Annotated in this window: 55 protein-coding genes, 3 tRNA genes, 2 other RNA genes and 1 riboswitch (2 of these 61 running past the window's edge); of the genes, 15 read left to right on the plus strand and 45 right to left on the minus strand. The window is 42.5% G+C overall.

Going from position 1 to position 57,671, the window contains the following annotated elements:
• The 3 genes from moaD to moaA all read right to left on the minus strand — a co-directional run.
• A protein-coding gene (gene moaD / locus AC3Z9T_RS06770; protein ID WP_490125444.1) for a molybdopterin synthase sulfur carrier subunit crosses the window boundary here: on the minus strand, nt 1–93 show its beginning. It extends 153 nt beyond the left edge of the window; only the first 93 of its 246 coding nucleotides appear in the window; its start codon is at nt 91–93; the stop codon falls past the left edge of the window.
• Entirely contained in the window at nt 90–569 is a 480-nt protein-coding gene (gene moaC / locus AC3Z9T_RS06775) for a cyclic pyranopterin monophosphate synthase MoaC (protein ID WP_490125445.1), read from the minus strand. The genes moaD and moaC overlap by 4 nt, the downstream gene beginning before the upstream one ends.
• Before the next feature lie 27 nt (nt 570–596).
• Complete coding sequence (gene moaA, locus AC3Z9T_RS06780) at nt 597–1,577, minus strand: GTP 3',8-cyclase MoaA (RefSeq protein ID WP_490125446.1); 981 nt, start codon at nt 1,575–1,577, stop codon at nt 597–599.
• Nucleotides 1,567–1,707: riboswitch (molybdenum cofactor riboswitch) on the minus strand. Its footprint overlaps the gene before it by 11 nt.
• A 611-nt stretch (nt 1,708–2,318) precedes the next feature.
• On the opposite strand from moaA, the gene yvcK reads away from it, so the two are divergent.
• Complete coding sequence (gene yvcK / locus AC3Z9T_RS06785) at nt 2,319–3,227, plus strand: uridine diphosphate-N-acetylglucosamine-binding protein YvcK (protein ID WP_490125447.1); 909 nt, start codon at nt 2,319–2,321, stop codon at nt 3,225–3,227.
• 65 nt (nt 3,228–3,292) lie between these two features.
• Here yvcK and uvrB read toward each other — a convergent pair whose 3' ends face one another.
• The 5 genes from uvrB to bioB all read right to left on the minus strand — a co-directional run bounded on the left by uvrB (nt 3,293) and on the right by bioB (nt 9,564).
• A complete protein-coding gene (uvrB, locus tag AC3Z9T_RS06790; RefSeq protein WP_490125448.1) occupies nt 3,293–5,311 on the minus strand; it encodes an excinuclease ABC subunit UvrB in 2,019 nt (672 codons plus the stop codon).
• A 637-nt stretch (nt 5,312–5,948) separates the two neighbouring features.
• Nucleotides 5,949–6,623 carry a dethiobiotin synthase gene (bioD, locus tag AC3Z9T_RS06795; protein ID WP_490125449.1) on the minus strand — a complete coding sequence of 225 codons (675 nt, stop codon included), beginning with the start codon at nt 6,621–6,623 and terminating at the stop codon, nt 5,949–5,951.
• Nucleotides 6,616–7,392, minus strand: coding sequence for a malonyl-ACP O-methyltransferase BioC (gene bioC / locus AC3Z9T_RS06800; RefSeq protein ID WP_490125450.1), 777 nt, complete (start codon nt 7,390–7,392; stop codon nt 6,616–6,618). The genes bioD and bioC overlap by 8 nt, the downstream gene beginning before the upstream one ends.
• On the minus strand, nt 7,373–8,527 hold the full coding sequence (gene bioF / locus AC3Z9T_RS06805) for an 8-amino-7-oxononanoate synthase (protein WP_490125451.1): 1,155 nt from the start codon (nt 8,525–8,527) through the stop codon (nt 7,373–7,375). The genes bioC and bioF overlap by 20 nt, the downstream gene beginning before the upstream one ends.
• Nucleotides 8,527–9,564 carry a biotin synthase BioB gene (gene bioB / locus AC3Z9T_RS06810; RefSeq protein ID WP_490125452.1) on the minus strand — a complete coding sequence of 346 codons (1,038 nt, stop codon included), beginning with the start codon at nt 9,562–9,564 and terminating at the stop codon, nt 8,527–8,529. The genes bioF and bioB overlap by 1 nt, the downstream gene beginning before the upstream one ends.
• 92 nt (nt 9,565–9,656) lie before the next feature.
• Between bioB and bioA the strand changes: the two genes are divergently transcribed.
• Nucleotides 9,657–10,928 carry an adenosylmethionine--8-amino-7-oxononanoate transaminase gene (gene bioA, locus AC3Z9T_RS06815; protein WP_490125453.1) on the plus strand — a complete coding sequence of 424 codons (1,272 nt, stop codon included), beginning with the start codon at nt 9,657–9,659 and terminating at the stop codon, nt 10,926–10,928.
• A gap of 38 nt (nt 10,929–10,966) precedes the next feature.
• Here bioA and pgl read toward each other — a convergent pair whose 3' ends face one another.
• A complete protein-coding gene (gene pgl, locus AC3Z9T_RS06820; protein ID WP_490125454.1) occupies nt 10,967–11,953 on the minus strand; it encodes a 6-phosphogluconolactonase in 987 nt (328 codons plus the stop codon).
• A 286-nt stretch (nt 11,954–12,239) separates the two neighbouring features.
• On the opposite strand from pgl, the gene AC3Z9T_RS06825 reads away from it, so the two are divergent.
• Nucleotides 12,240–13,058: a pyridoxal phosphatase gene (locus AC3Z9T_RS06825; RefSeq protein WP_490125455.1), complete on the plus strand. Its 819-nt coding sequence runs from the start codon at nt 12,240–12,242 to the stop codon at nt 13,056–13,058.
• Nucleotides 13,059–13,095: 37 nt separating this feature from the next.
• Here the strand turns inward: AC3Z9T_RS06825 and modC are convergent, their stop codons facing one another.
• The 4 genes from modC to AC3Z9T_RS06845 form a co-directional block, all read right to left on the minus strand.
• Nucleotides 13,096–14,169: a molybdenum ABC transporter ATP-binding protein ModC gene (gene modC / locus AC3Z9T_RS06830; protein ID WP_490125456.1), complete on the minus strand. Its 1,074-nt coding sequence runs from the start codon at nt 14,167–14,169 to the stop codon at nt 13,096–13,098.
• 1 nt (nt 14,170) lies between these two features.
• Nucleotides 14,171–14,860 (minus strand): molybdate ABC transporter permease subunit, encoded by a 690-nt coding sequence (gene modB, locus AC3Z9T_RS06835; protein ID WP_490125457.1) that lies wholly within the window; start codon nt 14,858–14,860, stop codon nt 14,171–14,173.
• Nucleotides 14,861–14,878: 18 nt separating this feature from the next.
• Complete coding sequence (gene modA, locus AC3Z9T_RS06840) at nt 14,879–15,649, minus strand: molybdate ABC transporter substrate-binding protein (RefSeq protein WP_490125458.1); 771 nt, start codon at nt 15,647–15,649, stop codon at nt 14,879–14,881.
• 220 nt (nt 15,650–15,869) lie between these two features.
• Nucleotides 15,870–16,022 (minus strand): AcrZ family multidrug efflux pump-associated protein, encoded by a 153-nt coding sequence (locus AC3Z9T_RS06845; protein WP_490125459.1) that lies wholly within the window; start codon nt 16,020–16,022, stop codon nt 15,870–15,872.
• A 185-nt stretch (nt 16,023–16,207) separates the two neighbouring features.
• Here AC3Z9T_RS06845 and modE point away from each other — a divergent pair, with 185 nt between their 5' ends.
• From modE to gpmA, 4 genes are all read left to right on the plus strand, one after another.
• Complete coding sequence (gene modE / locus AC3Z9T_RS06850) at nt 16,208–16,999, plus strand: molybdenum-dependent transcriptional regulator (RefSeq protein ID WP_490125460.1); 792 nt, start codon at nt 16,208–16,210, stop codon at nt 16,997–16,999.
• 143 nt (nt 17,000–17,142) lie between these two features.
• Nucleotides 17,143–18,615, plus strand: coding sequence for a molybdate ABC transporter ATP-binding protein ModF (gene modF, locus AC3Z9T_RS06855; RefSeq protein WP_490125461.1), 1,473 nt, complete (start codon nt 17,143–17,145; stop codon nt 18,613–18,615).
• Nucleotides 18,616–18,819: 204 nt separating this feature from the next.
• On the plus strand, nt 18,820–19,650 hold the full coding sequence (locus tag AC3Z9T_RS06860; protein WP_490125462.1) for a CPBP family intramembrane glutamic endopeptidase: 831 nt from the start codon (nt 18,820–18,822) through the stop codon (nt 19,648–19,650).
• A 192-nt stretch (nt 19,651–19,842) separates the two neighbouring features.
• Nucleotides 19,843–20,595, plus strand: coding sequence for a 2,3-diphosphoglycerate-dependent phosphoglycerate mutase (gpmA, locus tag AC3Z9T_RS06865; protein ID WP_272581356.1), 753 nt, complete (start codon nt 19,843–19,845; stop codon nt 20,593–20,595).
• Nucleotides 20,596–20,892: 297 nt separating this feature from the next.
• On the opposite strand, the gene AC3Z9T_RS06870 is transcribed toward gpmA, so the two are convergent.
• Nucleotides 20,893–21,579, minus strand: coding sequence for an outer membrane protein (locus AC3Z9T_RS06870; protein ID WP_490125463.1), 687 nt, complete (start codon nt 21,577–21,579; stop codon nt 20,893–20,895).
• Nucleotides 21,580–21,920: 341 nt separating this feature from the next.
• Here AC3Z9T_RS06870 and AC3Z9T_RS06875 point away from each other — a divergent pair, with 341 nt between their 5' ends.
• Entirely contained in the window at nt 21,921–22,676 is a 756-nt protein-coding gene (locus AC3Z9T_RS06875; RefSeq protein WP_490125464.1) for a hypothetical protein, read from the plus strand.
• A gap of 52 nt (nt 22,677–22,728) precedes the next feature.
• Here the strand turns inward: AC3Z9T_RS06875 and aroG are convergent, their stop codons facing one another.
• The 3 genes from aroG to nadA all read right to left on the minus strand — a co-directional run bounded on the left by aroG (nt 22,729) and on the right by nadA (nt 25,982).
• Nucleotides 22,729–23,784 (minus strand): 3-deoxy-7-phosphoheptulonate synthase AroG, encoded by a 1,056-nt coding sequence (aroG, locus tag AC3Z9T_RS06880; RefSeq protein ID WP_490125465.1) that lies wholly within the window; start codon nt 23,782–23,784, stop codon nt 22,729–22,731.
• 365 nt (nt 23,785–24,149) lie between these two features.
• Nucleotides 24,150–24,875 carry a nicotinamide riboside transporter PnuC gene (gene pnuC / locus AC3Z9T_RS06885; RefSeq protein ID WP_490125466.1) on the minus strand — a complete coding sequence of 242 codons (726 nt, stop codon included), beginning with the start codon at nt 24,873–24,875 and terminating at the stop codon, nt 24,150–24,152.
• Nucleotides 24,876–24,941: 66 nt separating this feature from the next.
• Nucleotides 24,942–25,982 (minus strand): quinolinate synthase NadA, encoded by a 1,041-nt coding sequence (gene nadA, locus AC3Z9T_RS06890; RefSeq protein WP_490125467.1) that lies wholly within the window; start codon nt 25,980–25,982, stop codon nt 24,942–24,944.
• A gap of 245 nt (nt 25,983–26,227) precedes the next feature.
• Between nadA and AC3Z9T_RS06895 the strand changes: the two genes are divergently transcribed.
• Nucleotides 26,228–27,100, plus strand: a complete 873-nt coding sequence (locus AC3Z9T_RS06895) for an aminoglycoside 6-adenylyltransferase (RefSeq protein ID WP_490125468.1) — start codon at nt 26,228–26,230, stop codon at nt 27,098–27,100.
• 91 nt (nt 27,101–27,191) lie between these two features.
• Here the strand turns inward: AC3Z9T_RS06895 and phoC are convergent, their stop codons facing one another.
• A complete protein-coding gene (gene phoC, locus AC3Z9T_RS06900; RefSeq protein WP_490125469.1) occupies nt 27,192–27,938 on the minus strand; it encodes an acid phosphatase PhoC in 747 nt (248 codons plus the stop codon).
• Nucleotides 27,939–28,275: 337 nt separating this feature from the next.
• Here phoC and AC3Z9T_RS06905 point away from each other — a divergent pair, with 337 nt between their 5' ends.
• Entirely contained in the window at nt 28,276–29,184 is a 909-nt protein-coding gene (locus tag AC3Z9T_RS06905; protein WP_490125470.1) for an F-box protein, read from the plus strand.
• A 100-nt stretch (nt 29,185–29,284) separates the two neighbouring features.
• Here the strand turns inward: AC3Z9T_RS06905 and AC3Z9T_RS06910 are convergent.
• The 24 genes from AC3Z9T_RS06910 to sdhC form a co-directional block, all read right to left on the minus strand.
• Nucleotides 29,285–29,411, minus strand: a non-coding RNA gene (locus AC3Z9T_RS06910) — RtT sRNA.
• Nucleotides 29,412–29,456: 45 nt separating this feature from the next.
• Nucleotides 29,457–29,584: non-coding RNA, RtT sRNA (locus tag AC3Z9T_RS06915), on the minus strand.
• Nucleotides 29,585–29,762: 178 nt separating this feature from the next.
• A tRNA-Lys gene (locus AC3Z9T_RS06920) sits at nt 29,763–29,838 on the minus strand.
• Between the two features lie 60 nt (nt 29,839–29,898).
• A tRNA-Lys gene (locus AC3Z9T_RS06925) sits at nt 29,899–29,974 on the minus strand.
• A 60-nt stretch (nt 29,975–30,034) separates the two neighbouring features.
• Nucleotides 30,035–30,110: transfer RNA gene (locus AC3Z9T_RS06930), tRNA-Lys, on the minus strand.
• Between the two features lie 154 nt (nt 30,111–30,264).
• Nucleotides 30,265–31,044 carry a cell division protein CpoB gene (cpoB, locus tag AC3Z9T_RS06935; RefSeq protein WP_490125471.1) on the minus strand — a complete coding sequence of 260 codons (780 nt, stop codon included), beginning with the start codon at nt 31,042–31,044 and terminating at the stop codon, nt 30,265–30,267.
• A 22-nt stretch (nt 31,045–31,066) separates the two neighbouring features.
• Nucleotides 31,067–31,564: a peptidoglycan-associated lipoprotein Pal gene (gene pal / locus AC3Z9T_RS06940; protein WP_490125472.1), complete on the minus strand. Its 498-nt coding sequence runs from the start codon at nt 31,562–31,564 to the stop codon at nt 31,067–31,069.
• A 42-nt stretch (nt 31,565–31,606) separates the two neighbouring features.
• Nucleotides 31,607–32,899 carry a Tol-Pal system beta propeller repeat protein TolB gene (gene tolB, locus AC3Z9T_RS06945; protein WP_490125473.1) on the minus strand — a complete coding sequence of 431 codons (1,293 nt, stop codon included), beginning with the start codon at nt 32,897–32,899 and terminating at the stop codon, nt 31,607–31,609.
• Nucleotides 32,900–33,038: 139 nt separating this feature from the next.
• On the minus strand, nt 33,039–34,181 hold the full coding sequence (tolA, locus tag AC3Z9T_RS06950; RefSeq protein ID WP_490125474.1) for a cell envelope integrity protein TolA: 1,143 nt from the start codon (nt 34,179–34,181) through the stop codon (nt 33,039–33,041).
• A gap of 37 nt (nt 34,182–34,218) precedes the next feature.
• Nucleotides 34,219–34,641 carry a colicin uptake protein TolR gene (tolR, locus tag AC3Z9T_RS06955; RefSeq protein ID WP_154624836.1) on the minus strand — a complete coding sequence of 141 codons (423 nt, stop codon included), beginning with the start codon at nt 34,639–34,641 and terminating at the stop codon, nt 34,219–34,221.
• A 17-nt stretch (nt 34,642–34,658) separates the two neighbouring features.
• Nucleotides 34,659–35,342, minus strand: coding sequence for a Tol-Pal system protein TolQ (gene tolQ / locus AC3Z9T_RS06960; protein WP_490125475.1), 684 nt, complete (start codon nt 35,340–35,342; stop codon nt 34,659–34,661).
• Nucleotides 35,339–35,734 (minus strand): tol-pal system-associated acyl-CoA thioesterase, encoded by a 396-nt coding sequence (ybgC, locus tag AC3Z9T_RS06965; protein WP_490125476.1) that lies wholly within the window; start codon nt 35,732–35,734, stop codon nt 35,339–35,341. The genes tolQ and ybgC overlap by 4 nt, the downstream gene beginning before the upstream one ends.
• Before the next feature lie 135 nt (nt 35,735–35,869).
• Entirely contained in the window at nt 35,870–36,157 is a 288-nt protein-coding gene (ybgE, locus tag AC3Z9T_RS06970; RefSeq protein WP_070925029.1) for a cyd operon protein YbgE, read from the minus strand.
• Between the two features lie 6 nt (nt 36,158–36,163).
• Nucleotides 36,164–36,277: a cytochrome bd-I oxidase subunit CydX gene (cydX, locus tag AC3Z9T_RS06975; RefSeq protein WP_008912071.1), complete on the minus strand. Its 114-nt coding sequence runs from the start codon at nt 36,275–36,277 to the stop codon at nt 36,164–36,166.
• Nucleotides 36,278–36,289: 12 nt separating this feature from the next.
• On the minus strand, nt 36,290–37,429 hold the full coding sequence (gene cydB / locus AC3Z9T_RS06980; protein ID WP_490125477.1) for a cytochrome d ubiquinol oxidase subunit II: 1,140 nt from the start codon (nt 37,427–37,429) through the stop codon (nt 36,290–36,292).
• 14 nt (nt 37,430–37,443) lie between these two features.
• Complete coding sequence (gene cydA / locus AC3Z9T_RS06985) at nt 37,444–39,012, minus strand: cytochrome ubiquinol oxidase subunit I (RefSeq protein ID WP_490125478.1); 1,569 nt, start codon at nt 39,010–39,012, stop codon at nt 37,444–37,446.
• An 851-nt stretch (nt 39,013–39,863) separates the two neighbouring features.
• Entirely contained in the window at nt 39,864–40,736 is an 873-nt protein-coding gene (gene sucD / locus AC3Z9T_RS06990; protein ID WP_490125479.1) for a succinate--CoA ligase subunit alpha, read from the minus strand.
• Complete coding sequence (gene sucC / locus AC3Z9T_RS06995; protein ID WP_490125480.1) at nt 40,736–41,902, minus strand: ADP-forming succinate--CoA ligase subunit beta; 1,167 nt, start codon at nt 41,900–41,902, stop codon at nt 40,736–40,738. Before sucC ends, sucD begins: the two co-directional genes overlap by 1 nt.
• 132 nt (nt 41,903–42,034) lie before the next feature.
• Nucleotides 42,035–43,252, minus strand: a complete 1,218-nt coding sequence (gene odhB, locus AC3Z9T_RS07000) for a 2-oxoglutarate dehydrogenase complex dihydrolipoyllysine-residue succinyltransferase (RefSeq protein ID WP_490125481.1) — start codon at nt 43,250–43,252, stop codon at nt 42,035–42,037.
• Nucleotides 43,253–43,266: 14 nt separating this feature from the next.
• Complete coding sequence (gene sucA / locus AC3Z9T_RS07005) at nt 43,267–46,074, minus strand: 2-oxoglutarate dehydrogenase E1 component (RefSeq protein WP_490125482.1); 2,808 nt, start codon at nt 46,072–46,074, stop codon at nt 43,267–43,269.
• Between the two features lie 307 nt (nt 46,075–46,381).
• Nucleotides 46,382–47,098: a succinate dehydrogenase iron-sulfur subunit gene (locus tag AC3Z9T_RS07010; protein WP_490125483.1), complete on the minus strand. Its 717-nt coding sequence runs from the start codon at nt 47,096–47,098 to the stop codon at nt 46,382–46,384.
• Nucleotides 47,099–47,133: 35 nt separating this feature from the next.
• Nucleotides 47,134–48,900, minus strand: a complete 1,767-nt coding sequence (gene sdhA, locus AC3Z9T_RS07015; RefSeq protein WP_490125484.1) for a succinate dehydrogenase flavoprotein subunit — start codon at nt 48,898–48,900, stop codon at nt 47,134–47,136.
• Complete coding sequence (gene sdhD, locus AC3Z9T_RS07020) at nt 48,901–49,245, minus strand: succinate dehydrogenase membrane anchor subunit (RefSeq protein ID WP_004917752.1); 345 nt, start codon at nt 49,243–49,245, stop codon at nt 48,901–48,903.
• Complete coding sequence (sdhC, locus tag AC3Z9T_RS07025) at nt 49,239–49,628, minus strand: succinate dehydrogenase cytochrome b556 subunit (RefSeq protein ID WP_140182901.1); 390 nt, start codon at nt 49,626–49,628, stop codon at nt 49,239–49,241. The genes sdhD and sdhC overlap by 7 nt, the downstream gene beginning before the upstream one ends.
• 614 nt (nt 49,629–50,242) lie before the next feature.
• Here sdhC and AC3Z9T_RS07030 point away from each other — a divergent pair.
• Nucleotides 50,243–51,529, plus strand: coding sequence for a citrate synthase (locus tag AC3Z9T_RS07030; protein ID WP_490125485.1), 1,287 nt, complete (start codon nt 50,243–50,245; stop codon nt 51,527–51,529).
• Nucleotides 51,530–51,601: 72 nt separating this feature from the next.
• On the opposite strand, the gene AC3Z9T_RS07035 is transcribed toward AC3Z9T_RS07030, so the two are convergent.
• Complete coding sequence (locus AC3Z9T_RS07035) at nt 51,602–52,372, minus strand: AraC family transcriptional regulator (protein WP_490125486.1); 771 nt, start codon at nt 52,370–52,372, stop codon at nt 51,602–51,604.
• A 102-nt stretch (nt 52,373–52,474) separates the two neighbouring features.
• Between AC3Z9T_RS07035 and AC3Z9T_RS07040 the strand changes: the two genes are divergently transcribed.
• Entirely contained in the window at nt 52,475–53,602 is a 1,128-nt protein-coding gene (locus AC3Z9T_RS07040) for a multidrug effflux MFS transporter (protein WP_490125487.1), read from the plus strand.
• A 224-nt stretch (nt 53,603–53,826) separates the two neighbouring features.
• On the opposite strand, the gene AC3Z9T_RS07045 is transcribed toward AC3Z9T_RS07040, so the two are convergent.
• Together AC3Z9T_RS07045 and AC3Z9T_RS07050 are read right to left on the minus strand one after the other, a co-directional pair.
• Nucleotides 53,827–54,570, minus strand: a complete 744-nt coding sequence (locus AC3Z9T_RS07045) for a type 2 GTP cyclohydrolase I (RefSeq protein WP_490125488.1) — start codon at nt 54,568–54,570, stop codon at nt 53,827–53,829.
• A 251-nt stretch (nt 54,571–54,821) separates the two neighbouring features.
• Nucleotides 54,822–55,028 (minus strand): YbfA family protein, encoded by a 207-nt coding sequence (locus AC3Z9T_RS07050; protein ID WP_490125489.1) that lies wholly within the window; start codon nt 55,026–55,028, stop codon nt 54,822–54,824.
• 414 nt (nt 55,029–55,442) lie between these two features.
• On the opposite strand from AC3Z9T_RS07050, the gene kdpF reads away from it, so the two are divergent.
• The 3 genes in view from kdpF to kdpB are tightly spaced (at most 13 nt apart) and all read left to right on the plus strand, a layout consistent with a single transcriptional unit that may run on beyond the window.
• A complete protein-coding gene (gene kdpF, locus AC3Z9T_RS07055) occupies nt 55,443–55,532 on the plus strand; it encodes a K(+)-transporting ATPase subunit F (protein WP_081335827.1) in 90 nt (29 codons plus the stop codon).
• A 1-nt stretch (nt 55,533) separates the two neighbouring features.
• Entirely contained in the window at nt 55,534–57,237 is a 1,704-nt protein-coding gene (gene kdpA, locus AC3Z9T_RS07060) for a potassium-transporting ATPase subunit KdpA (RefSeq protein WP_490125490.1), read from the plus strand.
• Nucleotides 57,238–57,250: 13 nt separating this feature from the next.
• Nucleotides 57,251–57,671, plus strand: the start of a protein-coding gene (gene kdpB / locus AC3Z9T_RS07065; protein ID WP_490125491.1) for a potassium-transporting ATPase subunit KdpB. The gene runs 1,637 nt beyond the window's last position; the window shows 421 of its 2,058 coding nt (coding positions 1–421); it begins with the start codon at nt 57,251–57,253; the stop codon falls past the right edge of the window.

Here is a 57,671-nt window from a genome sequence, read left to right on the forward strand (position 1 = left end):
TAAGCTTTCTACATTTGGGTAGTGTTCTGAGATATCTAAGCGATCAGTCCCTACCAATTCACGCACTTGTGCAAAAAATAGAACTGTGATCATGCATCCACCTTAAAATGACCTGATTTTCCACCCGTTTTTTCGAGTAAACGAATCGGCCCAATCACCATATCTTTTTGAACGGCTTTACACATATCATAAATAGTCAACGCCGCGACAGATGCGGCAGTCAAGGCTTCCATCTCCACACCCGTTTTGCCCGTTAAGCGGCAGCAGGATCCAATACGTACTTGGTTCTGTTCAGGTAACGCTTGTAAGGTCACTTCAACCTTTGTGAGCAGTAATGGATGGCACAGAGGGATCAGTTCCCATGTTTTTTTTGCTGCTTGGATCCCAGCAATACGGGCGGTAGCAAACACATCACCCTTATGATGGCTCCCTTCAATAATCATCGCTAAAGTTTCTTTGTTCATGGTGACAAAGGCTTCGGCTCTTGCCTCTCGGACAGTTTCCGCTTTCGCAGAAACATCAACCATATGCGCTTCACCCGACGCATTGATGTGAGTCAGCTGTGACATAGTTTCTCCTGAAAAATCAAAAATCAGTTAACCGCCAATAACGGATAAATTTGGGGTAATACCGCTGTCACCCATGTGCAGGAAGTGAGTTTCACGTTTAAATTTCAGCCCACTTTGAATACGCGCTTTGAGTGCTTCGTTTTGGTTATCATCACCCAGCAAATCACGTAACGGAATACCATTTTCACCAAATAAACATAAATGAAGGTTTCCAAGGGAAGAAACACGCAGGCGATTACAGCTTTGGCAAAAATCTTTCTCATAAGGCATGATCAAGCCAATTTCGCCTTGATAGTCAGGGTGACTAAACACTTGTGCAGGACCATCACTACGCGTGCGAGGAACACTGTACCAGCCTTCTTGAACAAGGCGATCACGAATGGTTTCACCCGATACATGGTAACGATTAAAGAGATCGCTCCCCTCCCCTGTTTCCATTAATTCGATAAAACGTAACTGAATCGGGCGATGCTTAATCCAATTTAAAAATGATTTAAGTGCAATATCGTTGACGTTTTTCATCAATACAGCATTGACTTTAATTTTCTCAAATCCTGCGTCAAAGGCAGCATCAATCCCTTTCATCACCTGATAGAACTTGTCTTGACCGGTTATTGCTGCAAACTGCCGAGGATCTAAGCTATCAACACTGACGTTAATCGCCCCCAGTCCAGCATCTTTCCATTGCTGCACATCACGCGCCATACGATAGCCATTAGTGGTAACTGCGATTTTATTAATGGATTGGTTTTCATTTATCGCAGCAATGATATCGGTAAAATCTTTGCGCATGGTGGGCTCGCCGCCGGTAATGCGGACTTTTTCCGTGCCTAATTCAGCAAAAGCACGGCTAACACGCTGAATTTCACTCAGCGATAAAAATTCGTGGCGACCACTTGGTTTATAGCCATTTGGAAGACAGTATGTGCAACGGAAGTTGCAAACATCTGTGATGGATAAACGGAGATAGTAAAACTTCCGAGCAAATTGATCGACAAGCTGCTGCATAATGACACCTTTCCAAATACGGGAGATGCAGACATTTCTATCTTACACCCTGGTGGCTCAAAGGCCACGGCCAAAGCATCATATTCGCGATAACGAACTTAGACACAAAGGCTAGGAGTTATGTTTATCACTAAGCCAACAAAGCTAGCATATTGATAGAAATTCAAAATTGCTCACTCTGTTCACTTAATTTATGTAGGGATTTTAGCGTAAAAGAAAGGAAAAAGCGAATTTGAATTTCGATATATAATATATTATACAACGACTTACCGTTAAGTTACCTCTTTGTTAATTCAGTATAAATTTAAAGTACTCAAGATCCTACATGTCTCATCTATATTCGCTTTGCGATGGATCATCAGATTGGAAAATAAGCTAACTAAACGTGACAAACAAAACAGTACGACTAATTAAGAACAATCTTATCGGGTATCCACATCAATTGTTGATCACCTTTAAATAGTCTAAAAAAGAAATGATAGATAATTGGTTTTATCTAAGTGGTAATTTCAACTTTTTGTCACTAATTTTGGCTATATGCCCTAAATAATTCTAGGTGCAGCTAGACGGCCAACAACCCTGCAACTTGAAGTATGACGAGTGTATGCGCTTAGTGAAGTATTTTATGATACATTAGCGCCGCTTTGTTATTAGAGTGATTAATAGCATTAGATTAGGTCTAGCAATGCAATAACACGGTATAATGCCGTGGTTTTGGAAAATAACGAATATAGGAACACTATGCCGAATAGTAGTTTGACGGATTTTAGGCATGTTGTCGCCCTTGGGGGCGGACATGGGCTTGGTCGTGTAATGTCTTCTCTCTCCTCTTTAGGTTCTCGATTAACCGGTATTGTAACCACGACTGATAATGGTGGTTCAACAGGCCGTATCCGTCGAGCTGAAGGGGGGATCGCATGGGGAGATATGCGTAACTGCTTGAATCAATTGATAACTGAACCGTCTATTGCGTCAGCGATGTTTGAGTACCGTTTCAGTGGCAATGGTGAACTTTCAGGACACAACTTAGGTAATCTAATGTTGAAATCATTAGATCACCTAAGTGTCCGCCCTCTTGAAGCAATTAATCTGATCCGCAATATGCTGAAAGTGGAAGCTAAACTGATCCCTATGTCAGAATCCCCTGTCGATTTGATGGCAATCGATGATATGGGCAATGAAGTTTATGGCGAAGTGAACGTCGATGCTTTAGTTGAATTACCCCAAGAACTACGCCTCTACCCTAGAGTCAAAGCTACCGCAGAAGCGATCGAGGCAATCCACCAATCTGATTTAATTTTAATTGGTCCTGGAAGCTTCTTTACCAGCCTTATGCCATTATTACTCCTTGATGACATCACTAATGCATTACGTGAATGCAAAGCGCCAATGATTTATATCGGTAATCTTGGAAAAGAACTTAGTACATCGGCCGCCAACCTAACCTTAAAAGAAAAATTGGCGATGATGGAACAGCATATTGGCTGCAAAAAAATTAATGCGGTCATTGTTGGTCCAAGAACCAATATTGAACCCATTCGCCATGAGCGCTTAATCACTCAATGCATACTCGAAGCTGACGATATTCCTTATCGCCACGATCGTAAGTTACTTTTGCAAGCTATCGAAGAAACCGTGCGCTTGTTTTAACTTATCGCTCAAAAGGCTAATGGCTGGAAGTGGCCCTATTAGCCTTCAATTGCCCAATATATTCGTCACGAATTTGCAATAAAACGTTCTCTTAGTTCCTGCAATTGATCCCTCACATTCGCTGCGGCCTCAAATTCCAAGTCTTGGGCGTGCTTATACATTTGCGCTTCAAGCTGAGAAATGCGTTGTTCCAACTCTTTAGTCGACAGCAACTGAATATCATCACGTTTATCTGTTTTTGCACTCTCTTTGCCACGACCTTTCGATTTACCGCCCACTTTATGGCCGATCTGCAAGATATCGCCAACCTTCTTATTCAAGCCTTGTGGAACAATGCCATGTTCTTCGTTAAAGGCCATCTGCTTGGCTCGGCGACGCTCTGTTTCTTTAATGGCTTTGTCCATAGAATTAGTGATTTTATCACCATACAAAATCGCTTTGCCATTTAAGTTACGCGCAGCACGACCAATTGTTTGGATAAGTGAACGTTCTGAACGCAAGAACCCCTCTTTATCGGCATCCAAAATGGCAACCAGAGAGACTTCTGGCATATCGAGGCCTTCTCTGAGTAGGTTGATCCCCACCAGCACATCAAATTCGCCTAAGCGCAAATCACGAATGATTTCGACACGTTCCACCGTATCAATATCTGAATGGAGGTAACGTACACGTTCACCATGCTCTTCGAGATATTCGGTTAAATCTTCCGCCATCCGTTTTGTCAGCGTTGTGACCAGCACTCGCTCATTTTTCTGAGCACGAATGCGGATCTCTGAGAGTAAATCATCAACTTGTGTCGTCACAGGGCGAACTTCAATGATAGGATCCAGCAACCCTGTAGGCCTTACTACCTGCTCTATAACTTCCGAACCTGACTTTTCAATTTCATAGTTACCCGGCGTTGCCGACACATAAATCGTTTGTGGTGCTAACGCTTCAAACTCTTCGAAACGCATTGGTCGGTTATCAAGTGCAGAAGGCAGGCGAAACCCATACTCAACTAAAGTTTCTTTACGCGAGCGGTCGCCTTTATACATAGCACCAATTTGTGGAATGGTAACGTGTGATTCATCCACCACCAATAAACCGTCAGCTGGTAGGTAATCAAATAATGTTGGTGGTGGCTCACCTGGTGCTCGACCAGATAGATAACGTGAATAGTTTTCAATCCCTGAGCAATAACCTAGCTCATTCATCATTTCTAAATCGAACTGAGTCCGTTGCGTTATCCGTTGCTCTTCAAGCAGTTTATGATTCTCAAGCAGCACTTTACGCCTATCAACAAGCTCGACTTTGATCTGCTCCATCGCTTCGAGGATCCGTTCCCTTGGTGTCACATAGTGTGTTTTCGGGTACACCGTAAAACGTGGCACGCGATGTTGAATTTGCCCTGTTAGCGGATCAAATAACGAGAGGCGCTCAACTTCTTCATCAAATAGTTCAACGCGAAGTGCGTATTCATCTGATTCTGCTGGGAAGATATCAATTACCTCACCACGGACACGGAAAGTACCACGAGTAAATGCTTGGTCATTGCGGGTATATTGTAGATCGGCTAAACGACGCAAAATGGATCGCTGATCGATGATCATCCCATCAGTCAGGTGCAGCATCATTTTTAAATAGCTATCGGGATCGCCAAGACCATAAATGGCAGAAACAGAAGCCACCACGATCACATCACGACGCTCCAGTAAGGCTTTTGTCGCTGATAAACGCATCTGTTCAATATGTTCGTTAACAGAAGCATCTTTTTCAATAAAAGTATCTGAGCTTGGCACATACGCCTCAGGCTGATAATAATCGTAGTAAGAAACAAAATACTCAACCGCGTTATCAGGGAAGAAGGCTTTCATTTCGCTATACAATTGTGCAGCCAATGTTTTGTTATGTGCCATCAACATTGTTGGGCGATTTTCTTTGGCAATCACATTGGCAATAGTAAAGGTTTTACCTGAACCCGTTACACCAAGCAATGTTTGGTGTGCTAGGCCATCCACCAACCCTTCAGAAAGCCTGCGAATCGCTTCGGGTTGGTCCCCTCCGGGTTGGAAATCAGAATACAACTTAAATTCTTTACTCATTAATAACGCCTCTTAGCCGATCTCAGCTCCTATAATACTGGATAAAAAACCAGCTTCAACCCCCTAGTTTAAATATTCTCTCTCAATACATTTATCTTCTCGCAAAATCAGGTTATCCCCAAAATTTTACTTGACCTGAATTGATTTATATATTTTATGCTGATGCCATTCAGGGTCCTATCTCAAATCCTAATTTGTATATTGATTTTATTTAACTAGTTGTATTAGATAATTATTATTTATAAGCCTGAAATCACAGCAAATAAAGGCGAAGCCGCTTGTTGCCTTGGATGCAGTTACTTTTTTAGATCTAATTCACAAGGTTATCCACAGAAATAGTGGATAACTCTGCAATCCCTTTTGCCTACAGCGTTCCCGTTCCTTTACAAAAGTGACTGTTAGCGAGTATATGACATGCAAATGATGTTTTGATGAAAATATTTTTACGCTGTATTTATGACAAAAACAATATTTACTCTGTTTTAGCAGATCCGAGTTGACAAAAAAGGCGGGTCAACGATCCAAAATTGCCGTTTACACAGAATAAACAGGAACATAACAATTAAGCTAGTAAGATCCACTAGATAGCAGGTCGCTTACTTTTAATTGTCATATTTAGATTATTTATTTTTCTGTCCTACAACAAAGACAAATCAACATACTGCCCCACATCCAAAAATTTATCGCCATTTTGATAAGGTATGATGCCAAGGCAAGGTGCGTTGATCGAACGGTGTAATGTCTCTAAATATTCGGCTTGATAAGTTCCCGCTGGCTCGACTTCATTTGCAATCCAACCCACCAATTTTAGTCCTGACTGTTGGATCGCCAGTGCGGTGAGTAATGCATGATTAATGCAACCCAATTTGATGCCAACCACCATGATCACGGGTAATTGTTGCTCCATGACCCAATCTGCATAACTTTGTTGTGCAGATAATGGTGTATACCAACCGCCAGCTCCTTCAACTAACACCCATTGCGCTTTAGACTGCAACTGCTTTAACCCATCGCTCATCACTGAAAACTCAATTGGCTGTCCAACTTTTTCACTAATAATATGCGGGGAGGTTGGTGCCTCAAATACAATTGGGTTCACTTCTTGGTAGGTTAGTGACAATGTGCTATTTGCTTGTAAAAAAAGTGCATCACTATTACGTAACCCCTGTGCTGTCTGTTCGCTGCCTGAAGCGACGGGTTTGTACCCTGCGGTTTGATAGCCCAATTGTTTAGCCGCTTGCAATAATGCACAGCTGGCCACCGTTTTACCCACCTCTGTGTCTGTGCCAGTTACAAAATAAGTTTTAGTCACGATAAATTATTCCAAATACGGTTTGATATGTGAGCTCTAAGCCATTCACTGATACAGGGTAAGCACTCTCAAGTTGCTGTAATCGCTGCCTTGTCATCAATCCACCTTGTCGCCCTGCGGTAAGATGGGTCGCGCCAATCCCTTTTAATGAATTGAGTAATCGAGCCAAATCAGCAAAATACAGCTTATCAGGCTGAAGCAATAATTGATGTTTCCATGGTTGGCAACTCGAGGTGATCTGCTCAAAACTCAAAAACTGATTCACATGTGAATAGCCATCTAACCTAGCCCACGCTTGTGATAGTTCAGATAAAGAGCCTTCTGCAAGTGTAGTAAAAACAATCACGCCACCACTTTTAGTCACTCGATGCAATTCAGTCAGAGCGAGTGATAAGTCAGAACACCATTGGATAGCTAAATTAGAAAAAACAATATCGAAAGTTTGATCAGTAAAAGGCAACGCTTCCATATCTGCACAAATATACTGTTTCGCGGCATTTTTATGGCGCGCGACATCCAACATACCGGACGATAAGTCCAATGCCGTCACTTCAGCTCCTTGTGCTTTGATTATTTGGCTGAAAAAGCCTGTGCCACAGCCAACATCAATCACTTTTTTAGCACTTAAATTCACCTGTGCAGACGCTAATAAATCCAGTAATTGATGGCCGCTATTTTGCTGATAATAAGCTATTGAATCATAGCGTTTTGCTGCTTTACCAAACGCCGAAGCGATCTTTTGTTTTTCATCACTTAATGGCAAAACCATTTAGCGCCTCCAACAGTTGATCGATATCTTGTTGATGATGAGCTGCACTCAAAGTGATGCGTAGTCGTGCACTTCCGGGCGGAACGGTGGGTGGACGGATCGCTTGTACCCATAGCCCTTTTTGCCGCAGATAATCCGCAAGTTGTAAGCTGACATCATTATCACCAACAATGACAGGCTGAATTGCCATCTGAGAGTCCGCTAACTGCATACCACTGAACTGACTATTTTCTCTAAAATATTCAATATATTGGCTAAGCCGCTCTCTCGCTTCATCCGCTGCACGGATCTGCTGTAATGCCGCAGACAGCGCAACAGCCTGAGCCGGTGGCATTGATGTACTATAAATAAGATGACGAGCGGCTTGGATAAAGTAATCGGCGGTCGCTTCATCACACAAAACAGCAGCGCCACTCAAACCAAATGCTTTGCCAAAGGTGACAATCAGTAATTCAGGTTTGATATCATACACATCGCAACTACCACGCCCTTCTCGCCCTCGCACACCAATACCATGCGCATCGTCAACCATTAACCATGCATTGTGTTGTGCAGCAAGCCGCTGTACTTCAGTAAGCGGAGCGCAATCACCATCCATACTAAAAACGCCTTCGGTAATGACCAGTGTTTTTCCTTCTGCTGGATGAGCTAACAACTTTTCCAATGATGATGGGCTGTTGTGGGTAAAACGCCGCAGATTAGCGCTAGATAGCATGGATGCTTCAAGGATCGAAGCATGGCTGAGTTTATCGGCTAAAATACGATCGCCTTGTTCCATCAAGGCTGTGATCACGGCTTGATTTGCGGCAAAACCAGAAATAAACAGCAGTGCTCTTGGATAACCTAGCCATTCAGACAAGGCATTTTCGAGTTGATAATGAGCACGAGAGAAGCCTGTTACATGCCCCGAACCACCACTGCCAGTGCCATATTCAGCGGCCCCCTGCTGCCAAGCTTCAACAACTTTAGGATGGTGACTTAATCCTAAATAGTCATTGCCTGAAAAATTCAGATAATGGTGACCATCAACCTGTAATTCACGCCCTGTATTATGTTCAACGCAGGTTCGCTTGCGCCAAATAGAATTCTGCCGGCGCTGTTCGAGCTGCGCTTGAATAAAAGATTGCCAACTCATTAGATAGCCGCGTTGTAAAACTGTTGGTTATCGGCTGTCAGAATTTTTTCGGCTAAATGCGCGGCTTGTTGATTATCACCATCACTCACTTCAATACGTTCAGGGTTAATATTGAGTTTTTTGAATAATGCCAAATCTTTGTTTTCATCTGGATTGGGTGTTGTCAGCAGCTTACAGCCATAAAATACTGAGTTTGCGCCAGCCATAAAACAGAGAGCTTGAGTTTGCTCATTCATGTATTCACGGCCCGCTGATAAACGTACATAAGAAGTCGGCATCATGATCCGTGCAACGGCAATAGTACGAATAAAATCAAATGCATCGACATCTTCATTATCCGCCATTGGCGTTCCTTCAACCTTCATCAACATGTTGATCGGCACACTTTCAGGTGGTTTAGGCAAATTAGCGAGCTGTACCAATAATGCAGCACGATCACTGACTTTCTCACCTAAGCCTAAAATTCCCCCTGAACACACTTTGATACCTGCGCTACGCACATTGTCCAATGTATCCAAGCGGTCTTGATAAGTTCGTGTGGTAATAATATTACCGTAGTATTCAGGTGAGGTATCAAGGTTATGGTTGTAATAATCAAGCCCTGCTTCTGCAAGACGCTGCGCTTGATTATCATCGATCATACCGAGTGTCATGCAAGTTTCCATACCAAGGGATTTGACCTCTTTGACCATCATTTCAAGGTAAGGCATGTCTCGTTCACGTGGATTGCGCCATGCAGCTCCCATACAGAAACGCGTTGAGCCTGCCTGTTTGGCCTTTTTGGCGGATTCTAATACTTGCTGAACTTCCATTAGACGTTCAGTTTCTAAACCTGTTTTGTAACGAGCACTCTGTGCACAGTATTTACAGTCTTCAGGACAAGCACCTGTTTTGATTGATAGCAAAGTACTGACTTGCACTTGCTGTGGGTCAAAATGCTGTCGGTGAATTTGCTGAGCTTGAAATAGCAGTTCAAAGAAAGGCATTGAAAACAATTCATTAGCCTGTTTAGTTGTCCACTTTCTTAATTCGCTCACGGCAGATCTCCATCGTAAAAAGTCGTTGCCAGTTTAAATATTGTGGTTATCATGTCAACCAAATTTAATAAAATAAGTTGACGGTAAAACAAATGGACAGTTCTGATATTGCTTTCGATGCTAAACATATCTGGCATCCCTACACCTCAATGAGCCACCCTATTCCTGCCTATCCAATCGTTGCAGCAGAAGGCGTTGAGTTAATCATGGCAGATGGCGAAAGACTCATTGACGGTATGTCTTCATGGTGGGCAGCAATTCATGGCTACAATCATCCAGTTCTCAACCAAGCAGCGATTGAACAACTACAAAAAATGTCGCATGTAATGTTTGGTGGGATCACCCATCCATCAGCAGTAAATTTATGCCGTCAACTTGTTGAAATTACGCCAAAACCACTTGAGTGTGTTTTCCTTGCAGATTCAGGCTCAGTTGCCGTCGAAGTGTCTTTGAAAATGGCCTTGCAGTATTGGCAAGCCAAAGGTGAAAAACGCCAACGCATTTTGACGCTGCGCCATGGTTACCACGGTGATACTTTTGGTGCGATGGCGGTATGTGATCCTGATAATTCCATGCATGGGCTGTACAAGGGCTATCTCCCTCCGCATATTTTTGTTGATGCGCCTCAGTGCGGTTTTTATGACGAGTGGGATCCACAAGATTTACATCCGATTACGCAACAACTTGCAACAAATCATCAAGAAATTGCGGCGATCATACTTGAACCGATTGTTCAAGGGGCGGGGGGAATGCGTCTATATCACCCACAATATCTAAAAGGGGTACGTGAGCTCTGCGACCATTATGGAATATTGTTGATTGCTGATGAGATAGCGACAGGTTTCGGCCGCACAGGAAAATTATTTGCTTGCGACCATGCCAATATTTCCCCTGATATTATGTGTTTAGGAAAAGCACTAACAGGGGGTTATATGACTCTGTCGGCAACCTTAACCACTCGCCATGTTGCAGAAACCATTAGCAATGGTGAAGCAGGTTGTTTTATGCATGGCCCAACCTTTATGGGTAATCCATTAGCTTGTGCGGTTGCCAATGCAAGTCTGCAATTATTGCGTGAACGCCCATGGCAACACTCCATCACCAATATCGAGCAACAACTTTTCCAAGAACTGACTCCTCTTGCAAGCCATGACAGTGTGAAACAAGTACGTGTACTCGGTGCTATTGGTGTGATTGAGATGAAAGAACCGGTAAACACGGCACAATTACAGAAAAAATTCGTTGAGCAAGGGGTTTGGGTGAGGCCTTTTGGGCGACTCATTTATGTGATGCCACCTTATATTATTTCACCTGAGCAGCTTAGTAAGGTGACACACGCCATCAGAATAGTTATTGAGCAGTAAGCCCCCTTTAAATCATAAAGGGAGCTTATGGTGAGTCATTAACGTGAAAGAACCGTTACCCACATAGGCCCTTTGCCAACTGGGTAACGACCAATTTGCGATAATTTTCCAGTGACTGGATCAATTTCAGAAACTGAAATGCTATTGGATTTTTGCCCACTCGAAATCAAGAAACGCCCTGTTGCATCGATATTGAAGCCACGAGGCTGCTCTTCAGTTGGATAGGTTCCTGCAAACGTTAATTCACGACCGTCGTCAGAAACGAAGAAATGGCTAATATAGCTATCTGAACGTTCACTTGCATATAGGTGACGACCATCTGGGGTTATATGAATATCCGCAGCCCAACGTTGGCTTTCGCTGCCTTCTGGATAAACATTGATATGCTGTATTTGGCGATAACGCGTGAAGTTATGGTAAACATTAATGGTCGAATCCAACTCATTCACACAATAAATCACTTTGTGCTGTGGATGGAGTGCCAGATGACGAGGCCCTGCACCTTGAGCTGAGCTAATTTGATCGGCAGATGCTTCCGTTAAATAACCATTTTCATGCAAATCAAATAAGCGAATATGATCTTCACCTAAACAAGGCACCCACAATTGTTGATTATCTGCATCAACATGGGATGAGTGTGGATTGCGTAGCCCTTCAATCACTTGAGTAGCCGTTTGTGGTACGCCATCGCTATTGATAGGCAATACCGCTAAGTTGTGCTGATGATAAGAAGGAACAAACAGGTATTTACCCGTGTTGTCTAGAGATAGATGTACTGGAGTACCGGGGATCGAGGTTTCTGCTTTTAATTGCAAAGTCCCATTTTGTTCGATTTGGTAAGTGACGACACGGAAATCAGGTCTCACACCAATATAAAGGTGTTTTTTATCATGGCTGATAACCATTGGCTGTACTTGGCCGGGTGTTGTGACTGTCTGCAACAAATTCAGTTCACCAGCCTCGTTCATTGACCATACGTGGATCTGATGGCTTTCGGGGCTAGCAATATAGATAACTTGGTTCATCCTGATTCCTCTATCAATCATAATAAAGTATGTCTTATTGTTCAGGATACACCAGCACAGCATAAACAATAAGCGCTAAAGACATCAAATACATAACTTGCCGCAAATTAACAAATCTTTTGAAGTAAATAACCTGACACGATCCTCCCATCGCCACTTTAGTTCATCAGCATTATCCGCTAATATGATAAATTATAGTCAATCTGAATTATTATTAACCTAAATTAAAAACTCATATCGCCATTCACTAATGGCATATGTCATCTCAAGTCACGTGGAGCCGTTTATGTCATACCGCGTTATTGCGCTCGATCTTGATGGAACATTGCTTGATCCTCAAAAAAAGATTTTACCTGAATCCCTCGCAGCCTTAAATGAAGCCCGCCGCCAAGGCATTAAAGTTCTTATCGTGACTGGCCGCCATCATGTTGCCATCCACCCTTTCTATCAAGAACTTGATCTTGATACACCAGCAATATGTTGTAACGGAACTTACCTTTATGATTATTTAGGTAAAAAAGTACTCGAGTCTGATCCAATGACTCGCGAATCCGTTACCCAAATGATTGAAAGGCTAAAAGATACGGATATTCAACATCTTATGTATGTTGATAATGCTATGCTGTATAACGCACCGACGGAAGGGATCAAGCGTACACTGAGTTGGGCGCAAACATTGCCTGAAGCACAGCGCCCAACCATTCAGTTTGTCGAAAACTACGCTGATGTTATGCATGACTATCAATCTATTTGGAAATTTGCAGTCAGCTCAGAAGATATTGATCGGCTGAAAGATGTCGTGCGTGGTATTGAAAACGATTTCGGTTTGGAATGTGAATGGTCGTGGGCCGATCAGGTTGATGTGGGCCGTAAAGGCAACAGTAAAGGGCAGCGTTTAAAACAATGGGTTGAATCACAAGGCATGACCATGAATGATGTTGTTGCTTTCGGTGATAACTTCAATGACTTAAGTATGCTAACGACTGCTGGACTGGGTGTTGCTATGGGTCAAGCGGTCGATGAAATCAAACAACAAGCAAAACTGGTGACTCGCGATAATACCCAACCGGGTATTGCTGAAGTGATCCGCAAATACGTTTTGTAACCTAGTAAATAGAGGGCTAAGCAGCCCTCTAAGCAAACTATGATGAAAAACTTCGGCTAAGCGATACGCTCTTCACTTGCGCATACACTCGGCGCCCTTTACGGATAGACAGCTCATCGCGTGCCCAACGAGTAATACGTGCCCACAAATAGTGCTGATCGCCTAAATCTAGCTTTACATCCACTTGTTCACCATCTTCCATCCACTCAACCACTTCAGCGGATAGAATATTACGGATGCTACTTACTTGAGGTTTTTCTAATACTAACGAAACATCAGATGCATCAATACGTAAACGTAGTTCAGCCTCTTTTTCCATATCAATACGTGGGATCCACAGTTTCTGATTACCCACAATCACCGCGGTCATATCATAATCAGGGTGATTACCGTGATATGTCACATTTAACACACTACTGAGTGTGTCTTGCTGTAACCAAGGGCGCAGTGCACTACTTGCCCATACCTCTTCTAACGCACCGAAAGCTTTCACTTTCCCTTGCGCCATAACAATCACCTTATCCGCTAAACGTAGGATCTCATCAAGGCTATGGCTAACATACAAAATAGGAATTTTGACGTCTTGAGACAGCTTTTCGAGATAAGGCAATAATTCACGTTTACGAGGCAGATCCAAAGAGGCTAACGGTTCATCCATCAGCAATATTTCAGGCGCGGTTAATAAGGCACGACCAATTGCGACACGTTGTTTTTCACCACCAGAAAGGGTGATCGGAAAGCGATTGAGTAGCTTTTCAATTCCTAATAGCCCAACGATTTCATCAAAGCGCCCTTTCATTTCAGGCGCCATACCATAGCGCAAATTACTTTTCACGCGATAATGTGGAAATAGGCGTGCATCTTGAAACACATAGCCAATATGGCGTTTTTCAGGTGGTAAACAAATGCGTTTTTCAACATCCACCAATGTGCGCCCATTAAGCACAATACGACCACGATTTGGTTTGGTTAGCCCACCAATCACATTGATTAATGAGGTTTTCCCCGCTCCCGAAAGGCCAAATACCGCCGTGATGCTTTCAGTCGGGAGCTCAGTTTTAACCTCTAGTTGCAAATCACCTAATCGTTGCGAAAAATCCAGCTCTAACATATTAGGCTACCCCCAGTCGTTTTTTACCCCAGCGGGTCAGCCATTCTGAAATTAACAACGAAATCAGTGCCAACACAATAGCAATAATACACAGGCGAGCCGCATCCACCTCAGCCCCTGGCGTTTCAATTAACGTATACATCGCCAGTGGAATGGTTTGCGTTTCACCCGGTATATTGGAAACAAAGGTAATAGTCGCACCGAACTCACCTAATGAGCGAGCAAATGCCAGCACAGTGCCAACAATAATACCGGGGAGTGATAATGGGATAGTAATAGTAAAAAACACGCGTAATGGCGTTGCACCTAACGTTCTCGCTGCTTGCTCTAATTTACGATCAACCGCTTCAAGCGCTAAGCGAATGGCTCTCACCATCAAAGGAAAAGCAACCACAGCAGAGGCTAAAGCCGCACCTCGCCAACTAAAGGTGAAACTAAAACCAAACCAGTTATACAGCCATTCACCAATAAAACCACGACGCCCCATACTGATCAATAATAAATAGCCAACTACCACCGGTGGCAGCACCAGTGGTAGGTGGATAATACTATCAAGCAGTGTTTTGCCGGGGAAATGACAACGAACCAGTACCCAAGCCATTAAGATCCCTAATGGCAGGCTAAATATCACTGCGACACTCGATACCTTTAAACTCAGGTAGATGGCTTCCCATTCATAAGCACTTAACATCTGCAATACTATAATCTCTTAACGTGGGGTGAAACCGTAACGTTTGAATACCTCAGAAGCCGCTGGGGTTTTTAGATACTCATAAAAGTCACGAGTGGCTTTATTGTCTTGATCTTTCACGATAGCCATTGGATATTCAACCGGTTTATGTGAATCTGTTGGGAAAATACCAACCACTTTCACTTTTTGGCTCGCAACTGCATCCGATCCATACACGATACCTAAAGGTGCTTCATCGCGCTCAACTAATGCCATACCACTACGAACGTTATTAGTCCGTGCTAATAGTGGATTGACTGTATCCCATGCCCCTAAATTACCTAATGCTTCTTTTGCATAAATACCAACAGGCACATGATCAGGGTCACCAACCGCTAAACGGCCACCATCAAGCAGCTTTTTCCAATCAGTTTGTTTGTTGATTTCCACTTTTTCAATTTTAGAATCTTTTGGTGCGATCAAGACTAATTCATTACCTAACAAGGTATAGCGAGTGTTATCAACCATCAAATGTTTATCAATCGCATAGTCCATCCACTGCTGATCAGCTGAAATAAACAGGTTAGCCGGCGCACCCTGTTCGATTTGGCGCGCTAACGTTGAAGAAGATGCATAGGAAGACACCACATCAACTTTATGCTCTTTCTGATACTGCTCAGAAATTTCATTCATCGCGTTAGTCAATGATGCTGCAGCAAAAACCGTAATTTTCTCTGCGGCACTACTATAACTTGCCATAGATAGAGTTATCGTCGCGCCAGCTAAAAACTTGATCAAATTTTTTTTCATTTCATGCCCATCCTAATATTATTTGTCACGCTATATATAGCAGGATACAACGATGACTTAAAGTCATAGGCCACATAAAAGTGTGCTAGCGCAAAAAATGGGGCAATATTTTGAATGGGTTCGGAAAAATGCCAATAAAATGCACATAAAAAGAGTGTCGATAAGGGAAGAGCGCCGCCTGTTCCCTAAAAAGAACAGGCGAGCTTAAATACAGGAAGAACTATTTATTGTTCTCAGTATGGTGATGTGGAACGTGAGCTTTAGATAACAGGTTAAAGAAAGCCCCGAGGCCATAAATCAGCCCCATGATCAAAAACATCACAACCGGAACCATCAACAGGGCGAAGCCCATGCTTTTCAGAATCTCAAACATTAAAAGCCTCTTAAGTTATTACTAGCCTGCGAATCAAACATATTAACAGGGAAAATAACGCCGTGGTTAAATAATAACGTATATAATAGACAAATTGCATTTCAAACGACACACTAAACGTGCTTTTTGTCACGCCGCATTGATGATAGTGTCGTTCTCAACATGAAATAGGAAAGGTTATATTTATGCAGGCAGAAATCTTACTCACATTAAAACTACAAGGGAATTTATTTGCTGATCCTCGCCGAATTTCATTACTAAAACAGATCAAAGCAACAGGATCAATTAGCCAAGGCGCTAAACTTGCAGGGATCAGCTACAAAAGTGCATGGGATGCGATCAACGAAATGAACCAACTGGCTGACGATATTATCGTGGATAGAGCGACAGGCGGTAAGGGCGGTGGTGGCACTACGCTTACCCATTATGGTGAAAGGCTACTACAGCTTTATGACCTACTTGCTCAAATCCAACAGAAAGCCTTTGATGTGCTTAAAGACGATAGTTTACCTCTTGATAGCCTGTTGGCTGCTATTTCACGTTTTTCATTACAAACCAGCGCTCGAAATCAATTCTTTGGCACTTTAATTGCTCGTGACCATAGCCAAGTCCAACAACATGTCAGGGTGTTACTGGCTGATAATAAAACCGTGATCAACGCCGCTTTAACTGAACAAAGCGCCAATCGTTTAGGGCTGACTGAAGGTAAAGAAGTACTCGCTTTGATTAAAGCACCTTGGGTAAAGCTCACCAAACACCCGGCTGTCGCTAACGAGTCTGATAATGCTTTAACCGGCAAGATAACCACATTAGAGCGTGGTAAAGAAAACAGTGAGGTACTGGTGACCTTATCCGGTGGAGAAACCCTGTGTTCTACACTTAACAATCATGAGGTTGATAGCCAACAACTTCACCTTAATGACGATGTCACCGCTCTTTTTAATGCAGATCAAGTGATCATCGCGACGCTGTGTTAGTCACACCGCACTTACTTATTTATGTCAAATAGGTAAGTGCTTGCTTCTTTTTCCCCTGAGTTATTGACTTTATCAGCGATCATGATTATTTGTGGAGAAGACAGATAGGTAAATAACGATAAAAAGAGAATAAAGGAAGCAATATGGCATCAATCACCCTGCATCATAGCAGCTTTAGATTGAGTGACTCAAAAACACTCGACATTTCCGATTTAATCATCAATCAACATGAAAGCTGGGCATTTATTGGTGCTAATGGCAGCGGTAAATCTTCACTTGCAAAAGCCTTGACTGGCGAACTCAGTCCATTATCGGGTGTGGTGGAAAATAACTTCACCTCCCCCGTACGCCTCTCATTCGAGCAATTACAAAAAATTATTAATGATGAGTGGCAACGTAATAACACCGATTTACTCAGTGAAAGTGAAGAAGACACCGGATATACCGCAGCTGAAATTATCCAATTCAACCATAAAGACAACGAATATTGTTTAGAGCTCGCCAGTAAATTTGGCATCAGTGATCTGCTTTCTCGGCGCTTTAAATACCTATCAACAGGAGAAACACGTAAAGTTTTACTGTGCCAAACGCTGATGGGGCAACCTGATTTATTGGTTCTTGATGAGCCTTTTGATGGCCTTGATGTTTTTTCAAGGAACAACCTTAGCGAGCTATTGTATAGCTTAGCTGAAAAAGGACTCACTATCGTATTAGTCCTCAACCGATTTGATGAACTACCTGACTTTATCGAAAACATGGGGGTGGTAGCTGATTGTAAGCTGACACTATCTGGAGACCGTGAGTCAGTGCTAGCTAACACGCTGATTAGCCAACTTCAACACAGTGAGAACCTTAAGCATTTAACACTTCCTGAAGTGGAAGATCCCACTGCTGAAATTCCCTTAGATGACAATATCCCTCGAGTGATTTTAAATAATGGAGTGGTCAGTTATAACGATAAACCTATTTTGCATGGTTTGAACTGGCAGGTTAACCCACATGAGCACTGGCAAATTATTGGTGAAAATGGCGCAGGTAAATCAACACTACTGAGCCTAATTACTGGCGATCACCCTCAAGGCTATAGTAATGATTTAACACTATTCGGCCGCCGTCGAGGAACAGGAGAAACCATATGGGATATCAAGCGCCACATTGGCTATGTCAGTAACAGTATTCATCAAGAATACCGAGTGGCAACCAGTGTGCTAAATGTGATTATTTCAGGTTTTCATGATTCTATCGGCTTATATCAAACCCCTTCAGATAGACAAGTGCAACTCGCTTACCAATGGCTAGCTTTGCTCGGTTTTACCAAACAAACTGCACAACAGCCTTTTCACAGCCTATCATGGGGGCAGCAACGATTAGTTTTGATTGCACGTGCGCTGGTCAAACACCCTGCTGTTCTGATTTTAGATGAACCATTACAAGGGCTGGATGGCTTAAACCGCCTACTGGTACTGCGCTTTATTGATATCATGTTGAGCCAAGGTTCTACACAGCTTCTGTTTGTTACCCATCATCAAGAAGATGCGCCCGCTTGTATCACTCACCGTTTAAAATTTGTTCCTGATAACGGTCAGTATCGTTATGAAATAGAAGAAACAGAATAGCAACTTAAACTATGACTGATGACAGTCGGTCATAGTTAATCTATTGATTATCTATAAATGATAACTATAACTCTTTAATTTTTATTCACTTCTTTCTATTTAATCACTAATTTCTCTATTTTTATCTCGGAAAATACAACAAAATCATTAGAATGTGCCACCTTCAATAATTCAAATAAATTTTAAAATTTTTTGGGGTTCACTATGACCTGCTGGTTTGTTTTAGCAGCTTCGCTTGCTACACTCGCAACTCATCGATTAACTGCTGTATTTTTACTGTTATTAGCGACAGGTATTGCACTGTATACCCATGCATTAGGTTGGCAAGCAATGTGGCTATTAGTTGCGATCAGTGCCGTTGGTTTAATACGTTGGCGCTTTCAGTATCACCTAGTCATCAAAATTATCAGTGAAATCATTCTCATCACCTGTGCCGTTGGTTTGTTTATTCACATTTTCCCTGGCTTCAACAATCTAAAATACCTTGATAAAGTCACCGTGGGTGAGCAAAGCCTACCATTTACCATGTATTTTAATTTTGATAAGGCATTGGTGCCATTTATTTTATTACTTTGCCTGCCTAGTCTATTCACAACCAAAGCGGCCAAAACAGCGCAACCATGGCAATGGTGGTTATTGATTGCAGCAGTTCCTGCACTACTGTTCATTGCGACTCTAGCTGGTGGGCTCGGTTTTGAAAGGCATTTCCCTGATTGGCTGCCAATATTTATCATTTGCAATCTGTTATTTGTTTCGCTTGCTGAAGAAGCGCTTTTCCGCGGCTATCTACAACAAAGGCTCACTCAATGGCTAGGCTCACCATATCTTGCTCTCATCTTGAGTGCCCTACTATTTGGAGGCGCACATTTTGCTGGCGGCCCACTGCTGATGTTGTTTGCTACCCTTGCAGGTGTCATTTATGGATTAGCATGGATGTGGAGTGGAAAATTATGGCTTGCTGTATCGTTTCACTTCGGGTTAAATCTAGTGCATCTGTTATTTTTCACTTACCCAGTAAAAATGATCGCCGGATAAAAAACGCGCAAACAAGCAGATATTTTACCGCTTCATAAGCCAAATTTTTATCGGGATAGCTCACTTACCATCACTTTTTTGATTTGGTTTGGGTAAAACATCAGTTGTGACTAGCGTTCGGATTGACTATCCCTATAATGTAAGTCAGCAATGATTCATTTTAATTTGAATGTACTGATAGGAGTTTAAGCTATGGCTGTAACTAAACTGGTTTTGGTAAGACACGGTGAAAGTGAGTGGAACAAAGAGAACCGTTTCACTGGCTGGACTGATGTTGAGCTGTCAGATAAAGGCCGCGAAGAAGCAAAAATTGCAGGTCAACTGCTGAAAGATGAAGGCTTTGTCTTTGATTTCGCGTATACCTCAGTGCTAAAGCGTGCGATCCATACCTTATGGAACATCCTTGATCAGGTTGATCAGCAATGGCTGCCTGTTGAAAAAAGCTGGAAACTGAATGAACGCCACTACGGTGCACTACAGGGCCTAGACAAATCAGAAACAGCTGCAAAATATGGTGATGAGCAAGTTAAACTGTGGCGTCGTGGCTTTGCGATTACGCCACCAGAACTGACTAAAGATGATGAGCGCTTCCCAGGCCATGATCCACGTTATGCAAAACTGTCTAGCGCTGAGCTGCCAGTGACTGAAAGCTTAGCAACCACTATTGAGCGCGTCGTTCCTTATTGGGAACAAGAAATCAAACCACGCGTTGAAGCTGGTGAGAAAATCATTATCGCAGCTCACGGTAACTCACTGCGTGCTTTAGTTAAATACTTGGATAACATGGGTGAAGAAGAAATTCTTAACCTAAACATCCCAACCGCAGTGCCACTGGTTTATGAGTTTGATGAAAACATGAAGCCAATCAAGCACTACTATTTAGGCAACCAAGACGAAATCGCAGCAAAACAAGCCGCGGTAGCGAACCAAGGTAAAGCTAAATAATCAGTCGTTATATCAGGTTAGCAGCGTAAGTGTGATTACCAAGGAAGAGCAACAGTATAATTACCAGTCGGCTTTGTCGTATTCACACTAGTACACATGAAGGGGTGACCATTCGGTTCCCCCTTTTGACGACATAACCAATGAATAACACTATACTCTAAATAATTCGAGATGCAGGTAGGCGACAAGTGAAGATAGACGGGGAGCATAGATAAACTATGTGACTCGGCTAACTTAACGTAGTCACTTATTCCTCAACAAAAAGCGCTGCATCTTGAAGTATGACGAGTATAAAACTTAAAACAAATATCTAACACCTAACACTAGCTCTTGCGATTTAAGATGTGCTTTCATTTGCTCATCTTGCAACCCACGCGCATTCGCAAAACGGTTCATTCCACTCTCAATTTTTCCTAAATCGACATAACGGTAGCCCAAATCAAAATTAAGTTTGTCGATAGGCTCATAACTCACACCGGCACCAAGAGAATACGCTAAATTAGTATCCGTATTGCCTGCATATTGGCGCGCAGTATTTCCTTGCCACCCTGATGATTTCACTTTTGCAATACCAATACCTACAGTGCCATAAACAGAAATTCCTTGGTAAATTTCATAATCACGATAAGCATTTAACATCAGACGTTGGGATTCTGTTTTGTGGTGATTGAAACTGGTAGGGAAAGCCGTTGAGCCGCTGGTGTATTCCGCTTTCTTATTAAAAGTATATTCAGCCTCTGTTCGCCAACCGTTACCATACTGATAACCTGCGGCAAGTGATGCATTATAGAAATCATCTTTATCATCACCAGAAACAAACTGTCCAATGCCAGGGCGGCTGCTGGTATCCATACTGTCCGCCTTTTGCCAGACTTTAGCGACGCGAGCGGCACCATAATAGCCTTCATTACTGGTTGATGCAGAAGCGCTTCCCAATGTAGCAAACAGAACCAGTGATAGCGATGCGAGTTGTAGTTTCTTCATTATATAATCCCATTTAGTTATAATATCTAAATGCAATTATTCGTTTTAAAAGAAATCAAAGAAAGCCCTTAATTTTGAATAATTCATTCACTTTTCTTGAATAAAAAGAATTAAATTCTTAGATAAAACAAATAAAAAAACAAATTAATCAGGTAAAAGCAGAATAAAAATAATACAGATAATTCCGAATCTATTAATTGATTAATTAATGGCCAAAATGGAATGGTACTAACCATTTTTATATTTTGTTCACCAGAAATATTTTAATTTGCATGATAGCACTCGACAGCCTGTATATTTGTGGCACAATTCGTTGCAATAACGGACTAATCGAGAAATTTATGAGTAAATTCAACCTTTATGTTTGGGTAGGCTTAGTACTTAACATCGCCCTGCTCGGAACATTATTGTATATGATACAAACAGGCGAATTAATTATTGATGGCTCTAATGGTGCCCAAAATGCACAATTAATGAAGGTATTAATGATCATCGCCTGCGTGAGCTTCCCTATTCAGTTGATCAGCATGATGATTATGAGCTACAGACCAAGGGTCGCGATTGCCGTCGCATTCATAAGTAGCTTGGCATTAATGCCAATCACTATTGTATTTTTATGTGGAATGATTTTCTCTGCAATCCGCTGGCGTTTCCATCAACTTGAAACTTTTGACCCTACTATCAATGTCGATTTTGAAACTAAATTGACCTTCAATAATCGCCATAACAGCATCAGAGCTCTCGTTCTTGGTTTGGTTAGCGTGGTGTTTATTGTGTTAAGCCAAAGTTTAGGAATGTTTTTATTAGTATTGGCGATCATTTTATTTGTTTTAGGCAAACGAATTAACGGAACGCCTTATTTAGCCATCAAAGGGAGCCACTTTTATATCAGACCAAGCTTGTTTGCTTTTTGCTATCGCATTCCATTAAAGGATGTGACTTATTTGAGAAATGAAAAAAATAATGTGTTGTTCCAAGCAAGAGTTGAAAACGTACCAGTGAACCAACAGCTGATCCCGCTATCAATATCACTGCATCATGTCAGTGAAGAGGATAAAAATAAATTAGCGGCGGTAATAGAAAGAACCCCTCATTAATATAAAAAGCCAGTATGGCTTATCATACTGGCTGGTTTGATTCAAATAACAATTATTTTTGGCGGCGAGCAATCACTGCATCAGATAATTGACGTAGCACTTTTTCAGTATCGTCCCAACCTATGCATGCATCAGTGACACTCTTACCGTATACCAAAGGCTCTCCAGACTCTAAATTTTGATTACCTTCAACAAGATGGCTTTCAATCATCACACCAGTAATAGAGCGATCACCTTGGTGGAGTTGTTCGCTTACATCATCAGCAACGATCATTTGTTTTTCAAACTTTTTGCTGCTGTTTGCATGGCTGAAGTCGATCATAATGCTTGGCACTAACCCTGCATTGACTAAGCCTTCACGTACCTCTTTCACATGCTCCGCACTGTAGTTTGGCTCTTTGCCACCACGTAAAATGATGTGGCAATCAGGGTTACCACTCGTATTCACAATCGCTGAATGTCCCCATTTAGTGACAGATAAAAAACAGTGCGGTGAACGAGCAGAGTTAATTGCATCAATTGCAATCTTGATAGTACCATCAGTGCCGTTTTTGAAGCCAACAGGGCAAGATAAACCCGATGCTAGCTCACGGTGAACCTGAGACTCGGTTGTCCGTGCACCAATTGCCCCCCAACTCATTAAATCAGCAACATATTGTGGGCTGATCATATCGAGGAATTCCCCGGCAGTCGGCAGACCTTGATCATTGATGGTCACTAATAGCTCACGAGCGATACGTAAACCATCATTGATATTGAAACTATTATCCATATGAGGATCGTTAATTAACCCTTTCCAACCTACTGTTGTACGTGGTTTTTCAAAATAAACACGCATCACGATTTCAAGTGATCCCTTTAGCTCTTCACGCAATTTATTTAGGCGCTGAGCATATTCCAAAGCGGCTTTAGTATCATGAATAGAACAAGGGCCAATCACGACCACTAGGCGATCATCTTCACCTGACAAAATATTATGGATGGCAAGACGTGCTTCATGAACGGTAAACGCCGCTTTGTCTGTCGCAGGAAATTTTTCTAATAATGCGATAGGTGGCAATAGTTCTTTTATTTGTTTAATTCTGACGTCATCGTTCTGATAGTTCATACTCGTTTAATCCAGTGTTTATTTATCTATTTTGCATATTGATGATTTACATACCCTATAAACAGCCGATGGTAAGCACTTACATTGAAGTAAAGAACGAAGTGAAATGATCTTCTTACCACTGACAATACGGCGATTTGCAAGACAACAGGTATCGAAATTTTAATCTAACCGTTCAGCTCTCTTCTGTAAACAGCTAAACGAGCTGGTAAATTGTCATTTTTGGGCGTTGGAATTATAAAATGAGGCTAAAGGCAATTAAGCTGCGCAATAGCCCCATATTAGAGCGGAATTTCAGAGTAAAAAGAAACAAAAATGGCGAAACTACGATAATGTTACTTTCACCATTTTATTGTTAATTTTTATCACAAAGCGCTAGAGAGTGGCGAAGAACCATTTTGTTTAGCTGATTTGATCCACAGCCTTGAACCATTCAATGCAATGCCTAGCAGAATTAAATATTCTAATGACATGGCATAAACCCCCTGCTTATAGAACACAACAATACTAATCACATTAATCACAACCCATAGCAACCAGTTTTCAACGTATTTTCTGGTCATCAAAATCATGGCGACGACGGATAGTACGGTCATGGTGGAATCCCAGAATGGGAATGCATCTGGCTCCAGCGCAGGTATCTGTAAATTAGCGCCAAATAGGTTGAGCACTTCAACAGCCCATGTTGCCAACACACCAAATACCCTATCAATATTGAAAGTTAAGTAAGCAATTACTAACACAGAGATCACTAAAGTGATGGCCGCTTTTGGAAAACTCAGCCAGCGGATCTTCAGTTCAATTTGTTGACGGCTATCAACGCGGCTCCATGCATACCAACCATAAATATTGGCGATAAAGAAGAACACTTGTAAAAGTAGGTTTGCATATAACTGAATTTGAAAAAAAATCACCCCAAACAAGGTGACGTTGATTAAGCCAAACAGGTAATTAATCGTTTTTTCAAGACTTGCGAGTAGAATACACAGTAGACCCGCTACTGTGCCAACCGCTTCTATGTATGACAATTCATAAATACTATTCCACAAAGGAATATTCACTAAAATATTACTTGTGCTAAAGAAATCCATCCCAAGATCCTTATTTAATCATGTGTGATACATCGCATATTGATGTTAACCAACAACCAACTTCTTCTATTTTAGACTCTCAGCGAAATCTAACATTTTATTTAGCGGTTGCATCGCTTTTTCACGTAACGTTTCGCTCACATTAATTTGATGCTGCTCACCATGACTTTCCAGCGCCTGTGCAATAGACTGCAAGCCATTCATCGCCATCCAAGGGCAATGGGCACATGTGCGACAAGTTGCTCCCTCACCCGCAGTAGGGGCGATATACAACGACTTATCTGGGCATGCCTGCTGCATCTTATAAAAAATACCTTTATCCGTCGCGACTATCATTGATGGATTAGGCAAAGTTTGCGCAGCTTTAATCAACTGACTGGTTGAACCAACGGCATCAGCAAGATCAACAACAGCTTGAGGTGACTCAGGGTGAACTAAAATGGCTGCTTCGGGGTGTAACTTCTTCATTTTTATCAATGATTGTGTTTTAAACTCATCATGAACAATACAAGCGCCTTGCCAGCACAAGATATCAGCACCCGTTTTTTGTTGCACATAACGACCGAGGTGGCGGTCTGGCGCCCAAATAATTTTCTCACCTAAGCTGTCTAAGTGATCAATTAACTCAACAGCAATACTTGAAGTAACGACCCAGTCAGCGCGCGCTTTCACTGCGGCAGAGGTGTTTGCATACACAACAACAGTACGATCTGGATGTTGGTCACAAAAACGAATGAATTCCTCTTCTGGGCAACCTAAATCAAGTGAACACTCGGCAGCTAAAGTTGGCATTAACACGGTTTTTTCTGGGCTAAGAATTTTAGCTGTTTCACCCATAAAGCGAACCCCTGCAACCAACAGCGTTGAAGCTGGATGACGAGCGCCGAAACGCGCCATTTCTAATGAGTCAGCGACACAGCCCCCCGTTGCTTCTGCCAATGCTTGTATTTCAGGATCGGTATAATAATGTGCCACTATTACCGCATTTTTTTCGACTAATAATGATTTGATGCGTTCACGGTAAAACGTTCTTTCATCAGAGCTTAATAACGCAGGTTTAGGGGGAAATGGATAAACTGACTGATGAAAATCAATAAACTCGCTCATAATTAACCTCTGTTTAGCATAATGCGATTTTACCGTTTAAATTACGCGTAAAATGAGCCAATAACACATTTTTTGTTTTATATACTAAACACGATACGCTAAATTGCTCAGGAAGTCTTCTCGATTTTGCTTAATAATCGACTTATTAAATAATTTACTATTAAGAGCAATAATTATTGTGTTTCTTAGCATTTTATTGGTTTTGCAGGTATCTTAATTGCATCAACATTTTTGATAGGCTAGTTATGGAATCACCTGCATCTTTAATAAATAAAATAATTTCTGTTGCTTTGCTTGACCCACGAATTGAAGCGGTTGTATTAACGGGTTCGAGGGGAAGAGAACAACATATTGATCATTATTCTGATATTGATATTGAATTAATCGGTTTTGGCGTTACTGATCTTTTTCACGACCCGCAATGGATCAATCAATTCGGCCACCCCCTTGTTGCCTTACATCTCATTAATGGCGGTACCGATGAACCTGAATGGCCGACTTGTTTGGTTATTTATGAACAAGGAAGAAAAGTTGATTTTACCTTTGCTGAACCTTTTCGATTACAAAAAATACAACAGCATGGGCTTGATAATACCTACGCACGCGGCTATACCATTTTACTTGATAAGACTAGGGTGACTGAAAAACTGCCTAACAGAGTCACACAACCTCTTTTAAAGCCGCTCAGTGAACAAGAGTTTACGTTTACTACTAAGGAATTTTGGTTTGAAGCACATCAAGTTGCAATTGCGTTATCACGTAATGAAATGTGGAGTGCTTGGTCAAGAGATGCTGATATGAAAAAAGCACTGCTGATCATGGCAGAATGCTTAGTATCAACTAAACATGATGGGCAACAAGATGTTTGGTATAACGGGAAAAACTATCAAATGTGGATGCCGCAAAACATCATACAAGCAATGGAAACCTTGTTTGATTATCGTAATGCAAAAAGAGCCGCCGAAGCCTTATATCTACTTATGGCGTGCTTTGATGAAGTCACCACAGCGCTAGCTCAACAGCTTAATTATCCCATTGACCACTTAATGAGCCTACGTATGCAAGAATTGGTGATTGGATTATTGCAAGATAGAGAACTATTACCAGAAGGGATTTGACCGATCTTCCATAATATAGAATCAACATATTATTAACAATAAAAATCGCCCTGCATAAGTGATTTGTCAGGGCGATTTTCTTTCACAACAATTATTTTTTCAGTTTAGCAAATTCGTCTTTGGCTTTTTGTAGCTGTTTTTGGAATTCAGGGTTAGAGTGCAGTGTTGCCACCGCTGAAGAGGCAACGATACGCGCCGCATCAACATCACTTTGCCAGTGATAACCACAAATTACTCGACTTTGGCCTAGCTCATAACCACGTTTCAAAATGCTGTCTTGGTTCTCAGGGTTAATTTCTGCGAGTACTAATGCAGATGCCCAGCCAATCGATGTGTGACCCGATGGATATGAACCATTTTTGGAAAGTTTGTCCTGATCTTTAGTATTACAAGTCGCAACACCATAAAATGCAAATGGACGTATACGCATGTATTTTTCTTTTGCAGAACGCGTCGCTAAGTCTCCCGCATCCTCAATCATATTTGTCAGTAGTTTATGAATTTCAGGCGCGTCTTTTTCTGTAATTGGATAACCAAACGCCTCTGAGAAAGCATTAGCCACCCCGCCCGCAGCAAGATCAGCATCCGCAGCCGCTTGTTTGCCCCTTTCGGTGTTTCTGAGCATGCGACCCTTTTCATACATCGCTTGGTCATTCAAAAATAGAATGCTACCCACCTCCGGTGGTGGTGGCAGTAACGCTAAGCTATCTATTGCTTGTGAGTTCTTTAAATAGTACAAGTCAGGTTTCGTTGTGACGTCATTTCCAGCTGGGATCGCTGCAAATGCGCTAGTCGAAATAAATACCCCTGCACAGAGAACCGCAAGTAATTTTTTCATCTGTTAATCCTTTGCTATTTTTACCGCAGAATAAAATAACTTATATTTTACAATGTGATCAGTTATTGATGTTTTATTTAGACTAGTCCAAATGAGGGGGTAATTCCTTGCGTTGGTTCGCATAATTGGGGAAGTAGAAAGAGATACAACAGAGAGTGCTGTATTTGTAATCAATTGGAAAAATCAATGACATTTGTTAAATCAGCATATTAATAATCGTATCAAAAAGCCAACTCTAACAATCTATTTTTTAAAGTTTTTTAATACCATTAACGGTAGCCTAGCACCTATTTTTAGCGTTCAACCAAAGCCATTCTAACTCTGTTAAGGAACAACAATGTTAAGTAATATACAAAAAAATACCAGTATCATACCGATTTCTGCCCCAATCCCTGCCCAAACGAGCTCAAATCATAATCAGGGCTTTGCTGATAATATCAACGCTATATCGCAGCTTCCCTCTGAAACAATACAAGAAATTGCTTTCAATCTTGATTCAAACAGTTACAACCAATTACGCGCTACATGTAAAACAATGCTGTCTGTTTTGCCTTCTATCAACGACATGGAAGAAAGTTTATCTAAAGGCATTTCAGGTCAGTTAAAAAAAGATTATAGTTCAGTGACTTTTGGCAACAGCATTCAAAAACAGTTTCTAGATACAGAAAAACGCGATCTAGCCCAAATTTTAAAATGTTGCCATGTAAAAGCATCAGATGGTTACCCAACTGAAACTACAGTTTACATTCCCTATCCTGCAAAGGATTTTACCCATAGCGAAGACAAAAATGGCAAGATCTTACAACGCTGTGCTAAAGAGATCTGCCGTGTAGCTAAAAATACGATGATCCCTTCAACATCCGATGTATCGAGTGGAACCTGCGACTATGGCAAAACAATTTCGAGCCTATTTACAGAAAAAACTCGGATGATAAGCCTAGATATTGATATGGCGATAGAAGATCTACCTGAAAACTTATCACAAGCACAGAAAGCAGAAGCAATAGAATCAATAACAAAAGAAAAAGTTAACTTTGTATTTAAATCACTTAACAATGTATTCTCAACAAGCCAAAATAATGAAAAGTGGCTTGTGGCTATCAGCGCAGAAAAATTAAAAAATTATTGGCATACTACCCCTCCTAATGGCATACCTCAGGATGATATTACCCAGATTTCGTCGCAATACAGTAAATTATTTGCTCAAGGGAAAAATATCCTGAGTTTTTTGGAATCAATGAAGTAACTTATTAAATACTCACACATTAATGTCTAACTTAACAATACGCCATAACGTGCTGAGTGAATACTTACTAGATTTTTAGTTTCAGTAAGGTTACTTAAATTGGTAGGTCGTGCAGGATTACTCGACCTACTACCTCACCTTTCAGGTCGTTGCTCAAGCCAACGCTGTCTCGCTTCGCTCGGCTCGAACCTGAACGCAGCTTCTCACCCGCACTCTACGTGCTAGATGCCAAATTGGAATTCGATGGTTAAGTTACGGAGTGCTTACTTAGATGGTGGGTCGTGCAGGATTACTCAACCTACTACCTCACCTTTCAGGTCGTTGCGCAAGCGCAACGCTGTCTCGCTTCGCTCGGCTCGAATCTGAACGCAGCTTCTCACCCGCACTCTATGTGCTAAATACCAAATTGGAATTTGATGGCTAAGTTACGGAGTGCTTACTTAGATGGTGGGTCGTGCAGGATTTAAGTTCTTCGAACTTCCCCTTCGGGCTAAACCTGCGACCATCTTGTCGAGGTATTGCTTACCGACTGAATAAAGACTGACGAAGTTCTTAGTTTTAATAGAAGTTAGTTGAGATGGTGGGTCGTGCAGGATTCGAACCTGCGACCAATTGATTAAAAGTCAACTGCTCTACCAACTGAGCTAACGACCCATCTAATGTAGTAATTCTAAAGCTTGAGTATTCTTAACGAGGATAAATTCTATTCTATAATGGTGGGTCGTGCAGGATTCGAACCTGCGACCAATTGATTAAAAGTCAACTGCTCTACCGACTGAGCTAACGACCCATCTAATACAGTAATTCTAAAGCTTAAGTATTCTTAACGAGGATAAATTTTATTCTATAATGGTGGGTCGTGCAGGATTCGAACCTGCGACCAATTGATTAAAAGTCAACTGCTCTACCGACTGAGCTAACGACCCATTACACTTAACAATTTATTCTTGCGTCAACGGCGGCTTATATTACTGATTTCTGACGATGGTGCAATGATTTTTTTGAAAAAAATGACTGAATGCACACTAATCATACGGTTAACCCCGAAATATTCGGCAACAACTTCTTCGGGGTTAACAATTAAAGTGAGCTTAGCTTTTTCTCAGCCAGTTTTGCGCCTGAACTGTTCGGGTATTGCTTCAATACCTGTTGGTAGACGGCTTTCGCTTTATCCTTTTGCCCTTTATCTTGCATGATAAGGCCGACTTTATATAAAGCCTCACTGCTTTTTTGGGATTTTGGATACTCTTTAACTACTGTCGCAAAGTAGAATGCTGCATCATCTTTGCTACCTTTGTTGTAGTTAAGCTGTCCTAACCAATAGTTGGCATTAGATTGATAGCTTGATTTTGGATAGCTTTTAATAAAGCTTTGCAATGCACCGATAGCCTCATCAATTTGCGCTTTTGATTTACTGTTCATCGCAAGCGCAACTGCGGCATTATAATCTTCCTTTTCACCACCACCAGAAGCAGCAGGAGCCGCTGGGGTATCTGATGAAGCAGAAGATGATTCAGGCGCAGCTGCTGAGTCTGAAGATGCTGTAGAACCGCCACCTGCCTGATCTAATTGCATATACAAATCTTTTTGACGCTCAACCACTTGATTCAGTTTGTATTCACTTTCCTGAATTTGCCCACGCAATGTATCAATATCACGTTGGTTATCTGCGAGCTGTTGTTGGATTTGATATAAGATCTGGCCTTGAGAGTTAACTGCTGTCTCAAGCTGACTGAGGCGATCACCGGATGAACCGGATCCGACATTAATGATTGGCGCTTGGGCAATAGCGGCCCAAGGGACCGCTACGCCAACCAATAACGACAGACCTACAAGTAGATGTCTGAAGTTACTGTTCATAAGAGATAATTTCGCTTATCTATTAGTATGCAATGACTGCACGACGGTTTTTCGCGTAATCAGCTTCTGTGTGACCTAACACAGCTGGTTTTTCTTTACCGTAAGAAACCAGAGAAACTTGATCACCTGCTACACCTTTGCTTTGCAGATACATTTTAACTGCGTTAGCACGACGCTCGCCCAGCGCGATGTTGTACTCTGGAGTACCGCGCTCATCCGCGTGACCTTCAACAACAACTTTAACAGATGGGTTGTTGCGCAGGAATGCAGCGTGTGCATCTAACATGTCAGCGTATTCTGGAGAAACGCTGTACTTATCGAAACCGAAGTAAACGATATTGTTGTTTTGCAGTTCTTGCATTTGCTGACGTGCCAGCTCTTCCGCAGACAGACCAGTGTTAGTTTGGTTCATAGAAGAATCCGCACTACCTTGGTCATTGTTTTTGTTAGAGCTACAAGCTGCGACAGCCATGATTGGTAATGCGATCATCAGCCCTTTAAGCACTTTATTCAGTTGCATCGTTTTGATCCTTAATAGTTTGCCACACATTATTATTATGCATCACAGATACGGAGACCATGCAGGAAATTTAACCTGTCCATCGGTCGCCGGAAGACGCGCTTTGAAACGCCCGTCGGTCGAAACTAGCTGCAATATAGTCCCCAAGCCTTGAGAGGAGCTATAAATTACCATAGTGCCGTTAGGTGCGATACTCGGCGTTTCATCTAGAAACGTTTTCGTTAAATATTCAACGTTACCCGTTGCCAGATCCTGTTTGGCGACATGCTGCTGACCGCCACCGGAGCTGACCATTACAATGAAAGATCCATCCGGGCTAACATCAGCGTCCTGATTTTGTGTACCTTCCCAGGTCACACGCTCAGGGCTACCACCATTAATATTAATTTTGTAAATTTGCGGGCGACCCGCTTGGTCCGAAGTATAGACCAAAGTTTGACTATCTGGCATCCAGCTAGGCTCTGTATTATTGCTACGACCATCCGTAACTTGGCGGATTTGACCGCTCGCTAAATCCATAACATAGAGATTTAAACTACCTGTTTTTGACAGAGCAAAGGCCAATTTAGTGCCATCTGGAGAAAACGCGGGTGCACCATTATGACGAGGGAATGATGCAACCTGACGCACAGCTCCACTTGATAGAGTCTGGATCACCAGTGCTGAACTGCCACTTTCAAACGTAACATACGCCAAGCGCTCACCATCAGGCGACCAAGCTGGCGACATTAAAGGCTCTGGAGAGCGGTGAACCGTAAATTGGTTATAGCCGTCATAGTCAGAGACACGTAATTCATATGGGTACTGACCGCCTTTATTGGTCACAACATAGGCGATACGCGTACGGAATGCACCACGAATACCCGTCAGCTTCTCAAAAACTTCATCGCTGGCAGTATGTGCTGCATAACGTAACCACTCTTTGGTTACTTTAAATTGGTTCTGAGATAAAACAGTTCCCGGGCTACCCGCAACATCAACCAGTTGATAGCTAACAACATAGCTACCATCGGCTGCAGGTTGAACCTGACCGACAACGACGGCATTAATACCGAGTGCAGTCCAAGCTTCAGGGGTGACTTCAGAAGCGGTGCCAGGTTGTTGCGGCATACGGCTTGGCTCAATAGGGTTAAATTTACCGCTATTGCGTAAGTCGGCACCAACAATCTGCCCGATTTCTTGCGGAGGCGTACCAGAGCCTGACCATTTAAAAGGCACGACGCCTATTGGTTGAGCACTATTCACACCTTCCGTGATCTCAATACGGATTTCAGCATGAGCAACGGTTGCCCATAACATTAAGAACCCGAGAACTACTTTAAAAGCCTGCTTCATCCTGATCTCCCTTACTGTGGTATTCATCACCACAATAATTCGCTGAATTTTAACAAAGGTATACTAACAAAACTAGATATCTCAGAAACTATTTATGCTATAGCAAACATAATTTCAATACAGACAGCTCTGACTTATCTTATTTAGGGTTAAATACAACTGTACTTCCTTGTTTTTTAAACGCTTCATAAACATCAGCAGTTGGCCTTGGTAACTTAGCTAATTTCGCTGCACGGATTGCTGCATCACATAATGCTGGGTCGTTAGCTGCACTACTCTTAGGCGTAATACTTATTAACAAACCATCCGGTGCAATTTTTAGCTGAAGTTCACAAGTTCTTCCGCGGAACGTATCTGAATCATAAAACTTACTTTGGATAGCCGCTTTTACTTTACCTGCGTAACTATCAACATCCGCATTTGATGCACCTGACTTCTTACCACCACCCTGACCCGCAGCAGCAGCGCCACCTTGTTTGCTAGGCCCTGATGAGGTTAAATCGCCAAGTAGATCATCAACAGAAGAGGCATTTTTCGCCGCTTCTGCTTTTTCTTTAGCAGCTTTGGCTTTTGCTTCTTTATCCGCTTTCTCTTTTGCCTCTTTATCAGCCTTAGCTTTGGCTTCTTTATCCGCTTTTTCTTTAGCTTCTTTTTCTGCCTTAGCTTTCGCATCCGCATCAGCTTTTGCTTTTGCATCCGCTTCGGCCTTCGCCTTCGCATCAGCCGCCGCTTTTGCCTTTACAGCTTCCGCTTCTTTTTTCGCTTCTGCTTCTGCTTTTTCTTTTGCAGCCGCTTGCTCTTTAATCAGCTTCTCTTTTTCAGCCTTTGCTTTCGCAGCCGCTTCTTCCGCTATTTTTTGCTCTTCTTTCGCTTTCTTAGCGGCTTCCGCTGCTTGCTTTTGCTGCTGCTCAGCTTGCTTTTGCTGCTCTTGAGCATCACGTTCGCTTTGAATGCGCTCTTGCTCAAGTTTTTGCAGGCGTTTTTGCTCCTGCTCTTGCTTTTCTCTTAGCTCAGCTTCTTGCTTTTGCTCTTTCTCTTTACGTTCTTTAGCAGCTTGCTTAGCGCTGGTTTCTTGTTGCTGCATTTGGTTATATTGCTCAACAACCGCACCGGGGTCGACCATCACCGCATCGATGACAGTCCCCTCTTCCCCGCCGCCGCCAAGTTTGACAACGGACACTAAGGAACCAATTATAATTAGGCCTATCAATAAAACGTGCAGTGCAACTGACGTTAACAGAGAGCGCCTTAAATTATCTTTTTTCTCTTTTGTCTTTCCCACAACTGGTTTCCAAAAAAAGAATCGTTACTTACTCAAACTACATGGGTTGAGTCATTAAGCCGACAGATTTTATCCCTGCTTGATGCAATATATTCAGTGCCTTAATCACTTCATCATAAGGCACTTCTTTTGCACCGCCGATGAGGAAAATCGCTTTTGGATTTTTCTCTAGCTGGGCTTTCGCTTCCGCAGCAATTTGTTCTGGTGGCAGCAAATCTAAACGCTCGCCATCAATTAACATGTTGTATTGGCCTACACCCGCAACCTCTAAAATGATCGGTGGATTATCACTGGATGATACAGTTTGTGTATCAGTGGCATCCGGCAGATCAACTTCCACACTTTGCGAGATAATCGGTGCTGTCGCCATAAAAATAAGCAACAACACCAGCAACACATCCAGCAATGGGACGATATTGATTTCGGATTTCAGCTCACGTCTGCGACTATTGCGCGCCATTCGCTTATCTCCCCGTATTATTTCTTGTCAGCAGAGAATGCTTGGCGATGTAAAATAGCCAGAAACTCTTCCATAAAGTTGTCGTAGCTCTGCTCTAATTTGTTGACTCGCAAGTTCAAGCGGTTATAAGCCATAACAGCTGGGATCGCGGCGAACAAACCAATTGCTGTTGCAATCAATGCTTCAGCAATACCAGGGGCAACCATTTGCAATGTTGCTTGCTTAACCGCACCTAACGCGATAAACGCATGCATAATTCCCCAGACAGTACCAAACAAACCAATATATGGGCTGATAGAACCCACGGTACCTAAAAATGGGATATGTGCTTCAGCGGATTCTAATTCGCGGTTCATTGAAATACGCATCGCACGAGCCGCGCCCGTCACTACTGCATCAGGAGCATGAATGTTTGCTTGATGTAAACGAACAAACTCTTTAAACCCTGAATGGAAAATTTGTTCTGCACCAGTTAATGTATCACGGCGCGCTTGGCTCTCTTTATATAAGCGCGATAACTCAATACCCGACCAAAACTTGTCTTCAAATGCTTCAGCTTCCCGAGTTGCTGCATTAAGAATTTTGGTTCTTTGGATAATGATCGCCCATGAGGCAATAGAAAAGCCGATCAAAACGAACATAATGATCTGAACCAATAGGCTCGCTTTTAGGAATAAATCCAGGATATTCATGTCAGTCACTGTTTAAACTCCGCGACAATAGACTTAGGAAGCGCTGTTGGCTTCATTTTTGATGTGTCCACACAAGCTATTAGGGCTGTAGCCCCACAAAGCAGGTTACCTTGTGAATCAACCAACCTTTGTTGAAAGGTTAAAGAGGCACGTTTTATATCAACGATTTGTGTCTCGATTTCCAATAAATCATCCAGCCGAGCTGCTCTCACAAAATCAGTTGTCATACTTCGTACAACAAACCCGATATTCTCAGCCAGTAAGCTTTGTTGGTTGATACCTTTATCCCGTAGCATTTCGGTCCTAGCTCGTTCAAAAAATGCCAAATAACGTGCATGATAAACCACACCGCCCGCATCAGTATCTTCATAATAGACGCGAACAGGCCAACGAAATAACATAACAACCACTCCAATCCTAGGTTAAATTAATTAACCGTGCCACTATACTGAAGACGATGACGCTTTGGAATGACCTAGGGGTAAAGTTATCAAAAAAAAATTATGGATCCGTAGACCCATAATTGACATTTTCGATTAACTGAAGACTTTTACTAGCCCCCAGATAAGGATGATGGCTGCAGGTAATGGATGGAAAACCGTTCGCCAAATCAATTTATTAGGTCGAAATCCGACCCCAAAAATCATTGCGCTACACGTCGCCCAAATAAGTAATAACCCTTGCCAGATTAGGAAAGAACTGGTTTTTGCAGCGAACTGTGTTGGATCCCACATAACACTCCCCGCAATCACCAAAGCTAATATAAGGATAAGGAACCGAATCGGTCCCTTATCCAATAGCTGATAGCATTTATCCACCAGCATTATTGACTACTCGCCATCTTTTGCAGCGGCTTTATCTTCCGCATGCTCTAACGCAAGAGCTGCAATCACTGCAAAACTACAAGCTAACAGCGTGCCGAGGATCCAGGCAAAATACCACATATGTTATGCTCCTTAATACAGTGAATGCTTGTTGCCTTCAATGAAGTTTTTGTCCAAACGACCAAACATTTTGTAGTAACACCACGCAGTGTAAGCCAATACGATTGGAACAAAAATGATAGCAACAACAGTCATAACTTGCAGAGTAAACAGGCTAGATGTTGCATCCCACATAGTCAAACTTGCGTTTGGCATGATGCTTGAAGGCATAATGAATGGGAACATTGCAACGCCACAAGTTAAAATGATACAAGCAATAGTCAGCGATGAGCTAACAAATGCCAGCGCATTTTTATCAGCCTTACTAAACAGCATCGTCAGCAGAGGCAGAACCACACCCAGAGCTGGCAGTGCCCACAATACAGGGTAGTTATTAAAGTTCACTAACCATGCACCAGAAGCCATTTCAACTGTTTTGTTCAACGGATTTGATACGCTTAATGTATCGATAGTTGAAGTCACAACATAGCCATCAATACCCATGACCAACCATGCACCAGCACCTGCGAACGCAATCAGCGTCAGCAATGCAGTCACATAAGTTGCTCTACGGACACGTAAGTGTAATTCACCAGTGGTACGCATTTGCAAGTAAGTTGCGCCTTGGGTCACAATCATCATCAAGCTAACCACACCAGCTAACAAGCCGTATGGGTTTAGCAGACCAAACAGGTTACCTGTATAAGTCAGATATTGTTGGTTATCAATTTGGAATGGAACACCTAACAATAGATTACCAAATGCCACACCGATAACGAGAGGTGGAACGAAACCACCAATAAACAGACCCCAATCCCACATGTTACGCCATTTTGGATTCTCCAGCTTAGAACGGTAGTCAAAACCGACTGGGCGGAAGAACAGTGCTGCAAGCACTAAAATCATCGCAACATAGAAACCAGAGAAGGCAGCAGCATACACTTGTGGCCATGCTGCAAACATCGCACCGCCCGCGGTGATCAACCAAACTTGGTTACCATCCCAGTGTGGTGCAACTGCGTTAATCATGATACGGCGTTCAGTATCTGTTTTACCTAAGATAGGTAATAAGAAGCCGACGCCCATGTCAAAACCATCTGTGACAGCAAAACCAATCAGCAGTACGCCAATTAGGATCCACCACACAAATCGAAGAACTTCATAATCAAACATAAGTGGACTCCTGTTTACTGAACGTCTTGTGCAGAGTTGTTTTTCTGTTCAAAGTGATAGCGGCCAGTTTTCAGGCTACTAGGCCCTTTACGCGCAAATTTGAACATCAAGAACAATTCAGCAATTAAGAACAGCGTATACAGACCACAGATCAAGACTAGAGAGAAAATCAGATCATGGGTTGTCAAGTTTGAGTGTGCAACGGAGACAGGAAGAACCTCACCGATTGCCCATGGTTGACGACCATATTCTGCAACAAACCAGCCTGATTCAATAGCAATCCATGGCAATGGAATACCAAACAATGCTGTACGTAGTAACCATTTGCTTTGACCAATACGGTTACGTACAACAGACAGGAAGGATAGACCAATAATCAACAGCAGTAAGAAACCAACACCGACCATGATACGGAATGCCCAGAACAATGGACCAACGTTCGGGATACTGTCTTTAACCGCTTTTTGGATTTGTGCTTCTGTTGCATCAACAACATTTGGTGCATATTGTTTCAGCAGCAGACCATAGCCCAAGTCTTTTTTGTTAATTTCAAAAGATTTACGCAGTTCAGGATCTTTATTACCAGCCAGAAGCTCTTGTAGCTCACCGTATGCAATCATACCGTTACGGATACGCACTTCGTGTTGCTTCATCAGATCTTTCAAGCCAAGAACTGGTGTATCGATTGAACGTGTTGCGATGATACCCATCGCCCACGGAATCGAAATCGAAAATTTATTTTCTTGTTTTTCCGTATCCGGCCAAGCAATCAGGTTAAACGCCGCAGGTGGTGCATGCGTTTCCCATTCTGCTTCTACCGCAGCCAGTTTGGTTTTCTGTACGTCGCCCATTTCGTAACCTGATTCATCACCAAGAACGATAACAGACAGTACAGCCGCAATACCAAAGCTTGCAGCGATTGCGAATGAGCGCTTAGCAAATGCAAGGTCACGGCCTTTAAGCATATAGTAAGAACTGATACCCAATACAAACATTGCACCAGTACAGTAGCCCGCAGCAACGGTGTGAACGAATTTAACTTGTGCAACTGGGTTTAGGACTAGCTCAGAGAAGCTAACCATTTCCATACGCATAGTTTCAAAGTTAAAGTCTGCTGCAATTGGGTTCTGCATCCAGCCGTTTGCCACGAGGATCCACAACGCAGAGAAGTTAGAACCTAAAGCAACTAACCAAGTCACCGCAAGGTGCTGAGTTTTGCTTAAGCGATCCCAACCAAAGAAGAATAAACCAACAAAGGTAGATTCGAGGAAGAATGCCATCAAACCTTCGATTGCCAGAGGCGCACCGAAGATATCCCCAACATAGTGGGCATAGTAAGACCAGTTAGTACCGAATTGGAACTCCATGGTCAAACCAGTAGCAACACCCAGAGCAAAGTTAATACCAAATAACTTACCCCAGAACTTAGTCATATCTTTATAAATTTGCTTACCAGACAGCACATATACCGTTTCCATAATCGCAAGCAAAAACGCCATACCCAGCGTTAATGGTACGAATAGGAAGTGGTACATCGCAGTTAAGGCAAACTGTAATCTTGACAGTTCGACAATATCAAACATCTTGACTCCTTGCTCCTAGCAGGAAGACACCGACTTGCGGCAACCCAGCTTCCAGTAAAATTAAAGAAAGCCTCTTAACTACCAGCAAAAAATGCCTCAAAACAACAAATAATTAACAAAATCAAAAACTCTAACGACACTATAATAATAGTACGCTTATCTTCACATACAATAAACTTCTTTTGCGTGATTCAGATTTGAATTCTGAATATATATCAATAATTATACCCTATAATAGAAAAATGAGTATTTGATCCGGCACCAATTTAAGCAATTTAGAAAAATAATGCTAGTACTAATGAATTGATTTAAGTCAATTTTTTGACTATTGTTAAGCGATTATCTTTATCATCAATTAATGGTTATTTAAATGTTAAATGACTGTTATTGATAATAGTACAGATATTCTTATTTTTCTAAACGACTACCTAAAAAAATTAACTTTTGAATTGCTAACTCATAAAAAGATAATTTTTTTCTAATTATTAGCCTAATTGGTTTTTATTATGAATTTTATTAATTATCCAATTAAACGGTAGAACCTAGTTATATCTAATTTATTTATTATAACTAACATATTTATTATAAGATGAAAGTCATTCCCTAGCATAATGTTAGTTAACTTGCTAAAAAAGTATCATTTAAGTCTGAATAGATAAATAAAATAAAGAGAACCCGATCACTGTACCTTTTCGATAGGTATCATTTTCCTTATCAGGTATATAGAGAACTTTCACCTCCAAATCGCCTGTTAGATACCACCGCGAACAAACAGTCCCCCATACTCGACCTACAATAAAAAAAGCTCGCAAACCAACTGATTTGCGAGCCCAACAATAATATAGCTAAAATTATTTAGCTAACAGTGATTTAACAGCATCACCGATGTCTGCCAAGCTACGTACAGTTTTCACACCAGCAGCTTCTAAAGCAGCAAATTTCTCATCCGCAGTACCCTTACCACCAGCGATAATTGCACCTGCGTGGCCCATACGCTTACCTTTAGGTGCAGTCACACCCGCAATGTAACCAACAACAGGCTTAGTCACGTGTTCTTTGATGTATGCTGCTGCATCTTCTTCAGCATTACCACCGATTTCACCGATCATAACAATCGCTTCAGTCTGTGGATCTTCTTGGAACAGTTTCAGGATATCAATGAAGTTTGAACCTGGAATTGGGTCACCGCCAATACCAACACAAGTTGATTGACCAAGGCCTGCATCAGTCGTTTGTTTAACGGCTTCATAGGTCAGTGTACCTGAACGTGAAACGATACCCACTTTACCTGGCATATGGATGTGGCCTGGTTGGATACCGATCTTGCATTCGCCTGGAGTGATAACACCTGGGCAGTTAGGGCCGATCATGCGAACACCTGCTTCATCTAATTTCACTTTAACAGTCAGCATATCCAGTGTTGGGATGCCTTCAGTGATAGTGATGATCAGTTTGATACCTGCATCGATAGCTTCCAGAATTGAATCTTTACAGAATGGTGCTGGAACATAGATAACAGATGCTGTTGCCCCTGTTGCTTCTACTGCTTCACGAACAGTGTTAAAGACTGGCAGACCTAAGTGAACTGTACCACCTTTACCTGGTGTTACACCGCCAACCATTTTTGTACCGTAAGCAATCGCTTGTTCAGAGTGGAAAGTACCTTGGCCACCAGTAAACCCTTGGCAAATTACTTTAGTGTTTTTATCGATTAAAATAGACATTATTTAGCCTCCGCCGCTGCTACTGCTTTCTTAGCTGCATCTGTCAGGCTATTCGCCGCGATAATATTCAAGCCGCTATCTGCCAGTTTTTTCGCACCTAACTCTGCATTGTTACCTTCTAAACGAACCACTACTGGTACATTTACGCCAACTTCTTCTACTGCACCAATGATGCCGTCTGCAATCAGGTCACAGCGAACGATACCACCAAAAATGTTAACAAAAACCGCTTTAACACTCTTATCGGACAGGATAATTTTAAATGCTTCAGTTACACGTTCTTTAGTTGCGCCGCCACCTACGTCAAGGAAGTTAGCTGGAGCACCACCGTGCAGTTTAACAATGTCCATGGTTCCCATTGCCAGACCAGCACCGTTAACCATACAACCAATGTTGCCATCAAGCGCAACATAGTTCAGTTCCCATTTAGCCGCTTGCGCTTCACGCGCATCCTCTTGGGATGGATCATGCATTTCACGCATTTCTGCTTGACGGTACAGGGCGTTGCTATCAACACCTAATTTACCATCTAAACAAACTAAGTCGCCTTCAGTATTGATCACTAATGGGTTAACTTCGATCAGAGCAAGATCACGCTCTAAGAATAACGTTGCTAGTCCCATAAAGATTTTAGCGAATTGGCTAACTTGTTTACCTGTTAGACCTAATTTGAACGCTAACTCACGGCCTTGATAAGGCATAGGACCAGTCAGTGGATCGATAACCGCTTTGTGGATCAGTTCTGGAGTTTCCTCAGCAACTTTCTCAATCTCTACACCACCTTCCGTTGACGCCATAAACACAACACGACGTGTACCACGGTCAACAACCGCACCCAAGTACAGTTCTTTAGCAATATCGGTCGCGTTTTCAACTAAGATTTGGTTGACTGGCTGACCATTTGCATCTGTTTGATAAGTCACTAAGTTGTGGCCTAACCATTTTTCAGCAAATGCTTTGATATCATTGATATCGTTGGTCACTTTTACGCCGCCAGCTTTACCACGTCCACCCGCGTGAACTTGGCATTTAACAACCCATGGGCCGTTACCGATTTTTTTCGCTGCTTCTACAGCTTCTGCTGCTGATGTACAGGCATAACCCGTTGGTGCTGGCAAACCGTAGCGTGTAAAAAGCTGTTTTGCCTGATACTCGTGTAAATTCATGATGTTCTATCCATAATTGAGTCTGAAGAGGCGATTATTCGCCTCCTGCAATTGTTACTGATTTAGCAACCGGCGAACCGGTTGCATCGGTTACTTCAGACCGGACAGGTGTTCCCCCGCCCTGTTATGTTGCTATACGTCCAGCAGTAAACGAGTTGGATCTTCCAGCATATCTTTAATGGCAACTAAGAAGCCAACTGACTCACTACCATCGATCAGGCGGTGGTCATAAGATAATGCAAGGTACATCATTGGAAGAATTTCAACCTTACCGTTAACCGCCATTGGGCGATCTTTAATAGCATGCATGCCTAAGATTGCGCTTTGTGGTGGGTTAATGATAGGGGTAGACATTAGAGAACCGAATACACCACCATTAGTGATAGTGAAGTTACCGCCACTTAAATCTTCAACGGTCAATTTACCGTCACGACCTTTGACAGCCAGCTCTTTAATATTTTTCTCAATATCTGCCATGCTCATAGCATCAACATCACGCAGGACTGGAGTTACCAGACCACGAGGCGTTGATACTGCAATGCTGATATCGAAATAGTTATGGTAAACAACATCTGTACCATCAATTGATGCGTTCACTTCTGGGTAACGTTTCAGTGCTTCAACCGCAGCTTTCACGTAGAAAGACATAAAGCCTAAACGTACGCCATGACGTTTTTCAAACACTTCGCCATATTGCTTACGCAGATCTTTAATTGGCTGCATGTTAACTTCATTGAATGTGGTTAACATTGCGGTGCTGTTTTTCGCTTCCAACAGACGCTCAGCAATACGTTTGCGTAAGCGAGTCATTGGTACACGTTTTTCACTGCGGTGTGCCAATGGGGCTTGTGGCGCAGCAGCAGGTGCCGCAGCTTTCGCCACAGGCGCTGATTTGTTTGCTGCTAAATGTTTTTCAACATCTTCGCTAGTCAAACGTCCACCAACGCCCGTACCCTTAATATCAGCAGGGTTCAGATCATGTTCAGCAACTAAGCGACGAACGGATGGAGATAGCGCGTCATTGCTTTCTGTTTCTAAACTTGCCGTTTGGCGTTGTGCAGGCGTTGCTTCTTGAGAAGCTTTAACTTCAACAGGAATACCCGTGCTGTCACCTAAACGAATGCGACCAAGAAGTTGTTTAGAAAGTACAGTTGCACCTTCTTCTTCAACGATAGCTTCTAACACACCGGCTTCACTTGCAGGGACTTCTAGCACAACTTTATCAGTTTCAATTTCAACCAGCACTTCGTCACGTTCAACGCTATCACCTGGTTTTTTATGCCATGTGGCAACCGTAGCATCTGCAACGGATTCAGGAAGATCGGGAACAAGAATTTCTACGCTACTCATTTTCTATCCTTTAATTATTCAATGTTCAAAGCGTCATTTACCAGAGCTTGTTGTTGCTCTTGGTGAACGGACGAGTATCCAACTGCTGGAGATGAAGACGCAGCACGGCCTGCATAACGTAAAGTTGCTCCTGTTGGGATCGCTTCACGGAAGTTGTGTTGGCTGCAATACCAAGCGCCTTGGTTCAATGGCTCTTCTTGACACCATACGAAATCTTTAACATGCGCATATGGCATGAACGCTTGCTGAATATCTTCATGTGGGAACGGATATAACTGCTCAATACGTACGATAGCGACATCAGTCTGTCCGTTCTTACGACGTTGCTCTAACAGATCGTAATACACTTTACCGGAACACATAACGACGCGTTTCACATCTTTCGGATTGATTTCATCTATTTCACTGATAACTGGCTGGAATTTGCCATTTGCCAGTTCATCCATACTTGATACGGCTAATGGATGACGTAGTAATGATTTAGGTGACATAACAATCAGAGGACGACGCATACCACGCAGAGCCTGACGGCGTAGCATGTGGTAAACCTGCGCTGGCGTTGATGGCACACACACTTGCATGTTTTGATCTGCGCACAATTGCAGATAACGTTCTAAACGTGCAGAGGAGTGCTCTGGGCCCTGCCCTTCATAACCGTGTGGTAACAGCATGACCAGACCACACATACGACCCCATTTTTGCTCACCAGAGCTAATGAATTGGTCGATAACTACCTGCGCACAGTTTGCGAAGTCACCGAATTGGGCTTCCCAAATTGTCAGTGCACGTGGTTCTGTTGTTGCATAACCATATTCAAATGCCAACACTGCGTTTTCAGTCAGAACAGAGTCCCAAACATTAAATACGCCTTGACCATTATGGATATTTTGCAGAGGGACATAAACTGAACCATTGGTTTGGTTATGTACAACCGCATGGCGATGGAAGAACGTACCACGGCCAGCATCTTCACCAGATAGACGAACAGGAACGCCTTCATCAACCAGTGTTGCATACGCCAATGTTTCTGCCGCACCCCAATCGAGTAGTTTTTCACCTTTCGCCATTTCTGCGCGGTCTGAGTAGATTTTCTCTACACGAGACTGGGTGACAACTTCTGCTGGAATGGTGCTGGTTTTAACCGCCAGCTCTTGCAGACGTTTTGGATCATAGGTGGATTTGTATTCTTCGTTCCACTCATGATTCAGGTACGGTTCCCATGTATAGGAATGCAGACCCATTTCACGCCATTCTTCAACGACGCAATCACCTCTGTCTAGCGCGTCACGGTATAAGTTAACCATTTCAGTAACTTCATCCGCAGTGACAACGCCAGCTTCAATTAAACGATCCGCATAAATTTTACGTGGTGTCGGATGTTTTTTGATTTTTTGGTACATAATTGGCTGAGTTGCATTCGGCTCATCAGCTTCGTTATGACCATGGCGACGGTAGCAAACAAGGTCAATCATCACATCACGTTTAAACGTGTTACGGAAATCTAACGCTAAGCGAGTTACGAAAGCGACTGCTTCTGGATCATCAGCATTGACGTGGAAAATCGGTGCTTGAACCATTTTCACGATGTCGGTGCAGTACTCAGTTGAACGCGTGTCTTTCGGGTTTGACGTGGTGAAACCAATTTGGTTGTTAATGACGATACGCATTGTGCCGCCAACTTCATAACCACGCGCCTGAGACATGTTCAATGTTTCTTGCACAACGCCTTGACCCGTTACCGCTGAGTCACCGTGGATCGTGATTGGCAGAACCATGTTACTACGGCCTTCATCAAGACGGTCGCGGCGAGCACGTACTGAACCAATGACAACTGGGCTGACTATCTCAAGGTGAGATGGGTTAAATGCTAACGCTAAGTGAACACGTGAACCTGCAGTTTCAAAGTCAGAAGAGAAACCTTGATGATATTTCACATCACCTGCACTTGAGTGGTCTTTATGTTTACCTGCGAATTCATCAAACAATTCAGCCGGTTTTTTACCTAAGATATTAATTAAAACGTTAAGGCGACCACGGTGAGCCATACCCAGTACAACTTCACGTGTATCTTGTTTGCCCGCATGGTGGATCAAATCTTTCAGCATTGGGATCAGTGAATCACCACCTTCCAATGAGAAACGTTTTGCACCTGGGAATTTTGCGCCTAAATAACGCTCTAGCCCTTCTGCTGCGGTTAATTCAGCTAAGAAGCGACGTTTTTCTTCTTTCGAAAATTGCTCAGCAACATTCACTGACTCAAGGCGTTGTTGGATCCAACGTTTTTCCTCAGTATTAGTGATATGCATATATTCAGCACCAATTGAACCGCAATAAATACGTTTCAGGGCGTCATACAGGTCGCTAAGTTTCATGGTTTCTTTGCCAATCGCAAAAGAACCCACGTTGAATGTCTCGTCGAAATCTTCTTTCGTTAAGTTATGGAATGTTGGATCTAAATCAGGAACAGATTCGCGTTTCCATAAACCTAATGGATCAAGATTTGCATTTTGATGTCCGCGGAAGCGGAATGCGTTAATCAGTTGCAAAACTTTAACTTGTTTTGCATCGATAGCAGGGTCGCTAACAGAGGTATGATAACGAGTAGAGTCTTTTGCTAAGCGACGGAAATAATCGCGTGCTTGCGAGTGGAATTGCTCAGAGTTGGTGCCTGCACCAGGCAGTTGCTGAAAGATTTCTCTCCAGCCAGCATCAACAGAATTGGGGTCAGTTAGATAATCTTCATAGAGTTGTTCTATGTAAGTCTGGTTCGCGCCTGCCAGAAAGCTCGAATCCAGCCAGTCCTTCATTACGCCGTTCTGCATTGTGATCCCTTAAGCTGTTACAGCTTTAGTTTTCGCCGTGGTTAACTAATTGCCGCGTTTAAGCGGCCTCGATAAAGGTTCTTCTGGACGTGCTTTATGCATGTTCTCACTTTGGGTTTCCCTTTATCACTCCGGGCTCCCCTTCTAAGGAACCTTTAAAAACTGGCTGCGGTTTTTAAAGGCCCCTTGAGTCAGCTCGCGTCTTCATCTTTTTTTGCAGTTTGGCTTTTACTTTCACTTTTTTACTTTTGGCTTTATTACTTTTCAACAGCCTGCGGCACTAATGTACCGCAGGTAAAAATCGGTTTTACGCGCTATGTTTTAACAACATAGATTTAATATGACCGATAGCTTTCGTTGGATTTAGTCCTTTAGGGCATACATTGACACAATTCATGATGCTATGACAGCGGAAAACACTAAAAGCGTCGTTCAGATCATCTAATCGAGCGTCTGTTTCAGTATCTCTACTATCAATGAGGAATCGGTATGCAGCTAACAGACCTGCCGGGCCAATAAATTTATCCGGATTCCACCAGAAAGATGGGCAAGAAGTTGAGCAACATGCACACAGAATACACTCATATAGACCATCGAGTTTTTCACGTTGTGCAGGTGACTGTAGATTCTCACGCGCAGGTGGATTCTTATTATCATTAATAAGATACGGACGAATTTTTTCGTATTGAGTGTAGAACTGAGTCATATCAATAATCAGGTCACGTACAACTGGCAGACCTGGTAATGGACGAATGACAATTTTCTTCCCACCACGAGTTAAAGCAGACAGTGGCGTAATACACGCCAAACCATTTTTACCATTCATATTAACGCCATCAGAACCACACACACCTTCGCGGCATGAACGACGGAATGACAACGTTGGATCTTGCTCTTTCAATTGAATCAACGCATCAAGCAACATCATGTCGCGCCCTTCAGGCACTTCAAGAGTGTAATCCTGCATACGTGGTGCGTTATCAACGTCCGGATTATAGCGATAAATCGAAAATTCAAGTTTCATAGTTTATTTCTCCGCAACTGGATTAACACCACGCATTAATAAGTACGTACTTTCGGCGGGAAGGGCTCACGCAACTTAGGTTGCATGTTAACTTCACGACGAGTCATCGTTTCAGATTGCGGTAAATATAATGAGTGACACAGCCAGTTAGCATCGTCACGATCTGGGTAGTCGAAACGGCTATGCGCACCGCGGCTTTCCGTGCGGAAGTTCGCTGCTTGCGCTGTTGCATAAGCGGTTTCCATCAAGTTATCCAGTTCTAAACATTCAATACGCTGCGTGTTGAACTCGGTAGAAGTGTCATCGAGGCGAGCATTTTTCAGGCGCTCACGGATCACTTTCAGCTCTTCCAAACCTTTCGCCATCGCATCACCTTCACGGAATACCGAGAAGTTATGTTGCATACAGGTTTGCAGCGCTTTACGAATTTCAACCGGATCTTCACCCGTGCGGGCATTTTCCCAGCGGTTAAAGCGAGCCATTGCTGCATCAATGTCAGATTCAGAAGCATCACGCATTGAACCTTGTTCCATCAGAGATTCTTTCAAATGGAGACCTGCTGAACGACCAAATACCACAAGGTCAAGCAGTGAGTTACCACCAAGGCGGTTTGCACCATGAACAGATACGCAAGCAATCTCACCAACAGCAAATAGGCCAGGGATCACTTCGTCTTCGCCTTTTTCGTTATAACGAATCGCTTGGCCCGTTACCTTAGTCGGGATCCCACCCATCATGTAGTGACAAGTTGGGATAACTGGAATTGGCTCTTTGACTGGGTCAACGTGTGCAAAAGTACGAGATAATTCAAGAATACCCGGTAAACGAGACTCCAAAACTTCTTTACCTAAGTGATCCAGTTTCAGCTTAGCATGTGGACCCCATGGACCATCACAACCACGGCCTTCACGGATTTCAATCATAATTGAACGCGCAACCACGTCACGACCAGCTAGGTCTTTTGCGTTAGGCGCATAACGTTCCATGAAACGCTCGCCATCTTTGTTCAATAAATAACCACCTTCACCACGGCAACCTTCAGTCACTAAAACGCCTGCACCAGCAATACCAGTTGGGTGGAATTGCCACATTTCCATATCTTGCAATGGAACACCAGCACGCGTTGCCATACCAACACCATCACCAGTATTGATGTGTGCGTTAGTGGTTGATTGGTAAATACGACCCGCACCACCAGTTGCCAAAATCGTGGCTTTCGCTTTGAAGTAAACTAGCTCACCAGTTTCCATACAAATCGCTGTACAACCTACGATATCGCCATCTTGGTTTTTCACTAAATCAAGAGCGTACCATTCAGAAAAAATAGTGGTATGGTTTTTTAGATTTTGCTGATACAAGGTGTGTAACAGTGCATGACCAGTACGGTCAGCTGCTGCCGCAGTACGCGCAGCTTGTTCACCACCAAAGTTTTTCGATTGGCCACCGAACGGACGCTGATAGATAGTGCCATCATCTAAACGAGAGAATGGCAAACCCATGTGTTCTAATTCAAGGATCGCTTCTGGACCTGTTTTACACATGTATTCGATAGCATCTTGGTCACCAATGTAGTCTGACCCTTTTACGGTGTCATACATATGCCACTCCCAGTTGTCTGGGTGTGTGTTACCAAGTGCAACAGTGATACCACCTTGCGCTGATACTGTATGAGAACGCGTTGGGAAAACTTTTGACAACAAGGCACAAGATAAACCAAGTTGTGAAATTTGTAGTGCGGCACGCATACCTGCGCCACCTGCACCGATAACGATAGCGTCAAATTCTCTAATTGGCAGATTCATTTATGCACCCCACACCACAATTGTTCCGTAAATTAAGTAAGCCAGCAGTGCAACAACAATCACCAGTTGCAGCACTAAACGCAGTGCCAGTGGCTTAACATAGTCTGTTAGTACTTGCCATAAGCCAATCCAAGCATGTACTAAAATCGAGAACAACGTCAGGATAGTGAAGACTTTGGTCACAGAGGATGCAAAGAAACCACGCCATGTTTCATAAGTAATATCATTGATGGCAATAAAACCAACAAGGTACAACACGTAGAGTACGATAACGATCGCAGAACCACGGATTAACAGCCAGTCCTGAATACCAGTACGGCCTAAAGCTGATGCATTACTTACCATACTAATACCCCCGCCAGGATCGCCAGAACGATTGTAATAACAAACGTGATTTTTGCAGATGAATTACCTGCGGCTAGCGTTTCATCAATACAGCCGAAATCCATTAACATATGACGAATACCACCACAGATGTGATATGCCAATGCAGTGAGGATCCCCCAAAGAATGAACTTAGCAAAAAAGCCAGTCATTATTTCAGATGCGTATTGAAAGCCTTCTGGAGAGGAGAGAGATGTCCCTAACAACCAAAGCAGAATACCAACTGCGATGAAAGTAATGACGCCAGAGACACGGTGCAAGATCGAAGAGATTGCAGTGATCGGGAAGTGGATCGTCTGCAAATCAAGGTTGACAGGTCTTTGTTTTTTCACAATTTTGCCCACACAGCTCTTTATTATTTTCCTTCCTCCGGACCTGGGGCGGAAACAGACAGCGACAGGGGTAGAAAATGCAACTTAAGCTAAACGTTAATCCATCATGTTCAAATAGAGTTGCATACTGATTACGCTGGAACTCCTACATCAGGGTAATCCGGAGACCTGCCGCCAAGTATAAAGTCTTCACATTGCTATTACAATTCCCACACAAAATGTTTGGAGACATTTAGCCCGAACAGTGAGAGGGATCACGATTTAAACATTTTGCATAAATGTGCTTATCTTATTTGACAATGATTCAACATTTATCTTACATATATGGCTGGTAGAATTATCTGAACGTCCGAAGATCTCAAACGGCGTGAAAGAAAAAACAAAAGTTATGAAAGTTGTTTCCCTTACTAAAAATAATGATATTGTAGGGAAAACAACAAAAAGAACATAACATCTACACACTCGTAAACAACCTAAAAACATTGTCGTCGGTCGTCCGGTTTCAGAATTTAATGTGATTGCTAGCTGATTTCCACAACACACCGGTAGAACAATGCGTAAAGACACAGTATAACGCTGGGTGCTGGTTGTTGGGTGTTGATTATCAAGCGCTAAGGAGACCGTAAATGGCTGATAACAAAGCTAAGCTAACGACTGAGAGTGCAAGTACAATTGAACTAGACATTCTATCCCCTACTCTCGGTCAAGACGTTATCGATGTCCGAACTTTGGGTTCTAAAGGGTTTTATACTTACGACCCTGGATTTACCTCTACTGCCTCATGTGAATCTAAAATCACGTTCATTGATGGCGATAAAGGCATTCTGCTGCACCGTGGCTACCCAATTGACCAATTGGCAACTGAAGCCTCTTACCTTGAAGTCTGCTACATCCTGCTGTACGGCGAAGCACCTACTCAAGAACAATATGAAACATTCAAAAATACAGTAACTCGCCATACCATGATCCATGAGCAGATCACACGCATGCTTAATGGTTTCCGTCGTGACTCACACCCAATGGCCGTATTATGTGGTGTGACTGGTGCACTCGCTGCCTTCTATCACGATGCACTTGATGTCAATAACCCTCGCCATCGCGAAATCACCGCTTATCGTCTGCTGTCAAAAATGCCGACAGTCGCTGCGATGTGTTATAAATATTCAATCGGCCAACCTTTTGTTTATCCACGTAATGATCTGTCCTACGCAGGTAACTTCTTGTACATGATGTTCTCTACACCGTGTGAAGATTACGTGGTAAACCCAGTGCTTGAGCGCGCAATGGATCGTATTTTAATCCTCCACGCTGACCACGAACAAAATGCATCAACCTCAACAGTCCGTACCGCTGGTTCTTCAGGCGCTAACCCATTTGCTTGTATCGCTGCAGGTATTGCATCTCTGTGGGGGCCGGCTCACGGTGGAGCTAACGAAGCTTGCCTACGCATGTTGGAAGAAATCCAAACAGTTGAACACATACCTGCCTTTATCGAACGTGCGAAAGACAAAAATGACTCTTTCCGCTTGATGGGCTTCGGTCACCGTGTTTATAAAAACCATGATCCACGTGCAACTGTCATGCGTGAAACCTGCCATGAAGTTCTGAACGAGTTGGGCTTAAATGACAGTCTGCTTGAAGTCGCAATGGAGCTGGAACGTATCGCACTGAACGACCCGTACTTCATTGAGAAGAAACTGTACCCGAACGTTGACTTCTATTCAGGTATCATCCTGAAAGCAATGGGTATTCCTTCATCTATGTTTACCGTGATTTTTGCTATTGCCCGTACTATCGGTTGGATAGCACACTGGAACGAAATGCATGACGATGGTTTAAAAATTGCACGTCCTCGCCAGCTCTACACTGGCTATGACAAACGTGAATTTAATACTCATTTATCAAAAAAATAATATTTTAACTAAATCTATCCCTACACTGCCAAAGCCCCGTTTTCGGGGCTTTTTTGCATTATCTTTCACCGGCTATATTTCACCTGAATATTGATACTCCCTTGGCGTAACCCCACTCATTTTTCGAAAGAAACTAATCAATGCGCTATCACTAGTCAGCCCTAACTCTTGAGTAATAAAATGGTAGGGTTTACCTTGAGCTAACAATTCTATCGCCTTGATAAACCGCCATTGTTGACGCCAAGCTTGATAGCTCACCCCTGTTTCACGTAAAAAAATACGCGTGATCGTTCTTTCACTCGCACCGACTGTTTTTGCCAGTTCTACCAAGGTTGGTGGCAATTTATCCATATTGAGACCTTTCATGCGGCGATCTTGGGGGATCGCTAACAATGTAGGTTCTTTACTTGCTGATTGCAGCTCATCAATAAACACTGGTAATAAATTCGCTAATCGGCCATGCTGCCATTGGCTATCAAAGGGTGCGACAGCAATGCGTTCAAGCACCTCTCGAAGCAAAGGTGTCACCGATAAAATCATCACTTCATCACCAATTTGGTTAGCATATTGAGTACTCAGATATACTGAACGATAGCCAACAGAAGATCGCATTTGTGCTCTATGAGTCACGTATGGCGGGATCCATGCGACACGCCCCGGTGGCAATAGTGACAAGCGATTTTCTAATGAAATGCGAATACAGCCTTGCTGAGTAAACAACAGTTGCCCCATCTCGTGCTGATGTGGGCCTGAATCGTGTTGTCCCATTTCAGCGGCAATGCCAAGTATCTGCGCACGATACCAATGAGTTTCAAACTTATCTTGCTGATTAAGCCACGCCATAACATGTCCGATTTTTAATATTTATTGTCTTTATTATTGTAATAAGACATTAAAAACACCACTAAACTATTTGTCATTCGTTACCGATGTAGGATTATTAACATGAAACGCTTACTTTCATTATGGCTGGCTGTTGCCTTAATGATGTTTCCACAGATTGTTGAAACTATATACAGCCCAGCATTGACCGACATTGCCAGCGCATTTCACGTCAATGCCAAACAAGCCTCTCAAACACTTTCGCTCTACTTCTTTGCATTTGCATTAGGTGTCGTGTTTTGGGGAAGAATGTGTGACACCATCGGTCGTCGCCCTACTATACTTGCAGGCTTGCTGATCTACACAATTGCTTCTATTGGCACATTATTTATTACGCATTTTTATCTTTTGTTATTAATGCGCATGTTATCTGCTTTTGGTGCCGCGGTTGGCTCTATTGGCACACAAACTGCTATGCGAGATAGCTATCAAGGGCATGAATTAGCGAAAGTTTTCTCCATTATGGGGATCGCTCTCGCCATTAGCCCAGCGCTAGGAATGTTAGCCGGAGCGATCTTAGTGGGCTATGGTGGTTATCAAGCCGTATTTATTGGCTTAGCTATTTTAGCTGTCGGATTATTGTTATGGTCCTGTTATCGATTACCAGAGACTCGACCTATAAATGTGATGCACCCCCCATTTTTGAGCACTTTATTAACTATGATTAGGGATAAAGAAATGCTCAGAAATGTGATCTTAATAGCATTTTTCAACATTAATTTATTCAGTTATTACCAACTTGCACCATTTCACTTTGAGCAATTAATGCTCTCTCAACAGCAATTTGGCCTAACTGGGATTTTATTAGCCATCGGTGTTGGTGCAGGCTCAACCTTAAATCGCTATTTATTGGCTAAAAAATGGACACCCGAGCAGCTTGTTAAGTTATCGAGTTTCATTTCTTTAACTAGCGGAGGCATGGTTTATAGTCTGATACATTCTGTTTGGTTTATTTTACCGATAATGGGGATCGTGATTGGCTATGGAATTGCCATCCCAAATATTCTTGCGCATGCTCTGAACCACTATGCAGATAGAAAAGGAACTGCTGGGGCGATTTTAGGATTACTTTACTATATCGGATTAGCTGTTGGGCTGATGGTTGCTGGTTGGTATCAGCATTTAGGTGGGGTCTTGGTGGTATCAGGAGCTATATTGGTTGTTTTCGCCCTTCGTTACCGTACTCAATAATCATAAAGTGCAGCACAATAACAGCGTGCTGCACTGAGGTTGTTGACGAAGTGGGATAAAAGCGTGGTTTTTCCCACTCCGTGTTATCAGCCGAAAATCAATAAATTGATTTTCCTCGTTGATTTCAAAAACCTTAACGACCGCAGACAAACAAAATACGTTTGTCAGCAGTCTGAGTGCAGCACAATAACAGCGTGCTGCACTTTGCTATTTCTAAAACAGTATTAAGCTGGATTATCAATATCGACAAATGTCGCGTCTAAATCATGATTATCCACCAGCCATTTTGTCAGTGCTTTAATACCATAACGTTCTGTCGCATGGTGGCCTGCCGAGTAAAAATGGATCCCCATTTCTCTTGCAATATGAATAGTTTGCTCCGACACTTCACCAGTAACAAACGCATCCACACCAAATTCAGCCGCTTGCAATATAAAGCCTTGCCCACCGCCTGTACACCAAGCAATTTGGCGTATTTCTTGTTTTCCTGTATCACCACAGTGTAATGGTTGACGGCCAAGGCGAGTTTCTAGACGCTCATTTAATTCAGCGGGGGTAATCGGCTGATCAAAATAACCAAATGGCATCAATGGATCGATATGACCATCAATTTTCACCCCCATTAAATGGGCTAACTGAGTATTGTTACCCAATTGATGATGCGCATCTAGCGGTAAATGGTAGCCATAAAGATTAATATCATTTTCCAATAATGTTTTTAGACGCTTTCTTTTCATACCTTTAATCACTGATGGCTCATTTTTCCAAAAATAGCCATGGTGAACAATGATCGCATCAGCTTCCATTTCAACCGCTTTGTCTAAAAGTGCTTGGCAGGCGGTCACACCAGTGACAATTTTTTGCACATGAGAGCGCCCCTCAACTTGCAGTCCGTTAGGTGCATAGTCTTGGTACTCACTGATTTTCAACTCATTATTGATAAGTTCTTCCAACGCTAAATTACGCATAATGAATCCTTTTTACTGCATCACCTTTACGTAGAGAGGTAATAATTATCGATATTTTCTATCTAGATTATAAGCCTAGAGCATAAAAAGAAATGACTAATTTTTGCTGATTTATGTTCAGGATAATAAATGGCATTTCAATAATTACTGAAAGAATAAAATATTTGAAAGTGGAAGTGATAAGTATTGAAGATAGAATTAATCCCCATAACCCGATTATTATGGGGATCTTTCAATTGATACTGTCGTGATTAACGATGCGTATCCATTGTCATTTCTGAGCGTTCAAGCCAAACAGGTTTTTCACTTGTTTTAGCCCATACCTTATAAAGGTAACTATAGAATTTTGCTCGTTGTGGATGGAAAACCATAACCGGAAACGCAAGTATGCCAGCAGACATCGCAGCAGCGCGGCGTAAAATAACCTGATTACGGGAATATTCGCGATATGTGGACATCGATATCCTCCTGTCAGTAGCCACATTATTTGCCGATTTTAGTTTGCCTCTTTCAATTCACACATAGCACCCATTTAAGAGAGACCAAAATCGCACAGATAGTATGAAAATAATTAACTGACTTGATGATACGCCCTTATTGGTAATTTTACTACTGATCTGACCACTTAAATCTTTATAAATGCCAAAATTTCGCACAATTTGTAGTTTTATTACAATAGTTAACATTCAAATGAATAAAAAAAACAAAATTAGCACATTGAATTAACATTTAATCACTCACCAATAAAGGCAATGGCAGATTGTTTTATCGCCATTTTTATACTTTTTTTACACCATCATCTATATTTTTATCAGCTTCTTTACAACCTAATCCTTATCCTACATCCATGGAAATAATAAGGAGAAACTACTGTGTCGCTACTTTCGATTGTTGGGGCAGTGTTTGTTGTTTTACTGCTGGTTTATCTGATCTACGCCCTGCTAAATGCGGAGGATTTTTAAGATGACCACAAATGCATTTTTACTTATCGCCAGTTTCCTACTAGTACTTCTACTACTGGCAAAACCACTTGGCCTACTTATTGCTCGCTTAATTGAAGGCGATATGCCGCGGTTTATGGCAAAAACCGAAACCCTCATCTGGCGTTGTAGCGGTCTTAAACAACCAGGCCGCGAAATGGCTGAAATGAATTGGTCCCGCTATGCACTAGCTATCTTATTATTTAATTTTTTAGGATTCGTTTTATTATTTACCTTATTGCTATTTCAAGGCAGCTTACCACTCAATCCACAAAAATTTTCTGGAATGAATTGGGATCTCGCCTTTAACACGGCGGTCAGCTTTGTCACAAATACGAATTGGCAATCTTATAGTGGTGAAAGTAATCTTAGTTACCTAAGCCAAATGGCTGGTTTAACAGTACAAAACTTCTTATCCGCAGCAACAGGCATCGCCGTTGTTTTTGCCTTAATTCGCGCTTTCTCCCGCCATAGTAGCAAAACACTAGGCAATGCATGGGTAGACTTAACACGTATTACACTTTACTTGTTGTTGCCTTTAGCCATCGTTTTTGCCTTATTTTTTGTTAGCCAAGGTGTGATCCAAAATTTCTCTGCATATATCTTAAGTGACAACTTGAATAGTTCAGCTCAGCTACTCCCAATGGGTCCTGTTGCTTCCCAAGAAGCAATTAAGCTATTGGGTACCAATGGTGGCGGATTCTTTGGAGCTAACTCTTCTCACCCTTTTGAAAATCCAACTGCTTTAAGCAACTTTGTGCAAATGTTGGCAATTTTCTTGATCCCAACAGCACTGTGTTTTGCGTTTGGGCGAACAGTGGGCGATAACAAACAAGGCAATGCGCTCCTTTGGACCATGGCAATTATTTTTGTGATTGCCGCCGCAACCGTAATACATGCAGAATACGTTGGTAACCCATTCTTAACTGAATTTTCTGCAAATAGTACTGCCAATATGGAAGGGAAAGAGAGCCGCTTTGGCATTCTTAGCTCCGCTCTTTATGCAGTAGTGACAACTGCTGCGTCATGCGGTGCAGTGAATGCCATGCATGACTCCTTTACTGCATTAGGTGGAATGGTGCCAATGTGGTTAATGCAAATTGGTGAAGTCGTCTTTGGTGGTGTTGGTTCAGGTTTATATGGCATGTTGTTATTTGTTTTACTGGCAGTGTTTATCGCAGGTTTAATGATTGGCCGCACACCTGAATATTTAGGAAAAAAAATTGAGGTTCGTGAAATGAAAATGGTGGCTATTGCCATTTTAGTCACGCCAACTTTAGTACTTTGTGGAACCACTCTCGCTTTGATGACCGAAGCTGGACGCGCCGCTATTTTTAACCCAGGCGCACATGGCTTTAGTGAAGTTCTCTATGCCTTTTCTTCCGCAGCCAACAACAATGGTAGCGCTTTTGCAGGGTTAAGCACCAATACTCCTTTCTACAATATCGTACTCGCTATTGTCATGTTTTTAGGCCGCTTTGGTGTGATCCTTCCAGTACTAGCAATTGCAGGCTCACTGGTGATGAAAAAACCTCAAATCGCGACTGCGGCAAGCTTGCCGACTCATGGCTCTGTATTTATTGGTTTATTGATCTTAACCGTTTTACTCATCGGTGCGCTGACTTTTGTCCCTGCGCTTGCTCTGGGTCCGATAGCAGAACATTTGCAAATTTGGTTAGCGGCATAGTGAGGGAAATAAAATGAAAAAAACTCAACTGTTTGATAGTGCTCTAGTTCGTCAATCAATTATTGATGCCATAAAAAAATGCACTCCACAGGCGCAGTGGCGTAACCCAGTCATGTTTGTCGTGTACATTGGAAGCATCATCACGACGCTACTTTGGCTAGCGATGCTGACCGGCCATAGTGAAGGTAATGCTTGGTTTAGCGGCATGATCACGCTCTGGCTATGGTTTACCGTGCTATTTGCTAATTTTGCTGAAGCACTTGCTGAAGGGCGCAGTAAAGCTCAGGCCGCAAGCCTTAAAGGGGTTAAAAAACTGAGCAGTGCAATACGCCTTGCTGCCGCTTCATTAGATGCAGCACAAGAAACCGTTAACTCAGATCAACTACGTAAAGGCGATATTGTGTTGATCCGTGCTGGTGAAACCATCCCGTGCG

This window comes from Providencia sp. 6390, from assembly GCF_058148425.1.

Excerpts from the sequence above, each read along its gene's own strand:
- AC3Z9T_RS06845 (WP_490125459.1), bottom strand. The coding sequence starts at position 16,022 with ATGTTTGAGATTCTGAAAAGCATGGGCTTCGCCCTGTTGATGGTTCCG.
- pgl (WP_490125454.1), bottom strand. The coding sequence starts at position 11,953 with ATGAACCAAGTTATCTATATTGCTAGCCCCGAAAGCCATCAGATCCAC.
- AC3Z9T_RS06870 (WP_490125463.1), bottom strand. The coding sequence starts at position 21,579 with ATGAAGAAACTACAACTCGCATCGCTATCACTGGTTCTGTTTGCTACA.
- AC3Z9T_RS06905 (WP_490125470.1), top strand. The coding sequence starts at position 28,276 with ATGTTAAGTAATATACAAAAAAATACCAGTATCATACCGATTTCTGCC.
- AC3Z9T_RS07035 (WP_490125486.1), bottom strand. The coding sequence starts at position 52,372 with ATGGCGTGGCTTAATCAGCAAGATAAGTTTGAAACTCATTGGTATCGT.
- modE (WP_490125460.1), top strand. The coding sequence starts at position 16,208 with ATGCAGGCAGAAATCTTACTCACATTAAAACTACAAGGGAATTTATTT.
- sdhD (WP_004917752.1), bottom strand. The coding sequence starts at position 49,245 with ATGGTAAGTAATGCATCAGCTTTAGGCCGTACTGGTATTCAGGACTGG.
- sucC (WP_490125480.1), bottom strand. The coding sequence starts at position 41,902 with ATGAATTTACACGAGTATCAGGCAAAACAGCTTTTTACACGCTACGGT.
- cydX (WP_008912071.1), bottom strand. The coding sequence starts at position 36,277 with ATGTGGTATTTTGCCTGGATCCTCGGCACGCTGTTAGCTTGTAGTTTT.
- ybgE (WP_070925029.1), bottom strand. The coding sequence starts at position 36,157 with ATGCTGGTGGATAAATGCTATCAGCTATTGGATAAGGGACCGATTCGG.
- nadA (WP_490125467.1), bottom strand. The coding sequence starts at position 25,982 with ATGAGCGAGTTTATTGATTTTCATCAGTCAGTTTATCCATTTCCCCCT.
- sucD (WP_490125479.1), bottom strand. The coding sequence starts at position 40,736 with ATGTCTATTTTAATCGATAAAAACACTAAAGTAATTTGCCAAGGGTTT.
- sdhA (WP_490125484.1), bottom strand. The coding sequence starts at position 48,900 with ATGAATCTGCCAATTAGAGAATTTGACGCTATCGTTATCGGTGCAGGT.
- cydA (WP_490125478.1), bottom strand. The coding sequence starts at position 39,012 with ATGTTTGATATTGTCGAACTGTCAAGATTACAGTTTGCCTTAACTGCG.
- pnuC (WP_490125466.1), bottom strand. The coding sequence starts at position 24,875 with ATGGATTTCTTTAGCACAAGTAATATTTTAGTGAATATTCCTTTGTGG.
- AC3Z9T_RS07040 (WP_490125487.1), top strand. The coding sequence starts at position 52,475 with ATGAAACGCTTACTTTCATTATGGCTGGCTGTTGCCTTAATGATGTTT.
- modB (WP_490125457.1), bottom strand. The coding sequence starts at position 14,860 with ATGTTAAGTGCTTATGAATGGGAAGCCATCTACCTGAGTTTAAAGGTA.
- yvcK (WP_490125447.1), top strand. The coding sequence starts at position 2,319 with ATGCCGAATAGTAGTTTGACGGATTTTAGGCATGTTGTCGCCCTTGGG.
- AC3Z9T_RS07050 (WP_490125489.1), bottom strand. The coding sequence starts at position 55,028 with ATGTCCACATATCGCGAATATTCCCGTAATCAGGTTATTTTACGCCGC.
- tolR (WP_154624836.1), bottom strand. The coding sequence starts at position 34,641 with ATGGCGCGCAATAGTCGCAGACGTGAGCTGAAATCCGAAATCAATATC.
- uvrB (WP_490125448.1), bottom strand. The coding sequence starts at position 5,311 with ATGAGTAAAGAATTTAAGTTGTATTCTGATTTCCAACCCGGAGGGGAC.
- AC3Z9T_RS07030 (WP_490125485.1), top strand. The coding sequence starts at position 50,243 with ATGGCTGATAACAAAGCTAAGCTAACGACTGAGAGTGCAAGTACAATT.
- modC (WP_490125456.1), bottom strand. The coding sequence starts at position 14,169 with ATGTTAGAGCTGGATTTTTCGCAACGATTAGGTGATTTGCAACTAGAG.
- modF (WP_490125461.1), top strand. The coding sequence starts at position 17,143 with ATGGCATCAATCACCCTGCATCATAGCAGCTTTAGATTGAGTGACTCA.
- AC3Z9T_RS06875 (WP_490125464.1), top strand. The coding sequence starts at position 21,921 with ATGAGTAAATTCAACCTTTATGTTTGGGTAGGCTTAGTACTTAACATC.
- pal (WP_490125472.1), bottom strand. The coding sequence starts at position 31,564 with ATGCAACTGAATAAAGTGCTTAAAGGGCTGATGATCGCATTACCAATC.
- aroG (WP_490125465.1), bottom strand. The coding sequence starts at position 23,784 with ATGAACTATCAGAACGATGACGTCAGAATTAAACAAATAAAAGAACTA.
- bioF (WP_490125451.1), bottom strand. The coding sequence starts at position 8,527 with ATGAGTTGGCAATCTTTTATTCAAGCGCAGCTCGAACAGCGCCGGCAG.
- AC3Z9T_RS06895 (WP_490125468.1), top strand. The coding sequence starts at position 26,228 with ATGGAATCACCTGCATCTTTAATAAATAAAATAATTTCTGTTGCTTTG.
- modA (WP_490125458.1), bottom strand. The coding sequence starts at position 15,649 with ATGAAAAAAAATTTGATCAAGTTTTTAGCTGGCGCGACGATAACTCTA.
- AC3Z9T_RS07045 (WP_490125488.1), bottom strand. The coding sequence starts at position 54,570 with ATGCGTAATTTAGCGTTGGAAGAACTTATCAATAATGAGTTGAAAATC.
- bioC (WP_490125450.1), bottom strand. The coding sequence starts at position 7,392 with ATGGTTTTGCCATTAAGTGATGAAAAACAAAAGATCGCTTCGGCGTTT.
- kdpA (WP_490125490.1), top strand. The coding sequence starts at position 55,534 with ATGACCACAAATGCATTTTTACTTATCGCCAGTTTCCTACTAGTACTT.
- odhB (WP_490125481.1), bottom strand. The coding sequence starts at position 43,252 with ATGAGTAGCGTAGAAATTCTTGTTCCCGATCTTCCTGAATCCGTTGCA.
- sucA (WP_490125482.1), bottom strand. The coding sequence starts at position 46,074 with ATGCAGAACGGCGTAATGAAGGACTGGCTGGATTCGAGCTTTCTGGCA.
- AC3Z9T_RS06860 (WP_490125462.1), top strand. The coding sequence starts at position 18,820 with ATGACCTGCTGGTTTGTTTTAGCAGCTTCGCTTGCTACACTCGCAACT.
- bioA (WP_490125453.1), top strand. The coding sequence starts at position 9,657 with ATGGACAGTTCTGATATTGCTTTCGATGCTAAACATATCTGGCATCCC.
- AC3Z9T_RS07010 (WP_490125483.1), bottom strand. The coding sequence starts at position 47,098 with ATGAAACTTGAATTTTCGATTTATCGCTATAATCCGGACGTTGATAAC.
- cydB (WP_490125477.1), bottom strand. The coding sequence starts at position 37,429 with ATGTTTGATTATGAAGTTCTTCGATTTGTGTGGTGGATCCTAATTGGC.
- gpmA (WP_272581356.1), top strand. The coding sequence starts at position 19,843 with ATGGCTGTAACTAAACTGGTTTTGGTAAGACACGGTGAAAGTGAGTGG.
- AC3Z9T_RS06825 (WP_490125455.1), top strand. The coding sequence starts at position 12,240 with ATGTCATACCGCGTTATTGCGCTCGATCTTGATGGAACATTGCTTGAT.
- phoC (WP_490125469.1), bottom strand. The coding sequence starts at position 27,938 with ATGAAAAAATTACTTGCGGTTCTCTGTGCAGGGGTATTTATTTCGACT.
- cpoB (WP_490125471.1), bottom strand. The coding sequence starts at position 31,044 with ATGAACAGTAACTTCAGACATCTACTTGTAGGTCTGTCGTTATTGGTT.
- tolB (WP_490125473.1), bottom strand. The coding sequence starts at position 32,899 with ATGAAGCAGGCTTTTAAAGTAGTTCTCGGGTTCTTAATGTTATGGGCA.
- moaC (WP_490125445.1), bottom strand. The coding sequence starts at position 569 with ATGTCACAGCTGACTCACATCAATGCGTCGGGTGAAGCGCATATGGTT.
- moaA (WP_490125446.1), bottom strand. The coding sequence starts at position 1,577 with ATGCAGCAGCTTGTCGATCAATTTGCTCGGAAGTTTTACTATCTCCGT.
- ybgC (WP_490125476.1), bottom strand. The coding sequence starts at position 35,734 with ATGTTATTTCGTTGGCCTGTTCGCGTCTATTATGAAGATACTGATGCG.